Consider the following 56,929-nt stretch of genomic DNA (forward strand, 5'->3'; position numbering starts at 1 on the left):
CTCGAGCGTCGACCACCGGCCGCGGTCGACCTGGCTGACCGCGACCCGCGCGCCGCCCTCCCCCGCCGCGCGCACCTGGCGGGCCTTGACGCTGGTGCCCGACGTGATGACCCGCGCGATCGCCGTGTCCAGGTCGAGGGTGACGCCGACGGGCACGACGTGCGGCGACCCGTCACGGCGCAGGGTCGTCAGCGTGCAGAGGTGGTACTCGGACCAGAACCGCGCGAACTCCTCGCCGCGCGCGTGCAGGTCGGCCGGTGTCACGGTCACGGACGCCGATGGTGCCCTGCCGGGTGCGCGGGCGGTCACCCGCCCTGCGGGGGCGGCGGTGACGCCGACCGGGTGACGGTGTCGGCGAGCCACGCCCAGAAGCGCGGGTCCATCGGTGACGTGGTCGGGATGACCATCTGGGGCTCCACCTCCGCCGCGCTGGTCGACGTCCGGTCCGACGAGCTGTCCGAACTGTCCGAGCTGTCCGAGCTGTCGGAGCTGTCGGAGCTGCGGGAGCTCTCCGAGCTGGTCCCACCCGGATCGCTGTCCCCGGTGGCCACGGTGCGCCGCGAGGTCGGGCCTCCGGTGGCCGAGCTGCCGGTGGCCGAGCTGCGGGTGGTCGGGTCGTCGTCGGCCGTGGCCCGGGTGCTGGCGCGGGACGAGGTCTCCGACGACCGGTCCGAGCCGCCCGACGACTCCGACGAGTCCGACGACTCCGGGGCCTGGGTGGTCGTCCGGGGCCGTGTCGCGGTGACCGACTCGTCGCCCGCGGACGCCGAGGCCTCCCCGCGCGAGGCGGACGCCGACGCGCCCCCGGCAGTGGCCTCGGCGCCGCCGGCCGACGCCGAGGCGGACGGGCGGGCGGACCGCGACGCGGTCGACGAGGGGTCGGCCTCGGTGGTGTCCGGAGCCGACGTGTCGATGTCCGGCCCCGGGTCGCTGTCGTCCGGCGCGCTCGTGCGGGTGGTGAGCGACGCCCCGGTGGTGGGGTCGACGGTGGTGGTGGTGCCCTGCTGCGGATCGGTGGTCGTGGTGACCCCGGTGGACGGGTCGGTGGTCGTGGTGGGCGCCGCGGAACCCTCCGACGCGTCCTCGTCCGGCGCGACCGTGGCGTCGCTCGGGAGCGGCCAGCCCTCAGGCGTCGTGGTGGGCAGCGAGCGCTCGGCGGTGCCCTCCGGCGTCGACTCCGGGACGCTGCTCTCGGCGTCCACGCTCTCCGTGGGCTGGCCGTAGGTCGGCCAGCCCTCGGGCGTGGTCGCCGCGGTGCGGGCGCCGGTGGGCAGCTCGAGGGTGGGGTCGTCGGCCGTGGTCGCGGGCGGGCTGGTGGACGCCCCGCCGGGCCGGTCGGTGGGGGTCTCCGCCGGCGTCCGGGCCGGGGTCCCGGTGGGCGAGGACGGCTCGTCGGCGCCGCTGGGCAGCAGGTCGGGCAGCAGACCGCCGCCTCCCTCATCCCGGCCACGCTCGTCACCGTCACCGCGGTCGCCGCCGCGGCCGCCACCGTTGCCCTCGCCCCGGCCACCCTCACTCCGGCCCCCGTCACCCCGGCCGCCCTCGTCCCGGCCGCCGCCGTTGCCGCCGGGCGAGCCGGTGGGCTCGTCGCGCGTCGGGTCGGGCAGGAGCGGGAGGTCGAGGACCGGGCCGGCGTCGTCGTCCGCCGTCTCCCGCGGCCCGGTCTCCCGCGGCCCGGTCTCCGCCACCGTCTCCCGCGGCCCGATCTCCGGCGGCCCGGTCTCCGGCGGCGAGGTGGGCGCCGGACCTCCCGTGTCGAGCGGGATGCTCGGGTCGAGGGGCGGCTCGATGAGGTCGGGCGAGCTGTCGGCACCGGGCAGGGGCACGGGGTCGAGCTCGGGCGCGAGCTGGTCGAAGCCCGGGGGCGGCGTGACGGGCTGCTCGGAGCCGGGATACGCGGGCTCGCCCGCAGGGGCCGACGGCGTGCCGAGCGGGCGCGAGCCGGGCAGCGGGATGGGCGTCAGGGGCGGGGCGACATCATCGGGCAGGGAGCCGTCGGGGAGAGAGCCGCCGGGCAGGGCCTGGGGGTCGCCGGTGGACGGGGCGGACGCGTCGGGCGCGTCGGTGATGGGCTCGCCGGAGCCCGGCTCGCCCTCGGAGGAGCCGTCGACCGTCTCGGAGGTGGTGGGGGCGTCCGACGCGCTGCCGGTGAGGCCGGTGGCGTCGTCGCGGGGGCCGGCCGGGACGACCGCCGTGCCCACACCGAACAGCGCGGCGACAAGGGCGACCGTGAACAACGTGGTGACCACGATGTTGCGCGGAGTGCGGAACGGCCACGGTCGCGGACGCGGCGCCGGGTTCCACCCTCGGGACGAGGTGGACGGCATTCAACCCCCATCGAATCCAGCGTCGAATCCAGCCCGCCCCCGACAGCGGTCCGTGGCCCCACGACCTCGGAGATCTGTACGGTACGCCGCACCTGTGGGCCGGGTCAGCCGTTTCGTGGTTCTCCCGGCTTTTCCGCGGGCACGATGGAGGGCGTGGGTGCCGAGCTCGGTGCGCGCGACGTCGCGCGCCCTCCGACCATCGAGACGACGTCCCCCCGACTCGACCTCGACCTGGCCGTCGTGCGCGGCGCCTATCGCACGATGCGTGGCCTGCTGCCCGACGTGGAGCTCTGCTACGCGGTCAAGGCCAACCCGCAACCCGAGGTCCTCGCCCTGCTCGTCGCCGAGGGCGCCTCGTTCGACCTGGCGAGCGTCGGCGAGCTCGACCTCTGCCTGCTCGCCGGCGCCCGTCCCGGCGCACTGTCCTGGGGCAACCCGGTGAAGAAGGTCACCGACGTCCGGGCCGCGTGCGCCGCCGGCGTCGCCCGGTTCACCACCGACGCCCCGGCCGACGTCGACCTGCTCGCCCGCGAGGCCCCCGGCGCGACCGTGGGCGTGCGGCTCGCGGTCGGCGACGACGGTGCGGCGACGCCTTTCGCGGGCAAGTTCGGCGCCGGCGAGGACGAGGCCGTGGCGCTCCTGGGCCGCGCCCGGGCGGCGGGTCTCGACGCTGCCGGGATCGGGTTCCACGTCGGCAGCCAGCAGCGCGACCCCCGTGCCTGGGCGCGCGCGATCGACGTCGCCGCCCGGGTCGCCGCACGCCTCGGCGGGGGCGCGCCGAGGGAGCTGAACCTCGGCGGCGGCTTCCCCACCACGCACGCCGGCGGGCCGACGCCCGACCTCGCCGCCTGCGCCGACGCGATCCGCGAGGCCCTCGCCCGTCACGCCGACCGGTGGCGTCCCCGCCTCGTGGCCGAGCCGGGTCGCGCGCTGGTGGCCGACGCCGGGACGCTGCGCGCCGAGGTGGTGCTCGTCGCCGAGCGCGCCGGCCGGCGGTGGGTCTACCTGGACGTCGGCCGCTACCAGGGGCTCGCCGAGACCGAGGGCGAGATGATCGTCTACCGGCTCCGGACGCCCGGGCGCACCGGCGCGACCGGCCCCGTCGTGCTGGCCGGCCCCACCTGCGACGGCGACGACGTCCTCTACCGGCACGCCGGCGTCCGCCTGCCCCTCGACCTCGCGGCCGGCGACGTCGTCGAGTTCCTCGGCGCCGGCGCCTACACGGCCAGCTACGCCTCGGTGGGCTTCAACGGCCTGCCGCCCCTGCCCACGTACGTGCACGAGACCCCGGAGGAAGGTGGGAATTGACGACCACGACCCCGACCACGCACCGGACGGTCCCCGCGTCGTTCGCGGGCCGCCACGTGCTCGCCGAGCTGCGCGGCGTCGATCCCGCCGTGCTCGGCGACGAGCACGCCGTGGCGGACGCCCTGCGCCGCGCGCTCGACGAGGGTTGCGCGACGGTGCTCGACGTCGTCACCCACCGGTTCGAGCCCCAGGGCACCACCGTTATGGCGTTGCTGGCCGAGTCGCACGCCTCGGTGCACGCGTACCCGGAGGCCTCCGCGGCGTTCGTGGACGTCTTCACCTGCGGCGTCCAGGCCGACCCCGAGCTCGTCGTCGACGCCCTGGGCCGTGAGCTGGGTGCGGCGGAGGTGCGCGCGCAGGTCGTCGCCCGGGGTGCCGGTCTCGCGCCCGCCGGCGGCGGCCGGGAGGTCGACGAACCGCTCGCGGCCGGGATACGCCGGCGCTGGCGGCTCGACGAGGTGCTCTGGCGGGGTCGTACGGAGTGGCAGGACATGATGGTCGCGCGCACCGCGCAGGGTGTCTCGCTGTTCTGCGACGGCGAGCGCCAGTCCACCGAGCAGAGCCAGCTCGTCTACCACGAGGCGCTCGCCGTCCCCCCGATGCTGCTGGCCGACGAGCTGCACTCGGTGCTCGTCGTCGGGTCGTCCGAGGGCGTCGTCTCCCAGCTCGCGCTGGCCGCCGGGGCGACCCGCGTCGACCACGTCGACATCGACACCGAGTGCGTCCGCCGGTGCGCCGAGCTGCTCCCCTACGGCTACACCCCCACCGAGCTGGCCGCCGCCGAGGCCGGCGACGGCCCGGTGCGCATGCACTACGCCGACGGCTGGCAGTTCCTCGCCGACGCCGCCGCGCGCGGCGACCGCTGGGACGTCGTGATCGTCGACCTGCCCGACGAGCCGGTCGAGGTGACCGACCCCGCCCAGCACGCCCGGCTCTACGGCGCGGAGTTCCTGCGCCGGTGCGCCGACGTCCTCGCCCCCGGCGGGGTCGTGTGCTCGCAGGCGGGCTGTCCGACCCTGTGGCGCAACGACACGCTGCAGCGGATGACCGACCGCTTCGACGACGTGTTCGCGACGGTCCTGCCCTACTGCTCCGACGAGCACGAGTGGGCCTACCTCAGCGGCCGCGTGCAGCCGGTGGACGACCCGGTCGCGCTCGCGATCGCGCGCCTGCACCGCTTCCCCGAGCTGACCTCGATCGACGCCGACGCCCTGCGCCGCGGCGCGATCCTGCCGTTCGCGGTGCGTGCTCGCCTGCCTGTGTCCTGACCCGGAGGACCGCGCACACGCCATGATCGGCGCGTGGGCGTCGCGCTGATCGTGGTCTGGGCGATCCTCGGGCTGCTGTGGCTGGTCACGGCGCCGGGCGTCCTGGTCGCGTTCGCCGCGGTCGGGGACCCGCCGCGCGGGTTCCTGCCGGGGTGGGTGCTCGCGTTCCTCGGCTGGCTGTCGGTGCCCGTGACGGTGGTCCTGGCCCTGGTCGCGATCGCCGGCGACGGGGCGGTCGGCGTCCGGCCGTGGCTGCCGGTGGCCTCGCTGCTCGTCGTCCCCGCCGGCTACCTGGTCGGACTCGTGACCGTCCGGGTGGTCGCCCGGCTGGGAGGCGGTCCGCCGCCACCACCGACGCCCCCGCGACGCCTCCGTCCCGGGGACCTCGACGCCCTCGACGACGACGCCCTCGCCGCCCACCAGCTCGACGTCGTCGGGGCGGCCGTCGCCCGGTGGTTCCCGGACGGGACGTCGGGCCTCGACCCCGCGTTCCCGCGCCTCGTGCTCGACAGCATCCGGCGCGGCGACGACGGCGAGGCCGTCCGGCGGGCGCTCGACGAGCACCGCGACCTCGAACGGGGCCGGCGGACCCTCACCCCCCCCCCCCCCGCGCGCCAGCACGCCCTCTGGGCGCTGCTGATGCTCGCCCGCCTGCGCGGGGTGCGCGGACCCGACCGACCCCCGCGACGCGACGAGCCCATGCACCAGGAGCTCCTCGACCACGCCCACGACGCGCTCGAGAACGACTGACGGGACGTCAGCCCAGAACCGCCGCCAGCTCGTCGGGGATGCCGGGCGCCTTGCTCCAGTCGCCGGTCTCGGGGTCACGCATCACGACGACGTAGACGTTGCGGCCGACCACGGCCACCTCGTCCGCCGACCGGTACACGGTGAACCCCAACGTAAAGCTCGTCGTCCCCCGGCGCTCGCAGGTGACCTCGACGCGGGCGTCGTCCCGCCAGCGCACCGAGCCGCCGTAGTCGAGCTCGGAGTGCACGACCATGACGTCGACCCCCGAGGCGATCAGCTTCGGGTAGGGCAGGCCGACGTGGTCGAGGAAGCCGGTGAAGGCCTCGTCGAACCAGGTCAGGTAGTGGCCGTTGAACACCACGCCCTGCTGGTCGATCTCCACGTACCGCGGGACGACGGCGAACGAGTAGGTCACTGGCGCAGCTCGGGGAAGTCCTCGTCCCGGTACTCGCTGTCCGGGGCCGCCGCGTCGGGGCTCGGGCGCAGCTCGTCCTCCCGGCCGCGGAGCTCGACACGACGGATCTTCCCGGAGATCGTCTTGGGCAGCTCGTAGAACTCGAGGCGGCGCACGCGCTTGTAGGCCGGCAGGTTCTCGCGGGCGTGGCGCAGGATCGCGAGCGCCGTCTCGCGCGAGGCCTCGTAGCGGGTCGAGAGCACGATGTAGGCCTTGGGCACGGCCAGGCGCAGCGGGTCGGGTGACGGGACGACGGCGGCCTCGGCGACCGCGTCGTGCTCGATGAGCACGCTCTCCAGCTCGAACGGGCTGATGCGGTAGTCCGACGCCTTGAACACGTCGTCCGAGCGCCCGACGTAGGTGATGTAGCCGTCCGCGTCGCGGGAGCCGACGTCCCCGGTGTGGTACAGGCCGTCGCGCATGACCTCGTCGTTGCGCTCCGCGTCGTCCTTGTAACCGACCATCAGCCCGAGCGGGCGGTCGGCGAGGTCGATGCAGATCTCGCCCTCGTCGCCGCGCTCGCCGGTGACCGGGTCGACCAGGACGATCGGGTAGCCCGGCAGCGGGCGACCCATCGAGCCGTCCTTGACCGGCTGCCCGGGCGGGTTGCCGATCTGGAGTGTGGACTCGGTCTGGCCGAAGCCGTCACGGATGGTCATGCCCCAGGCCTCGCGGACCTGCTCGATGACCTCGGGGTTGAGGGGCTCGCCGGCGCCCACGAGCTCGCGCACCGGCACCTGCACGCGCGTCAGGTCGGCCTGGATCAGCATCCGCCACACCGTCGGCGGCGCGCAGAACGTGCTGACGCCCTTCTCGACGATCACGTCGAGCAGCTTGTCGGCGTCGAACTTGGTGTAGTTGTAGATGAAGATCGTCGCCTCGGCGATCCACGGGGCGAAGACGTTCGACCACGCGTGCTTGGCCCAGCCCGGCGAGGCGACGTTGAGGTGCACGTCGCCCGGCTGCAGCCCGATCCAGTACATCGTCGACAGGTGGCCGACGGGGTAGCTCGTGTGCGTGTGCTCGACGAGCTTGGGCTTCGACGTCGTGCCCGAGGTGAAGTAGAGCAGCAGGGTGTCGCTGCCCTTGGTCGGTCCGTCGGGCGTGAACTCGGCCGGGGCGTCGTACGCGGCGGAGAAGTCGAGCCAGGGCTCGGTGATGCGGTCACCCACGGCGATCTTGGTGTAGTCGCCGGGGACGTCGTCGAACTTGTCGACGTCGACGTCGCGGACGACGACGTGCTTCGCGTTGCCGCGGTCGATGCGGTCGCGCAGGTCGGCGGCACCGAGCATCGGCGTCGACGGGATGAGGATCGCGCCGATCTTCATCACCGCGAGGATGGTCTCCCACAGCTCGACCTGGTTGGCGAGCATGAGGATGACCCGGTCGCCGCGCCCCACGCCCTGCGCCCGCAGCCAGTTGGCGACGCGGTTCGAGCGCTCGCTCATGTCGGCGAACGAGTACTTCGTCTCCCGCCCGTCCTCCTCGACGACCCACAGCGCCGGACGCTGCGAGGTGCCGGGGTCGGAGCCGATGGCGTCGAAGTGCTCGAGGGCCCAGTTGAACTCCTCGAGCTGCGGCCACGCGAAGTCGCGCATCGCGGCGTCGAGGTCCTCGCGCCGCTCCAGCAGCAGATCCCGCGCCCGGCGGAACTCGGTCGCGGCCTTGCTGAGCTCCGACACGATGGGCCCTTCCCTCGAGACGCCGATGGCCGAGGCGGTTCTACCACCTCGGCCATCGGACCCGGGAGACGCTGCGTCCCCCGCTACTTGAACAGCTTCCGCAGGATCACGAGCCCCACCAGTGCGCCGGCGGCGTAGACGGCGTACTTGATCCTCGGGTCGGCCCACTTCTGGGCGGCCATCTCCTTGCCCTGCTCCGAGAGGCGCTGGGGGCTGGCCTTCTCGGAGAGCTCGTCGAGGGCTCCGGCCAGCGCCTCGCGCGCTTGCTGGATCTCCTTCTCGATGGCGTCCGTGTCCCGTGCCACGACACCTCCCGTGTGGTCGTCGGTCGCGCTGACCGTCGCTCGTTCGCGACCGGCCGGTGGTCGGCGGCTATCCTGCCCGCCCGTGACCGCCGATACCCGCTTGGCCCCCGGTCAACCCGCGCCGGACTTCTCGCTGACCTCCGATCAGGGGTCGACGGTGTCGCTCGCCGACCACCGCGGGCACCGCGTCCTCGTCTACTTCTACCCGGCCGCCATGACCCCGGGGTGCACGAAGGAGGCCTGCGACTTCCGCGACAACCTGGCCTCGTTCAACGACGCCGACGTCGCCGTCCTCGGGATCTCACCCGACAAGCCGGAGAAGCTCGCGAAGTTCCGCGACAAGGAGGGCCTGACCTTCCCGCTGCTCTCCGACCCGGACAAGTCGACCCTGGCGGCGTACGGCGCCTACGGCGAGAAGACGATGTACGGGAAGACCACGGTGGGCGTCATCCGCTCGACGTTCCTCATCGACGCGGAGGGGAACATCGAGGAGGCGCAGTACGGCGTCAAGGCCACCGGCCACGTGGGCCGGCTCCTGCGCGATCTGAAGCTGTAGGGAGTACCGGCGACGGGACTCGAACCCGCACTGTGCGACCCCTAAAATCGCCCTCTCTGCCGTTTGGAGTACGCCGGCTCGCCGCTAGGAGCAAGGCCCCTGGTGCGACCGCCTTCACGATACGAGGTCCGGCCATGATCACCCCGGGTGCTCCTCCGGGCCCGCTCAGCGGGCTCGACGGAGCACCGGGAGCGATCGCGCCCTACAGCAGCGCCCGCACCGCCGCCGCGACCTCGTTCGCCGCCTCCAACGGCACGAAGTGCCCCACGTCCTCGAGGTGGTGCACGCCGCGCAGGTCGCTGAACGCCCGCTCCAGCCCCTCCGCCAGGCGCGGCGGGAAGAGCGGGTCCTGGTCGCCCCAGAGCACCGTGGTCGGGACGGCCACCGGCGCCGGCGGCTCCTGCCCGCGCACCGCGAGCGCGGTGGCCAGGGTCGCCGACCCCGAGCGGTACCAGTTCAGGGACGTCGTGAAGGCGCCCGGACGGGCGTAGGCCTCGACCAGCTCATCGGTCACCGACGCGATCGCCCGGTGCCCCCAGTGCGACCAGAAGTGCTCGAGGTAGGTCCGCACGGCGGGATCGGACCCGTCCACCAGCTGCGAGGCCAGCTCCAGCTGGTGGAAGTCCTGGTACCAGAACTCGGCGCGGTGGTCGTCGTCGAGCGAGGCCGCCGCCGAGCCGGGGTGGATCGCGTTGCCCAGCACCAGGGCCCGGACACGCTCGGGACGGGTCCGCGCGAGGTGTGCCGCCGTCGTCGAGCCCACGTCGTACCCGACCAGCACCGCGTCGTCGAAGCCCAGGTGGTCCATCAGCTCGATCACCGCGGCGGACTGGGCGCCGCGGCCGAAGTCCGTCGCCGGCCGGTCCAGGTCGGACGGCGTGAAGGAGGCACCGAAACCCAGCAGCTCGGGCACGACGACCTGGGCGTCGCGCTCGAGCAGCGGCAGCAGCGCGCGGTAGTCGGACGCCGCCCCGGGCCAGCCGTGGAGGCAGACGACGGGGACGCCGTTGCCCTCGTGCGCGTAAGAGATCACGCGACTTCGAGTACCCGGAATCCCGCGTTCGACGACAGCCGGGTCGTCGGGTGGCCCTGCTCGGTGAGCCAGCGGGCGAGCGAGTCCGAGCCCAGGTTCTTGCTCACGACGAGGTAGGACGGCCCGTCGACGCGCGGCAGCCAGCGCAGCAGCAGCTCGTGCAGCGCGGCCTTGCCCGAGCGGATCGGCGGGTTGGACCAGAGCTGGGCGAACCGCACGTCGTCGGGCACCTCGTCGGGGCGGCAGACGCGGACGTTGGACAGGCGCGCCGCCGCCGCGTTGGCCCGCACGAGGTCCAGCGCGCGGTCGTTGACGTCCACCGCCCACACCGTCGCGCCCGGCTGCTGCGCGGCGAGCCAGAGCGCGATGGGCCCGTAGCCGCAGCCGAGGTCGAGCAGGTCGCCCTCGGCGGGCTCGGGGGCGTGCGCCAGGAGCACCCGGGTGCCCTTGTCGAGGCGGCCGCGCGAGAACACCCCGGCGTCGGTGGTCAGGTCGAGCGCGACCCCGCCGACCTCGAGACGGAACGACACCGGGTCCGACGCCGACCCGGGCTGCTCCGAGAAGTACTGGTCGGTCACGTGCTAGCCCAGCTCCGACAGCCGAGGGAGCAGCGCCCGCAGGGCCTGGGAGCGGTGGGAGACCGCGTCCTTCTCCTCCGGCGCCATCTCCGCCGAGGTGCGCGACTCGCCCTCGGGCACGAACGCCGGGTCGTAGCCGAAGCCGTTCGTGCCCCGCGCCAGGCGGATCAGGGTGCCGGGCCAGCGTTCGACGACGACGACCTCGCGCCCGTCGGGGTGGGCGGCGGCCGCGGCGCAGACGAACGCGGCGCCACGCCGGTCCTCGGGGACGTCGGCCATCTGGTCGAGGACGAGCGCCAGGTTCGCGGCGTCGCGCTCGGTCCGCGAGCCCCTGCGGCCCGACCAGCGGGCCGAAAGCACCCCGGGCATCCCGTTCAGCGCGTCCACGGCGAGCCCGGAGTCGTCGGCGACGGCCACGAGCCCCGTCGCCGCGGCGGCGTCACGGGCCTTGGCCAGCGCGTTCTCCTCGAACGTCGCGCCGGTCTCGGGGGCTTCGGGGAACTCGGGGACGTCGTCCAGCCCCCTGATCTCCAAGCCCTCGATCCCCTGGGCGTCGACGAGCCGGCGCAGCTCCGCGAGCTTGGCGTCGTTGCGGGTGGCCAGCAGGATCTTCACGGCAGCTCCCCCGGGTAGGGCGCGGCGAGCGCGGCGATCTGGAGCTCGGTGAGTCGCGCGCAGCCGGCGAGCGCCGAGTCGAGCATCGCGTCGAGCGTGGCGCGGGTGTAGGTGGCGCCCTCGCCGGTGCCCTGGACCTCGACGAGGGTGCCGGTGTCGGTGGCCACGACGTTCATGTCGACCTCGGCCCGCGAGTCCTCCTCGTAGGGCAGGTCGAGGCGCACGCGCCCGTCGACGACGCCCACGGAGACCGCGGCGATCGAGCACGAGAGCGGCTGCGGGTCGGCGAGGCGCTTGTGGGCGCGCAGCCAGGTCACGGCGTCGGCGAGGGCGACGTAGGCGCCGGTGATCGCTGCGGTCCGGGTGCCGCCGTCGGCCTGCAGGACGTCGCAGTCGAGCTGGATGGTGTTCTCGCCGAGCGCGCGCAGGTCGATCGCCGCGCGCAGCGATCGGCCGACCAGTCGGCTGATCTCGTGCGTGCGCCCGCCGACGCGGCCCTTCACCGACTCCCGGTCGCTGCGGGTGTGCGTCGCCGACGGGAGCATCGCGTACTCGGCGGTGAGCCAGCCGAGTCCGCTGCCCTGACGCCAGCGCGGGACGCCCTCGGTGACGCTCGCCGCGCACAGCACCGTCGTCTGCCCGAACGAGACGAGCACCGATCCCGCGGGGTGCTGCTGGAACCCGCGCCGGATGCTGATCTCGCGGAGCTCGTCGTCCGCCCTGCCATCGCTGCGTGCCACGAGCGACCACCCTAGGAGCCACCCGGCACGCGACGGTTCGTCGGGCTAACTTCGACGGTCGTGCGTACCGACGGCCGGACCGGGCTCGTGCTGATCGCGAGCTGCCTCGCCCAGTTCATGGTCGTGCTCGACGTCTCGGTGGTGAACGTCGCGCTGCCCGCGATGCGCACCGCGCTCGGGTTCGACGCCGAGGGGCTGGCCTGGGTCGTCAACGCCTACACGCTGGCGTTCGCGGGGTTCCTGCTGCTGGGCGGCCGGGCGGCGGACTACTTCGGGCGACGCCGCATGTTCCTCGTCGGGCTCGGGATCTTCGGCTTCGCCAGCCTCGTCGGCGGGCTCGCGAACGACCCGGCGCTGCTGCTCGCCGCCCGCGCGGCCCAGGGCCTGGGCGGGGCGGTGCTCTCCCCCGCGTCGCTGGTCATCCTGCAGACGACGTACGCCGAGGGCGCGGCGCGCGCCAAGGCGTTCGGCTGGTGGTCGGCGATGGGCGGCGTCGGCGGCGCCGCGGGCGGGCTGGCCGGCGGCGTGCTCGTCGGCCTGCTGAGCTGGCGCTGGATCTTCCTGGTCAACGTGCCCGTCGTCGTCCTGACCGCGCTGCTGACCCTCGCCGTGGTGCGGGAGACGCGCGCCGAACAGCGGCCGGGGCTCGACGTCGCCGGCGCCGTCCTGGTCACGGGGGGCCTGGTCGCCCTGGTCTTCGGGGTGGTGTCGCTGGAGTCCTCGCCGTGGACCTCGGCGCGCGTCCTGGGGAGCGTGGCGGGCGCGGTCGTGCTGCTCACGGCGTTCGTGGTGGTGCAGCGCCGCAGCCGCCATCCGCTGGTGCCGCTCTGGGTGTTCCGCATCCGGGCGGTGAGCACCGCCAACGTCGTCATCCTGCTGATCACGTCGGCGATGTTCTCGATGTGGTTCTTCGTCTCGCTGCACATGCAGGGCGTCCTGGGGTTCGACGCGCTGACCGCGGGCCTGGCGTTCCTGCCGCAGTCCGCCTCGGTGGTGGTCGGCTCGCAGATCTCCTCGCGGCTGGTGTCCCGGCTCGGCGCCCGGGCGATGATCGTCGCGGGGGCGACGCTGACCGCCGCGGGCTTCGCCTGGTTCTCGCTGCTGACGCCCACCACGAGCTGGGCGGCCGGGATCCTCGGGCCGGGCATCGCGGTGTCGCTCGGCATGGGCATCGTCTTCCCCGCGGTGACGACGGCGGCGACGAGCGGCGTCGACGGCGGCCTCGCGGGCCTGGTCAGCGGGCTCGTCACCACCTCGCGCCAGATCGGTGGCGCCGTGGGCCTCTCGGTGCTCTCGACGCTGGCGGCCGCGCACACGGCCACGCTGACCGCCGAGGGCGCGCCCGCGGCCGTCGCCTCGACGTCGGGCACGACGGCCGCGTTCACCGTCGCGGCCGTCGTGGTGGCGATCGCGGCGCTGGTCGCGCTGCTCATCCCGGCCCCGGAGCGGGCGGGGACGCCGGAGCCGGCCCGGGTCTAGCCGGATCTCGTCCTAGATCTCGTAACGCCCGTCGGGCACGACGAGCTCGACCGGGCCCGGGTACTCCTCCTTGGCCTCGGCGAGCAGGGCCTGCCCATCGGCCCAGGACGGGACGTGGGTGAGCAGCAGGCGCTTGACGCCGGCCTGGCGCGCGGTGCGCCCGGCCTGCTTGCCCGACAGGTGCACCCCCCGCGGCCGCTCCGGCCCGTCGCTCCACGTCGACTCGCACAGCAGCACGTCCGCGTCGCGGGCGAGAGCGACGAGCTCGGCGCACGGCCCGGTGTCGCCGGAGTAGACGAGCGTCCGGCCCTCGTGCTCGAACCGGGTGCCGTAGGCCTCGCACGGGTGGTCGACGGGGGCGCTCGTCAGCGCGATCGGCCCGATGGCGGCCGGCCCGAGCGCGAAGGGGCGGTGGACGAAGACGTCGGTGAGGTCGGTCGCGACGCGCTCGTCCGACGACGGCGCGTAGGCGACGGCCAGGCGCACCTCGGACTCGGTCGGACCGTGCAACGGCACGATCTTGCCGGGGCCGTCCGGGTGGTAGCGCCGGTGGACGATCAGCCCGGAGATGTCCGCGCAGTGGTCGGGATGCAGGTGGGACAGGACGACCGCGTCGATGTCGAACGGATCGATGTGCCGCTGGAGCACACCGAACGCACCGTTGCCGAGATCGAGGACGACGGACGTGTCGCCCGCGCGGACGAGGTAGCTCGAGGCCGCGGAGTGCGGGCCGGCGCCGCTGCCGGAGCACCCCAGGACGGTCAGTTCCACGAGCGCACCCTACGGGCCTGACCTCTCCGAACGCACAGGCCCGCGAGCAGTACCCGGGTCACGGAACGAACACGGACACCCGGCCGTCACGACACCGCGGGCGTCCCGGTCGGCCCCGGCCGGCGCCGGTCGGCCGCGACGGTGAACCGCGCCGCGATGATCCCGCCGATCGCTCCGCACAGGTGCGCCTGCCACGAGATGCCGGGGTTGCTCGGCAGCACACCGAGCAGCAGCGACCCGTAGATCAGGAACAGGACGACGGCGAGCACGATCTGCCCCACCGACCGCGCGAAGAAGCCGCGGACCAGCAGGAACGCGAACCAGCCGAAGATGATGCCCGAGGCGCCGATCGTCGAGCCCGGGCTGCCGATGAGCCAGGTGCCGACGCCGCTGACCACCCAGATCACCGCGGTGACGGCGAGGAACTGGCCGAGCCCGCCGGCGAGGACGAGGAACCCGAACACCAGCAGCGGGACGGTGTTGCTCGCGAGGTGCTCGAAGCCGCCGTGCAGGAACGGCGCCCACAGGATGCCGCCGAGGCCCTCGACGCTGCGCGGGATGATGCCGTCGTCGTCGAGACCCTGCGGCGGGTCGATCGCGACGAACACCGTGCGGTCGAGGATCTCGAGCACCCACAGGAGCGCGACGAATGCGGTGATCGTCACCGCCGCGCGCAGCGGCTGAGCGGGCCAGATGCGGGGCGCGGGTCTCGCCGGGACACCGGACGGGCTGGTCACGCCCCGACACTACGACCGGGGGCGCCGGATCCGCGTGGGGTCGAGCCCCTGAACAATGCCGGGGTGGCGACCACTGGACGTCGCGCCGGCGGCGCGCGACGACGCTAGGCCCAGAGCTGGCCCTCGAGCGCCTCGGCGGCCTCCTCGAGCGTGCCGGAGTAGGCACCGGTGGACAGGTACTTCCACCCGCCGTCGCAGACCACCATGACGATGTCGGCGTCGTCGTCGCCCCCCGCGGCCTTCTCGGCCTGGGCGAGGGCGGCGTGGAGGATTCCGCCGGTCGAGATGCCCGCGAAGATTCCCTCCTGCTCGACGAGCTGGCGGGTGCGGCGCAGCGCGTCGAAGGCGCCGACCGAGTACCGCCCGGTGAGCACGTCGGGGTCGTAGAGCTCGGGCACGAAGCCCTCGGCGATGTTGCGCAGCCCGTAGACCAGCTCGCCGTAACGGGGCTCGGCGGCGATGATCTGGCAGTCCGGCTTGTGCTCGCGCAGATACCGACCGGTGCCGACGAGCGTGCCGGTGGTGCCGAGGCCCGCGACGAAGTGCGTGATCGTCGGCATGTCGCGCAGGACCTCGGGCCCGGTGCCCTCGTAGTGCGCCAGCGCGTTGGCCGGGTTGCCGTACTGGTAGAGCATCACCCAGTCCTCGTGCTGGGCGGCGATCTCCTTGGCCGTCGCGACGGCCTGGTTCGACCCCCCGGCCGCCGGCGAGAAGATGATCTTGGCGCCGTACATCTCGAGGAGCTGGCGCCGCTCGGCCGAGGTGTTCTCGGGCATGACGCAGACCAGCTCGTAACCCTTGAGCTTGGCCGCCATCGCGAGCGAGATGCCGGTGTTGCCGGAGGTCGGCTCCAGGAGGGTGCACCCCGGGGTCAGCCGACCGTCGGCCTCGGCCTGCTCGATCATCCGCAGCGCCGGCCGGTCCTTGATCGAACCCGTCGGGTTGCGGTCCTCCAGCTTGGCCCAGAGCCGTACGTGCGGCGCCGGGGAGAAGGACGGCAACCCCACCAGGGGCGTCTCCCCCAGGGCGTGGATCAGGGACTCGTACCGGGCCATCGTCGTCTCCTCAGAGCGCTCCTAGCGCGAGCCGCCCGCCACCGCGGGAAGGATCGTCACGGTGCCGCCATCGGGGACCTGCGCGTCGAGGCCCCCGGTGAAGCGCACGTCCTCGTCGTTGACGTAGACGTTGACGAACCGGTGCAGCGCGCCGTCGGTCACCAGCCGGTCCTTGATGCCGGGGTGGTTGGCCTCGAGGTCGGTGATGACCTCCTGCAGGGTGGTGCCCTCGGCCTTGACCTGCTTCTCGCCCCCGGTGTGGGTGCGCAGGATGGTCGGGATCGAGACGGTGGCGGACACGGGTTCCCTCCGGATCGGGGTGGACTGGTGGTGAGACAGCGTGGTGGGGACAGCGTCGCACGGCGTCGCGACATTCCGCGGTCCGATGGATGGTGACGGGATACCCGCGGAGGACCTGCGGCGACGCTTGTCAGGGACGCGCCGGGTCGACCTGGTCGGGGACGTCGGACGCGCCGGTGTGGCTGAACATGTAGTTCTCCACCACCTGCACCTCCTCCTCGGTGACCTCGCCGTCGACGATCCGGTACGAGCGCAGCTCGTGCTCCTCGGGATCGCGGGTGCCGACGAGCACGTAGTGCGCGAACGGCTCCTGCGCCAGCGAGATGTCGGTGCGCGACGGGTACGGCTCGGTGGCGGTGTGCGAGTGGTAGACGACGACGGGGATCTCGTCGTTCGCGTCCATCGCCTTGTAGACCTTCAGCTGCTCCATCGAGTCGAAGCGGTAGAAGGTGGGCGACCGCTCGGCGTTCTCCATCGGCACGAAGCGCTCGGGCCGGTCGGAGCCGTCGTCGGGGCCCGCGAGGATGCCGCAGGCCTCGTCCGGGTGGTCCCGGCGGGCGTGCGCGACCATCTGCTCGACGAGGTCGGCCCGGATCACCAGCACGCCTCCAGTCTACGGAAGACCGCTGGACCGCGTCGGACCTCAGCCCGTCAGCGTCATCACCAACGAGTCCTGCAACCAGGTCAGCCAGTGGTACACGGGCAGGTGGTCGGCGCGCGGGTCGTCGGCGGGCAGCTGCTCGGGCATGTCCTCGGTCACCTCGAGCGCGACGCCCAGCGCGAGTCGCACGTCGTTGATCGCCGCCAGCCACTCCTCGGCCTGTGACGGCGCCAGCTCCACCCGCCCGCCCCCGGCCGGGCAGGTGGCGAGCACCGTCGCGATGGCCGCCCGCTTGGCCTCGATCAGCTCGGGCTCGCGCATCGAGCGCAGCGCCGACGAGAGGTCGTCGGCGTCCTTCTCGTCCGACGAGGCGAAGTCGGGCAGCAGGCGCGCGAGCACCGGGTCCTCGGGCGGGGTGGACGGGCCGGTGCGGATGCCGGTGAGGGAGGCGAGCTCGTCGTCGGGCGCCTCGGCGCCGCGGCCGGTGAGCATCTGCTCGATCTGGCCCATGAGCCCCCGCAGCACCGACGCCTCGGGCCGCTCGAGCACCGCGACGTAGCGCACGCGGTCACCACGGCCCTGCCGTCTCCAGGCCTTCACCTGCGCTAGCTCGCCCGCTGCATGGTCGCCCAGAGGCCCGCCGCGTGGAGGCGGGACACGTCGCCCTCGACCTTCTCGCGGCTGCCCGACGACACGGTGGCGCGCCCCTTGTGGTGCACGTCGAGCATCAGCGCGGTGGCCTTGGCCTTGTCGTAGCCGAAGAGCTTCTGGAGCACGTAGGTGACGTACGACATGAGGTTGACGGGGTCGTTCCAGACGATGGTCTGCCAGGGGGTGTCGGCGAGGGTGGCCTCGTCGGCGGCCTCCTCGGTCCGCTCGTCGACCTCCGGCTCGGCCGGGGCGGACAGACGGACGTCGGGCGGCACGACGCGCGGCGGAGCTGCCGCACCGGGGGCCGGAGACATGCGTCCATCGTGACACCCCGGACGCCCGGGCCGCACGGGGACCGGCCGCTCCCGCCTACCCTGACCCCGTGACGTTCCCGGGGCCCAGTACCGCGCTCCTGACCGACCAGTACGAGCTCACGATGCTCGACGCCGCCCTCACCGACGGCACCGCGCAGCGGCGGTGCACGTTCGAGGTGTTCGCGCGGAGCCTGCCCCACGGCCGCCGCTACGGGGTCGTGGCCGGGATCCCGCGGCTGCTGGACGGGCTGGCGCGGTTCACGTTCGACGACGCCGAGCTCGCGGTCCTGCACAGCGCCGGCTCCGTCAACGACCGGACCGCGGAGTTCCTGTCGGGACACCGCTTCGGTGGCGACATCACCGGCTATCAGGAGGGCGAGCTGTACTTCCCGGGCTCGCCGGTGCTCTCGGTGACCGGGACCTTCGCCGAGTGCGTGCTGCTCGAGACCTTCGTGCTCTCGGTGCTCAACCACGACTGCGCCGTGGCCTCGGCCGCCGCGCGCATGACCACGGCCGCGAACAACCGCCCGCTGATCGAGATGGGCTCCCGCCGCACCCACGAGGAGGCGGCGGTCGCGTCGGCGCGGGCGGCCTACCTCGCCGGCTTCGCCGCCACCTCGAACCTCGAGGCCCACCGCCGCTGGGGGGTGCCGACGACGGGCACGAGCGCGCACGCGTTCACGCTGCTGCACGACACGGAGGCGGACGCGTTCCGCGCGCAGGTCGAGGCACTGGGCGTCGGCACCACGCTGCTCGTCGACACCTACGACATCACCCAGGGCATCGCGACCGCCATCGAGGTCGCGGGCACCGGGCTCGGCGCGGTCCGCATCGACTCCGGGGACATCGGTGTGCTCGCCCAGAGCGCTCGCGACCAGCTCGACGAGCTCGGGGCGACCCGCACCCGCGTCGTCATCTCCGGCGACCTCGACGAGCACTCGATCGCCGCCCTGCGCGCCGAGCCCGTCGACGCCTACGGGGTCGGCACCTCGGTGGTCACCGGCTCCGGGGCGCCCGCCGCCGGCATGGTCTACAAGCTCGTCGAGGTCGAGGGCCGGCCCGTCGCCAAGCGCAGCTCGTCGAAGGAGTCGCGCGGCGGGGCGAAGTCGGCGCTGCGCCGCCACAAGCCGACCGGCACGGCCGTCGAGGAGGTCGTGCACCGCCTCGACGCCGACGTCGAGCGCGGCGAGCACGACCGCGTCGTCCCCGTCCCGCTGCTGGTCAAGGGCGAGCCGACGGGCGACCAGCCGACCCTCGACGAATCTCGTGAGCACCTGCGCCGCGGCCTGGTCGCCGTCCCGTGGGAGGGGCTCAAGCTCTCCCGCGGCGAGCCGGCGATCCCGACGACGTTCATTCCCTGAATGCAAGCCCTGCGTCCACGCTGGCGTTCAACGCCAGGAAAGCCGCGTCGATCACCGACGGCGCGCGCCTACGCTCGGGCTCATGACGACCGCGCTGATCGTGGTGGACGTGCAGCTGGACTTCTGTGAGGGCGGCTCGATGGGCGTCGACGGCGGGGCCGCGACCGCCGCCGCGATCAGCCGGTTCCTCGCGACCGAGGGCCGCGGGTTCGCGCACGTCGTCGCCAGCCGCGACTACCACGAGGACCCGGGCGATCACTTCTCGTCGACACCCGACTTCGTCGACACCTGGCCGCCGCACTGCCGCGTCGGGCACGCGGGCGCGGCGTTCCACCCCGACCTCGACGTCCACCGCCTCGAGGAGGTCTTCTCGAAGGGCCAGTTCGTGGCGGCCTACTCGGCGTTCGAGGGCCGCGCCACCGACGGGCAGCCGCTGGCGCCGTGGCTGCGCGCCCGGGGCGTCGACGCCGTCGAGGTCGTCGGGATCGCCACCGACCACTGCGTGCGGGCGACGGCGCTCGACGCGGTGCGCGCGGGCTTCGCGACCACCGTGCGCCTCGACCTCACCGCCGGCGTCCTGCCACGCACCACCGCCCGCGCGCAGGAGGAGATGGCCGGCGCCGGCGTCGCGCTCACCGGGACGCCGCGCTGACCGCCCACGACCGGCTGCTGTGGGAGCCGGGTCCGTGGATTCGGTGCGTCCCGAGGGAACCGATCGGCCCGGCTCGTAGTCTGAACCGTCGTGGGGCAGACGAGCACGGCGACGGGCCCGCCCCCGGTGGCCGAGCTGCTCGCCGCAGCGGTGTCGGCCCTGGGCGGCAGCGAGCGCGAGGGCCAGCAGCAGATGGCGGGCGCGGTGGAACGGTCACTGCGCACGGGCGAGCACCTGGCGGTGCAGGCCGGGACGGGCACGGGGAAGTCCCTGGCCTACCTCGTGCCCGCGATCCGGCACGCGCTCGAGTCCGAGCAGGCGGTCGTTGTGTCGACGGCGACGATCGCCCTGCAGACCCAGCTCGTCGACCGCGACCTCCCCCGCCTGACCAAGGCCCTCCAGCCGGTGCTCGGGCGCGAGCCGACGTTCGCGATCCTCAAGGGCCGGGCCAACTACCTCTGCAAGCACAAGATCGAGAGCGGGGCCCAGGCCGCTGCGGACGATCCCGGCGACGAGCAGCTGTTCGACCCGTTCCAGGTCTCCGCGCTGGGCCGCCAGGTCACCCGGCTGCACGAGTGGGCCGAGCAGACGACCACCGGCGACCGCGACGAGCTGGTCCCCGGCGTCCCCGACCGCGCGTGGCGCCAGGTGTCGGTGTCCGCCCGCGAGTGCCTCGGCGCCTCGCGCTGCCCCGTCGCCGAGGACTGCTTCTCCGAGCACGCGCGCCGCGCCGCCGGCAGCGCGGACGTCGTCGTCACCAACCACGCGATGCTCGCGATCGACGCCATCGAGGGACGCGCGGTGCTCCCCGACCACGACGTGGTCGTCGTCGACGAGGCGCACAACCTCGTCGACCGCGTGACGTCGGTGGCCACCGGCGAGCTCACCGCGGCCGCCGTGAGCGCCGCGGCCCGCCGCTGCGGGAAGCTCGTCGACCAGGCGTTGTCCGACGCGCTGCTCGACGCGGGCGAGGGACTCGACACCGTGCTCGCCGAGGTCGTCCCGGGACGTTGGGAGCGGCTGCCCGAGGGCGTCGGGCGGATGCTGACGGGGATCCGTGACGCGTCCTGGTCGTGCCGCCAGGCGCTCGGTCCCGACCGGGAGAAGGGCGGCCGGGACGACGACGCCACAGCGCGGAAGTTCGCGCTGGCGCTGGTCGAGGAGGTGCACGACGTCGCGGGGCGCCTGCTCACCGCGTTCGACCGCGAGGACCCCGCGACACGCCCCGACGTCGTGTGGTGCTCCGAGACCGAGCGCAACTCCACGCGGACGCGCGCGCTGCACGTCGCGCCGCTCTCGGTGGCGGGGCTGCTCGCGAGCCGGCTGTTCGGGCGCTCGACGGTGGTGCTGACGTCGGCGACGCTCGCACTCGGGGGCTCGTTCGACGCCCTGGCGCGGCAGTGGGGTCTCCCGGCCGGGGGGCCGGCGAAGATCCAGGAACCGATCCCCGACGACGGGTCGGGGCACGGCAACGACCCCGCGACCAACCTCGTCTGGCACGGGCTCGACGTCGGCTCGCCGTTCGCGCACGGCAAGGCCGGCATCCTCTACGTGGCGCGGCACCTGCCGCCGCCGGGTCGCGACGGGCTGTCGCCGGCGTGCCTCGACGAGATCGAGGCCCTCGTGCGCGCCGCGGGCGGCCGGGCGCTGGGGCTGTTCTCGTCGATGCGCGCCGCGAAGCAGGCCGCCGAGGACCTGCGCACCCGCTGGGACGGCACCGTGCTCTGCCAGGGCGACGACGCGACGGGCACGCTCGTGACGAAGTTCGCCGCCGACGTGGAGAGCGTGCTGTTCGGGACGCTGTCGCTGTGGCAGGGCGTCGACGTACCGGGTGAGTCGCTCCAGCTCGTCATGATCGACCGCATCCCGTTCCCCCGGCCCGACGACCCGCTGGTCTCCGCGCGCCAGCGAGCGGTGGACGCCCGGGGTGGCAACGGCTTCCTCACCGTCTCGGCCACCCACGCCGCGCTGCTGCTCGCCCAGGGCGCGGGGCGGCTGCTGCGCGGGACCGGCGACCGCGGCGTGGTCGCGCTGCTCGACTCGCGCGTGGCGACGAAGCAGTACGGGGGCTTCCTGCGCGGCTCGTTGCCACCGTTCTGGAGCACGCAGGACCCGGCGGTCGTGCGGGGAGCCCTGGAGCGGCTGCGGGGCGCCTGAGTGCGGCGAGTGATCGAAGCGGCTTTCCTGGCGCTGAATGCAAGCGTGGACGCAGGGCTTGCACTCACAGTGCGGCGAGGAGGGCCTCCGCGAGGCGGTCCGGGGCGCCCGGGGCGCGGCGGAGGAACAGCTCCGGCTCGATGAGCTCGAGCTCCATCACCACCGGCTCGCCGTCGAGGCGCACGAGGTCGACGCGGGCGGCGACGAGGGCGTCCGGGGCCCCCGGCGCGCACGCCAGGGCGGCCTCGGCGACCTCGACCTCGCGGCTCGTCGGGGTGTGGTCCTCGAGCACGCCGCCGTGCTTCTCGTGCACGAGGAAGCCGCCGGCGGCCGGGAGCTTGCGCACCGCGTGCGACCACGTCGCCCCGATCCGGATCAGCGACACCTCGCCGTCGCGCCCAATGCTCTCGACGGCCGGTTGGACGAGCACGTCGCCGCCGGCGAGCAGCTCGGCGACGGTGTCGTGCAGGTCCGGCGCGGTCCCCAGGTGCGTGCCGCGACCGCCCGCGGAGACGGCGGGCTTGACGACGAGGGCGCCGGCCCCGAGGTCGTCGGGCACCGCCGAGCCGGCGTCGAGCAGGGTCGTCGGCACCACCGGCACCCCGGCGTCGGCGAGCTCGGTGAGGTAGCGCTTGTGGCTGTTCCAGGTGAGCACGGCGAGCGGGTTGACCAGCCCGGTCGTGGCCTCGACGCCACCCGCCCAGGCGAGGAAGTCGTCGCGGCGCTCGGTGTAGTCCCAGGTGGTGCGCACGACGACGAGGTCGGCACCGGCCCAGTCGACGGCGTCGTCGTCCCACGACGCGTCGGTGGCGTCGACACCCCGGGCGGCGAGCGCGTCGACCAGCGGGCGGGTCTCGATCTCGGAGCGCTCGCTGCGCACCCGGGAGCCCGCGACGACGACCCGGGTCACCGGGCCGCCACGCACGTCACCGTGCCCGGCGCGACCTCGGTGAACCCGGCGTCGCGCACCGGCGCCACGCCGTGCTCCTCCCACGCCGTGCGGCCGTCGCGGTCGGCGGCGAGCGCCTCGGTCCAGCGCGCCCAGTCCTCCCGCGAGGCCGGGCGCACCGCCGCATCGAGCGCCCGGGCGGGGTCGGAGCCCTCGGCCGCGAGCACCGTCGCGAGGATCATGCTCGCGTGCCCGACCTGGGCGGCGGCCTTGCCGACGGTCTGCTCGACCTCGGGGCTCAGCCAGATCACCGGCACCCCGGCGGGTGGCCGGCCGGGCTCGTCGGGCGGGAGGTCGGTGCCGCCGATCTGGAGCCTGCGGACCTCGTGGGGCACGTCGTCGACCGGTCCGGGGACCAGCGCGCGCACCAGCTCACCCACCGTCACGCCGTCGATCTCCTGGACCGCCCGCCAGTGCGACGTGCGGGCGCGCCGGGAGAGCTTGCGGATGCGCCCGGCGCCTGCCCACGCGGTGACGGCGTCGAACCACGGCCCGCCGGGCCCGGCGCGCTCGTCGAGGCACAGCGCGAGCGAGGCGGCGGCCGCCGCCTCGAGCACCGCCGTCCGCGTCGGCGCCTCGCGCTCGAGGCGCAGGATCAGCGTCATCGCGCGGACGACACCGTCCTCGGGCTCGTCCTGCTCGGGAGCAGGGGTGTCGACGAGCCAGGGGCACACCCGCGCCGCCAGCGGGGCGAGCGCCGGGGTCAGCGCCACCGACGTCACAGAGGCACCCGGCGCAGCAGACCCTCGGCGGCGTCGGCGAACTCGATCTCGTCGCGGGTGACGCCCAGGATGAACAGGACCGCGTCCAGGTACGGGTAGGACAGCGCGGTGTCGGCGGCCGCGGCCACCACCGGCTTGGCGTTGAACGCCACGCCGAGGCCGGCCGCCGCCAGCATGTCGAGGTCGTTGGCGCCGTCGCCGACCGCCACGGTCTGCTCGATCGGCACGCCGGCCTCCTGCGCGAAGCGCTCGAGGGCCGTCGCCTTGCCCGCGCGGTCGATCACCTCGCCGATCACCCGGCCGGTGATGCGTCCGTCGATCACCTCGAGCTCGTTCGCCGCGGCGAAGTCGAGCCCGAGCTCCTCGACGAGACGGTCGATGATCGCGGTGAAGCCGCCGGACACCACGCCGCAGCGGTACCCGAGGCGCTTGAGGGTGCGCACCGTCGTCCGCGCACCGGGCGTGAGCTCCAGCTCGGCGGCGACGTCGGCGAGCGCGCTCTCCGGCAGGCCCGCGAGCGTCTGCACGCGCTTGTGGAGGGACTCCGCGAACTCGATCTCACCGCGCATCGCCGCCTCGGTGATCGCGCGGACCTCGTCCTCGCACCCGGCCCGGGCGGCGAGCATCTCGATGACCTCGCCCTGGATCAGGGTCGAGTCGACGTCGAACACGATGAGGCGCTTCGCCCGCTGGGCGAGCCCGACCCGCTGCACCGCGACGTCGCACTTGGCCCGCCGGGCCGCCGCGGCGAGGGCCTGGCGCAGCGCCGTGTCGCTGGGCGGGTCGTTGACGGGCAGCGACACCCGTAGCTCGAGCCCGGTGACCGGGTAGTCGGCGATGCGCCGCACGCGGTCGATGTTCACGCGCAGGGCCGCGAGGCCGCGGGCGACCTCCGCGAAGTTCGCCGCGGTGATCGGGCGCCCGAGCACCAGCACGACGTGGGACGAGAACGGGTGCACCGACGACGCGTCGCCGCCCGTCTCGACCGTCACCGACAGCCCCAGCGACGGCATCGTCAGATCGAGCGCCGACTGCAGCCGCGCCGGATCCCCGGGCAGCGTGACCAGCGCGCTCAGCGTGATGCGTCGGTGGATCGTCGCCTGCTGGACGTCGAGCATGGCGGCCTCGTGCTCGGCCAGTACCGCGAACAGGGCGGCGTTGACCCCCGGGAAGTCCGGCCCGGTGACGGTCACGAGGACCGGCACCGGGTCGGGCCCGGCCTCGCCCTGCGGTGCGAGCACGACCGGGGACTCCGGGAAGTCGTCGCCGGACTGGTCGTCGGGAAGCGCCCGGGTCACTTGTTCCGGGGGTCGCTGCCGGGGATGTGCTCCTGGCCGGTCTGCCCGGCCGCCGCCTCACCGATGCTCTCGCGACCACCGATGTGCGCCTCGAGCCGGATGCGTTCGGTGAGGTGCGGGTAGTGCAGCTCGAACGCCGGGCGCTCCGAGCGGATGCGGGGCAGCTCGGTGAAGTTGTGCCGCGGCGGCGGGCACGACGTCGCCCACTCCAGGGAGTTGCCGTGGCCCCAGGGGTCGTCGACCTCCACCGGGCGTCCGTAGCGGTAGCTGTGGAACGCGTTCCACAGGAACGGCAGCGTGGAGGCCCCGAGGATGAACGCCCCGATCGTGGAGATGGTGTTGAGCACGGTGAACCCGTCGGTGGCCGCGTAGTCGGCGTACCGGCGCGGCATGCCCTCGTTGCCCAGCCAGTGCTGCACCAGGAACGTCATGTGGAAGCCGATGAACGTCAGCCAGAAGTGCACCTTGCCGATGCGCTCGTCCATCATCCGGCCGGTCATCTTCGGGAACCAGAAGTAGATGCCGGCGTAGGTGGCGAACACGATCGTGCCGAAGAGCACGTAGTGGAAGTGCGCCACGACGAAGTACGAGTCCGAGACGTGGAAGTCCAGCGGCGGGCTGGCCAGCAGGACGCCGGTGAGGCCGCCGAAGAGGAACGTCACGAGGAAGCCGATCGAGAACAGCATCGGCGTCTCGAAGGTCAGCTGCCCCTTCCACATCGTGCCGATCCAGTTGAAGAACTTGATGCCGGTCGGCACGGCGATGAGGAACGTGGTGAACGAGAAGAACGGCAGCAGCACGGCGCCGGTGGCGTACATGTGGTGCGCCCAGACGGCCACCGACAGCGCGGCGATCGACAGCGTCGCGTAGATCAGCGTCTTGTAGCCGAAGATCGGCTTGCGGCTGAACACCGGGAAGATCTCGGTGACGATGCCGAAGAACGGCAGCGCCACGATGTAGACCTCGGGGTGCCCGAAGAACCAGAACAGGTGCTGCCAGAGGATCACGCCGCCGGCCTCGGGCGCGAAGAGCTGCGCGCCGAGGTGGCGGTCGGCGGCCAGGCCGAGCAGCGCGGCGGTGAGGATCGGGAAGGCGAGCAGCACCAGCACGACCGTCACGAGGATGTTCCAGGTGAAGATCGGCATCCGGAACATGGTCATGCCCGGGGCGCGCATGCAGACGATCGTCGTCACGAAGTTGACGCCACCGAGGATGGTGCCGAGACCGGAGACGACCAGGCCGACGATCCAGACGTCGGCGCCGAGACCCGGCGAGTGCACGACGTCGGACAGCGGGGTGTAGGCGAACCAGCCGAACGCGGCGGCGCCGTCCGGGGTGAAGAACCCGGAGACGACGATGATCCCGCCGAAGAGGAACAGCCAGTACGAGAAGGCGTTGAGGCGCGGGAACGCGACGTCCGGGGCGCCGATCTGCAGCGGCACGATGTAGTTGGCGAAGCCGAAGAGGATCGGCGTCGCGTACAGCAGCAGCATGATCGTGCCGTGCATGGTGAACAGCTGGTTGTACTGGTCCACCGACAGGAACTGCAGGCCCGGCTGCGCCAGCTCGGCGCGCATCAGCAGCGCCATGAGCCCGCCGATCAGGAAGAACCCGAACGACGTGACCAGGTACAGGATCGCGATGTCCTTGGGGTCCGTCGTCTTGAGCATCCGCCCGACGAACGACCCGCGCTTCGACTCCCGCGCCGGGTACGGCGTGGTCGCGATCGGCTTGGGTGCGACGGCGGTCACGAGGGCCTCCTGCTCACGATGGGTCTCCTCCACCCCGGCGGCCGTCCGGCCGCTCGTGCGGACGTCAAGGATCGTAACCGCCGTACGGCCCCGTGGCTCGCCGGGTGAGCCCTTCAACGACGATCGGTCGTAGACCAGCCACGACGCGGGCCGGGGTCAGGCCCGTGCGCGGTCCGGGGCCGTGCCCCGGTCGGTCTCGGGTCGCTCGCCGGTGCGGATCACCGGCAGTCGCTCGACGACGCCCGATGCGCCGGCCAGCGCGTCGTCGACCGCCGTCAGGACGCCGTCCGCGCGTCCGCCGAGGGCCTCCCCCACCTGCTGGAGCCGGTCGCGGGCCCGGTCGAGGACCGTCAGCGGCAGCGCGGAGAGGACCTGGCCCGGCGGGCGCCGCGACACGACGGGGTGCGGCCGCGTGGGCGACGTCAGGCGCAGGAGGCCCCACTGCAGCCCGAGCGCTCGCAGCTGCCACGGGCCGAGCTCCTGCTGCAGGCGCGGGAGCAGGTCGTCCTCCTCGCTGCGCACGTCCTCGTCGAGGGCGGCGAACGTCCGCTCCATCAGCTCGGCGTGCTCGGGGTCGGACGGGCTCGAGCGGTCCAGCCGGCTGACGAGCTCGTCCACCTCCTGGTGCTCCTGCTCGATGTGCAGGCTCAGCGGATCGCCCTCGGGCAGGACCCGGCGCGCGGCGGGGAAGAGCACCGCCTCCTCGGCGAAGGCGTGGGTGAACACGAGCCGGGCGAGGGCGCGCAGGGCCACCTCGTGCTCGACGCCGCCGGCGGCGAGCGTCCGGCGGGCACGGTCCATCAGCCGGTCCAGCCGCTCGTGGTCGCGGCGCTGCAGGGTCAGGATGCTCAGCGGCCCGCCCATGTCGGCGGTGTCCTGGTGGGCGATCGAGGTCGTCACGCGTCCTCCTCGGGCAACGGCGCGCAGCGGGGAGGCGGGCATCCCGGGGTCGCTGCGGCGATCGGTGCGCGGACGGCTCGGGCTCGACACGATCCGGCGGAGCCCTGGCCATACCCGATCGCCCGCGGGCGCGAACGACCCCGGGCACGACGCACGAGAAAGGGCCGTCGCCCTGCGGCGACGGCCCTCGGTCCTGCTGCTGATGTGTGCCGGTGATCGGCGTGGGTGGAGCTGAGGGGACTCGAACCCCTGACCCTCACACTGCCAGTGTGATGCGCTACCAGCTGCGCCACAGCCCCAACGCGAGGGAACGTTACACGCCGGTGGACGTCGCCCGACGCCGGGGGGTCGGCGCCGATCTCCCTAGAAGCGGTCGCGGTGCTGCTCCTGCTCGAGGACGGCCTCGAGGTCCTTGAGCCGGTCCATGGTCGCCACCGACCGGGCGGTGCGCTGGTTGGCGCGCAGCAGGTCCTGGTGGCGGTGCACGAACTGCCAGTAGCCGGCGGTGAACGGGCAGGCCTTCTCCCCCACCCGCACCTTGGGGTCGAAGACGCAGTCGCCGCAGTGGTCGCTCATCTTGTTGATGTAGGCGCCGCCCGAGGAGTAGGGCTTCGTGGCCAGCTTCCCGCCGTCGGCGTGCTGGCTCATGCCGACGACGTTGGGCGGCATCACCCACGCGAAGCCGTCGACGAACGACGTCGTGAACCACTCGGACAGGGCGCCCGGCCGGTACTCGCGCTGCAGGGCGTGGTTGCCCAGCACCATGAGCCGCGGGATGTGGTGCACCCAGCCGCGGTCGCGCACGCCCTTGAGGGTCTCCGAGAGGCACGCCGCGCTGACGGCGTCGCCGTCGAGCTCGGTCCACCACGTCGGCAGCGGCGTCCGGTGGTCCATCTCGTTGCGCGTCGAGTAGCCCTTGCCGAAGTGCCAGTACAGGTGCCAGATGTACTCCCGCCACCCGAGGATCTGGCGCACGAACCCCTCGACGGAGTTCAGGCGAGCCTCGCCGTCGCGGTACGCCTGCTCGGCGGCGTGCACGGCCTCGAGGGGGTGCAGCACGCCGAGGTTCTGGGGCACCGAGAGCAGCGAGTGCGCCATCCACGGGTCGCCGGAGAGGATCGCGTCCTCGTAGGGCCCGAACGTGTCGAGCCGGTGCTCGACGAAGTGACGCAGGGCCGTGCGGGCCTCGTCGGGGGTCACCGCGAACAGCCGCGGTCCGTCGGCCCCGACGGTCGGCAGGTCCATCCCGTCGAGGTCGTCGCGCACCTGCGCGTCGATCCCGTCCTCGGTGGGCCACCAGGGGTCGGTCACCCCCAGGGTCTGCGCACCCTTCGGCGGCGACTCCCGGTTGTCGTGGTCGAGGTTCCACTTCCCCCCGACCGGCGACTCACCCTCCATGAGCACGTCGAAGCGCCGCCGCTGGTTGCGGTAGAAGTTCTCCATCGTGAACGACGAGTCGTCACCGGCCCACGACTCGAACTCCGCGCGGGGCCGCGCGAACGTCGTGGGCGGGAGCACCGCCTCGACCAGCCCCTCCGCGCGCAGGCCCTCGACGAACTCGACGGCGGTGTGCGACGTCGGCTGGTGCACCACCACCGGACGGCCGACCTTCTCCAGCGCCTCACGGTAGGTCGTCGTGCGGTGGTACGTGGACCGGTCGCCGAGCTCGTCGTCGAGGTGGCGCATGCCCGAGAGCAGCAGGTGCAGCTTCTGGCGGTGGTAGCGCCGCCGGCGCAGCACGGCCGACGACTCGACGAGGACGACCTCGCGCTCGGCGTGCTGGGGCAGCCCGTGCACCGCGGGGCCGAGCTGGTCGCCGAACACCCAGAGCGGCGCCGTCGGATCGACGCCCTCGAGGGCGGCGTCGATCCCGGGGGCGTGGGTGTCGGTCACACCATCTGGCACACCATCGGGCACACCATCTGGGACGCCGTCCGGCACGTCCCCGGCGCGGCGGGTCATGCGCGGCGGGTGCCCGCGTCCTCCCCCGACGAACCGCCGGCCGGATCGCCCGCCGGATCACCCCCCGCATCGGCCGACGCATCACCCGCAGGCCCACTCCCCGAGGGCACCCGGGCCCACACGACGAGGGCGACGAGGGCGATCGAGGCGCTGAGCACGAAGGCCCCGCCGAACGACGCGTTCTCCGCCAGCGCGCCGGCCGCGACCGGTCCGACGATCGACCCGACGTCGGCGGCCATCTGGAACCCCGAGAGCGCGGGGCCCCCCGAGCGCCGTGACCCGACGATGTCGGCGACGGCGGCGCCCTGCGCGGGCTGGAGCAGGCCGGCCCCGGCGCCCGCGACGGCCGAGGCCGCGAGCAGCACGACGAGCCCCGCGGTGCCCGGCAGCGTGGCCAGGGCGAGCGAGGCGGTGCCCACGGCCACGAGCGCGAGCCCGGCGATCACCACGGGGCGCCGGCCCCGGCGGTCGGACAGGCCGCTGGTGGCGAGCAGGACCAGCCCGTCGCCCACCGCGAACACCGTGAGCGCGATCCCGGCCCACAGCGGCTCGCGCCCCAGTGCGACGGCCACGAAGAGCGGGAGCAGGCCGACGCGCACGCCCTGCACGGCCCAGCCGGTGGCGAGGCTCGAGACGAGCGCCGCGCGGTAGGTCGGCCTGCGCAGCGCCGCGCTGATCGTCAGCGGGGTCGCGTCGGGGTCGCGGGGCCGCGCGCCGACGTGCGTGGAGCGGGCCAGCAGCGTGCCGACGACGATCGTCGCGAGCACCAGGGCCAGCGCGTAGACGATGAAGGGCGCGCGCAGGTCGACGGTGACCAGCACGCCCCCGAACGCGGGGCCGGTGACCCCGCCGAGCAGGAACGCGCCGGTGAACAGCCCGCTCGCCTGCCCGCGGCGACCGTCGGGGGCGAGCCGGAACATCAGCGAGAACGCCGAGACCGTGAACATCGTCGACCCGATGCCGCCGAGACCCCGGAAGATCAGGAGCTGGGTGTAGCTGGTGGCCAGCGCGCAGGCGCCGGTCGACGCGGCGACGACGAGCAGGCCCGTGAGGTACATCGTGCGCTCGCCGGTGCGGGCCACGAGGCGCCCCGACACCGGCGCGAAGACCAGCCGCATCACCGGCAGGGCGCTGACCACCGCCGACGCCGCGGTGACGCCCACCCCGAAACTCTGCGCGAACACCGGCAGGGCCGGCGCGACGATGCCGTACCCGGCCGCGACCAGGAAGCTGCCCGCCAGCAGGGCCCAGACCTCCCAGGGCAGCGAGGGTTTCGCTGCGGACGAGGCGGCGGACGTGGCGGCGTCGTCGGGAGTCGGGTCCTCGGGGGTGCGGTTCCGCTGCGGTGCGGCACCCATGGGGCTGGGGAGCTCCCTCGCTGCTCGGGGACACGGGGCCACGGGGTGGCCCTGTGGCCAAGTGTGCCCTCGAACCAGTGTGCCCCCGAACCGGTGTGCCTGCGCTCAGGGCTGGGGATCAGGGCGCGGCGAGGGTGGCGGGGGTGCCCGCGGCGCGGGGCTCGACCGGCGTCGTGGTGGTGCTGGTCGGGCCCGTGGTCGGCCCGGTGGTCGGATCCGTGGTGGAGGTCATCGTCGGCGGCACCGTCGGGGGCACCGTAGGCGGCACGGTCGGGGGCACCACCGGCGGGACGACGGGCGGGGCCGGCAGCGTCGTGACGTCGCTGGTGATGGGGCTGGGGTCGGGGCTGGACGACGAGGTCTCGCGCACGGAGCTGTCCTCGCCGTCGTCGTCCTGCGAGGTGGACGCCTCGGACGACTCGGACGACCCGGACGACCCGGACGACCCGGACGACCCGGACGACCCGGACGACCCCGACGACCCCGACGACCCCGAGCCGTCCGGGCCCGACGACCCCGGCGGGGCGACCGCGACCGGCGGCGCGACGGGCCGTGTCGGCGTCGTCAGGTCGGACACCCCGGCCTCGCGCGGCCTCCCCGGGTCCTCGGCGGCCCAGAGGAAGAGCCCGGACGCCGCGGCGACCGTCAGCGCGGCACCGCCGAGGGCCGCGAGCTGGACGCCGCGCCCGGCCAGACGTGCCCGGCGGCCGAACCGCGCGGGGACGCGCTGCGGGTCCCGCGGCGCGGGGACCTGCGGTGAGGCGACGGGTGCCCCGGTCACGACGGGGGCCACGGCCGGCGACGCCACCAGGAGCGGGACGATGCCGGTCTCGTCGTCGTCGACGTGGCGCAGCGCCTCGGCGACGCGGGCGAGGGTCTCGGCGGCGGTGCGGGCGGCGATCTTCCCGGCGGCCATGTCGCCGAGCGCGTGCTCGAGGGCCGGCGCCGCGGGCGCGGCCGGGTCGAGGACGGCGCCGAGGGTGCGGCCGAGGGCGGCGACGTCGTCGGCCGGGTGGGGCGGCGTCGCGCCGGCCCCGGGATCGAGGGGCGGCGCGGGACGCAGCGCCGCGGTGAAGCCGGTGAGCCAGGCGTGCGGGGCGCCGACGGTGCCGCCGAGCACCACGCTCGCGAGCCCGATCCGGCCGTGCACCACCCCGCGGGCGTGGGCGTGCGCGAGCCCGGAGGCGAGCTGGGCGCCCACCTCGGCGACGGTGATCGGGGCCCAGCGCGAGCGGTCGGACGCCGGGTCGAGGGGACGGCCCTCGACGCTCTGGAGCACCAGGGTGCTCTCGGTGCCCTCGGCGAGGCCGTCGACGTCGAACACCTCGACGAGGTGGCCGTGGTGCAGACCCGCGAGGCGGCGGACCTGCTCGGTGCGCACGACGAGGTCCTCGCCGTGCACCGGGGGCAGCGTCACCATCGCGACCTCGCGGCCCAGGACCGCGTCGAGGCCCCGGGTGGCGGCGTCGACCGCGCCGCGACCGGCGTCCGGGGTGGGCGCCTCTTCCGGATCCGTCGCCCTCACCCCCTTCGTCGGTGCACGTCCGTCCGGGCAGGCTCCTCCGGACGAGTGAGCCTGTGTGCCCACGGTAGCGCCCGAGGTGAGGGGGGTGGAGGTGCCGGGAATCGAACCCGGGTCCTCCGATCAGCAATCAGGACTTCTCCGTGCGCAGTCCGCGACGTCTCTACTCGGATCCACCGGTCTTGCGAACGAGCCGGTGTGACGATCCCAGTCGCTGTCTGGTGTCCCGCCGAGCTCCGCGACCGAGCCCGACGGTGAGACCCCTAGCTGATGCCGGCGACCGGGCCGGGGACGAACCCGGGCCGACAGACTTCCCTACTCGCTGTCAGGCAGCGAGCTGGAAGTCGCGCTGAGAACTCTCGGCGCTTAATTCATTGCAACGCATGGTTAACGAGATCATCGTTGCCTTCCTCGGCACGCTTCTCCTGATGAACCACTCGGAGTCGAAACCAGTCACCCCCTCGGCGCCCGCACTCTGCGGACGGCCACCGATCATAACGCGCGGCCGCGCCCGGTTCATCCCACCCGGTTCATCCCGCACCCAGCAACCGGGCCGGCACGTCGTGCAGCACCGAGCGCAGGAACGGGGCGCCCAGCCGGTCGTCGGCGGCCGCCCACGAGGCGATCGCCGCCAGCTGCTCGGCGTAGGCGTACGGGATGTTCGGGAAGTCGGTGCCCAGCGCGACGCGGTCGGCCACGCCGACCAGCCGCGCCGCCCAGTCGCGCGGCAGCGGCGCGAACTGCTCGGTGTAGGCGGTGCCCACCATCGTGGTGTCGAGGTGCACCCGCGGGAAGCGCTCGAGCAGGCCCAGCGCGCGCTCGTACTCGGGCAGGCCGGCGTGGGCGAGCACCGCGGTGAGGCGCGGGTGGCGTTCGAGGACCTCGGCGAAGATGTCCATGCCGGTGTGGGCGCCGGGGATCGGGCCGTCGCCGCAGTGCACGATCGCCGGCACCCCCGCCTCGGCGATCAGGCCCCAGGCGCGGTCGAGCAGCGGGTCGCGGGGGTCGTAGCCGCCGACCTGCACGTGCGCCTTGACCGCCCGGGCGCCCGCGCCGAGCGCGTCGCCGAGGTAGGCCGTCACCGACTCCTCGGGGAAGAGCGTCGCGGTCGGCACCGCCTCGGGCACCTCCGTCGCCCACTCCAGCGCCCACGACGTCAGCCACGCCGCCATCCCCGGCTTGTGCGGGTAGACCAGCGGCGCGAACGTGCGCACCCCGAACCCGCGCAGGAGGTCGATCCGCGTCTGCTCGGGCTCGCGGTAGTGGATCGGCCAGGCCCGCCCGTAGTGGGTCTCGGCCTGGTCGAAGTAGGCCCACACCTTCTGCAGCATCCGGTCGGGCAGGAAGTGGACGTGCAGGTCGACGAGCCCGTCGACCCCGGTGGCGGCCACCCAGGCCGGCACGTCGGCGTCGTCCACCGGCGGCGTCGCCAGCGGGTCGCGGGCGGGACTCACCACGCCCGCCTCACCACCCCTTGATCCGCCGACCGACGATCCGCTCGGCCTCGCGCTTCGCGTCACGCTCGGCCATCGCCTCGCGCTTGTCGTGCTTGGCCTTGCCGCGCGCGAGGGCGAGCTCGACCTTGCACAGGCCGCCGGAGAAGTAGAGCGACAGCGGGACCAGGGTGTGGCCCGTCTCGCGGGTCTTGCCGACGAGCCGCGCGATCTCCGACTTGTGCAGCAGCAGCTTGCGGACGCGCCGGGGCTCGTGGTTCGTCCAGGAGCCGAAGTCGTACTCCTGGATGTGCAGCCCGCGCAGGAAGACCTCGCCGTCGGTGACGAGCGCGAACGCGTCGTTCAGGGACACGTGCCCGGCCCGCAGGCTCTTGACCTCGGTGCCCTGCAGCGCGATGCCGGCCTCGTAGACGTCGAGGATCTCGTAGTCGTACTTCGCCTTGCGGTTCGTCGCGACGATCTTGCGGCGTTCCTCGGGGCGGTTGCTGCTGGCCTTCTTGGGAGCCGTCTTCGGTGCCATCAGCCCTCCCCTCCTACGTGCGTACGTACAGCCGCAGGGTCACGTACCCCGTGGCGGTGGCGATCACTGCACCGACGACCACCAACACCGGTCCAACGTAACCGAGCACGTCGCTCATCCCGATCGGCGGGATCGTGTTGGCCAGCAGCCGCCCGGACATCAGTCCGTCGAGGAAGAAGACCTTCCCGAGCACCAGGCCACCGGTGGCCAGCACCGCCCCGACGACGCCCGTGACCACCGCCTCGATGAGGAACGGCACCTGGGTGTACCAGCGCGTGGCCCCGACCAGCCGCATGATCCCGACCTCGGTCCGCCGGGTGAACGCCGAGAGCTGGATGGTGTTGGAGATCAGCAGCAGCGCGGCGAGGGCCTGGACGACCGCCAGCCCGAACGTCGCGTTGCGCACGCTGCCGAGGAACGAGAAGAGGTCCGCAACGGTGCTGCGCTGGTCGACGACGTTGCGCACCCCGGGCCGCCCCGTGTACTGCGTGACGATCTCCTCCCCGCGCAGCGGATCGGCCATCGTCACCCGCAGCGTGGCGGGCAGGCTCTGGGGCCGCACGAGCTGCAGGATCGACTGCCCGGCGTAGATCCGCTGGAAGCGGGCGAAGGCGTCGTCGCGGCTCTCGTACTCCACGGACGCCACCAGCGGGCTCGCCTCGAGCTCGCCACGCAGCCCCGTGCAGACGGGACTCGAGCAGTCGCGGTCGTCGGCGCTGGTCGGCTCGTCGAGGGCGACCTGCACGGCGATGAGCGAGTAGTAGAGGTCCTCGGTGCGGTCGATCGTGCGCACCGCGAGGAGGCCGGCGCCCAGCAGGCCCAGCGAGATCGCCGTGGTGATCACCATCGCGATCGACATCGTCAGGTTGCGCCGCAGCCCCGCGAAGGCCTCACGCCAGACGAACATCATTTAGCGGGCCACCCCGTAGACGCCCCGGGCGTCGTCGCGGGCGAGCCTGCCCGCGGACAGCTCGACCACGCGGCGGCGCATGCTGTCGACGATCTGGCGGTCGTGCGTGGCCATGAGCACGGTGGTGCCGGTCCGGTTGATCCGCTCGAGCAGCGTCATGATCCCGGCCGACGTCTCGGGGTCGAGGTTGCCGGTGGGCTCGTCGGCCAGCAGGACCAGCGGCCGGTTGACGAACGCCCGGGCGATCGCGACCCGCTGGGCCTCGCCACCCGAGAGCTCCGAGGGCATGCGCTCGGCCTTCCCGGCCAGGTCCACCAGGTCGAGCACCTCGGGCACGACCGTGCGGATCGTGTGCCGCGGCTTGCCGATCACCTCGAGGGCGAACGCCACGTTCTCGGCGACGGTCTTGTTCGGCAGCAGCCGGAAGTCCTGGAAGACGCAGCCCATCCGCTGGCGCAGACGCGGCACCCGGCGACCGGCCAGCCCGCCGACGTTCCAGTTGGCCACCCAGACCGTGCCGGAGCTCGGCACGTCCTCGCGGATCAGCAGCCGCAGGAGCGTCGACTTCCCCGACCCGGACGGACCGATGAGGAAGGCGAACTCGCCCCGCTCGACCTCCACGCTGACGTCGTCGAGCGCCGGCCGTGCGGAGGTCGGATAGACCTTCGAGACGTTCTCCAGCCGGATCACGGCCGGGAATGCTACTGCGCCGAAGATCCGCCGCTCGTCACGCGGCGGCTTCGCTCTGCTTGCGCCAACGGATGCCGGCGTCGAGGAAGTCGTCGATGAACCCGTCGAGCACCTGCGAGGTCTGCGACGTCTCGTGGTTGGTCCGCAGGTCCTTCACCATCTGGTACGGGTGCAGGACGTAGGAGCGCATCTGGTTGCCCCAGCTCGACCCGGAGTCCTTGAGGGAGTCGAGCAGGGCCCGCTCCTCCTCCTTGCGCCGGGCCAGGAGCTTCGCGGCGAGCACGGCCATCGCCGACGCCTTGTTCTGCAGCTGCGAGCGCTCGTTCTGGCAGGACACCACGATGCCGGTGGGCAGGTGGGTCAGCCGGACCGCGGAGTCGGTGGTGTTGACGCCCTGGCCACCGGGCCCCGACGAGCGGTAGACGTCGACGCGCAGGTCCTTCTCGTCGATCTCGACGTGGTCGGTCGACTCCACGACGGGGGCCACCTCGACGCCGGCGAACGAGGTCTGACGGCGGCCCTGGTTGTCGAAGGGCGAGATCCGGACCAGACGGTGGGTGCCCTGCTCGACCGAGAGGGTGCCGTAGGCGTACGGCGCGGAGACCTTGAACGTGGCCGACTTGATGCCGGCCTCCTCGGCGTACGACGTGTCGTAGACCTCGGTCGGGTAGCCGTGGCGCTCCGCCCAGCGCAGGTACATGCGCATGAGCATCTCGGCGAAGTCCGCGGCGTCGACGCCGCCCGCCTCGGCCCGGACGGTGACCAGCGCGTCGCGCTCGTCGTACTCGCCGGAGAGCAGCGTGCGCACCTCGAAGGCCGCGACGTCGGCGAGCAGCGCGGCACGCTCGGTGTCGGCCTCGGCGCGCAGGTCGGTGGAGTCCTGACCCGCCTCCTCGTCGGCCATCTCGTAGAGCGTGCCGAGGTCGTCGAGGCGCGAGCGCAGCGACTCGGCCCGCTTGAGGTCGGCCTGCTTGTGCGTGAACGCGCTGGTCAGCTTCTGCGCGGTCGCGACGTCGTCCCAGAGATCGGGTGCCTGGACCTGCTGCTCGAGCTCGGCCACCTCACGCCGCAGACCGTCGAGGTCCATCGCCGCCTCGACACTGTCCAGGGAGGCGGCGAGGTCCTTCAGCTCGGTCGCGGTCGTGTCATCCACTCCCCCAGCGTAATCGCCCGGCCTGCCGGCACCCCCGTGACGGCGGCCCGGAAGCGAGAGCACTGCTCTTGCGCTTCCCGCGACGAAGGTGCATCCTCGGATTCGAGAGCACTGCTCTCGCTTCGCGGATCGCTCCTCAGGAGGCAGCCATGCACCCCACCGTCCTCGTCACCGGCGCCACGGGCGCCACCGGCGCCGCCCTGCTCACCGCGCTCGAGGGCCGCGACGTCACCCCGCGGGTGATGGTCCGCGACCCCGGGCAGGCGGCGCGGTTCACCGGGGACGTCGCGGTGGCGGACCTCGACGACGGGGCCGCCGTGGCCCGCGCGCTCGAGGGCGTCGACGCCGCCTACCTCGTCACCCCGTCCTCGGAGCAGGCCGCGGAGCGCCAGAACCGGTTCGCCGACGCGGCCGTGACGGCCGGGGTGCGACGCCTCGTCGTGCTCTCCCAGTTCGCCGCGCGCCCGGACTCGCCGGTGCGCTTCCTGCGCTGGCACGCCGAGGTCGAGGCCCACCTGGCGACCCTGCCGATCGAGCGGGTGGTCCTGCGTCCCAACCTCTTCTTCCAGGGCCTGCTCGCCTTCGCCGAGCAGATCGCGCGGACCGGGCGCTTCGCCGCCCCGATCGGCGACGCCGCGATCAGCGCCGTCGACGTCCGCGACATCGGCGCGGTCGCCGCCGCGACCCTGGTCGAGCCGGGACACGCCGGCGCGACGTACACGCTCACCGGGCCCCGCGCGGTCACCCACCCGGAGATCGCCGCCGCGCTGTCGGCCGCGACGGGGCGCCCGGTCGCGTTCGACGACGTGACGCCGGCCGCGTTCGCCGAGGCCCTGGCGTGGTTCCTGCCGCCGTGGGGGCTCGCGGGGCTCGTCGAGGACTACGCCCACTACGCGCGGGGCGAGGCCGCCGTCGTGGACCCGGCGATCGCGCAGATCACGGGTCGCCCGGCCATCGACGTCACCGCCTTCGCCCGCGACCACGCCGGCGCGTTCACCGGTGCCGGCGCGGCCTGATCACGTCCCGACCACGAAGGCCTCCCGCTCCGCCGCCGTCCCCTCGCGCAGCGCGAGGACGGCGGCGAGCGTGATCAGGCAGACGACGACCATGTACACCGACACCGACAGCGACGTCCCCGTCGCGCCGATCAGCGCCTGGGCGATGAGCGGCGCGAACCCGCCGCCGAGCACCGCGCCGAACGCGTAGGCGAAGGACGCGCCGCTGTAGCGCACGTCGACCGGGAAGAGCTCGGCGTACGCCGCGGCCTGCGGGCCGTAGGTCAGCCCGAGCCCGACGCCGAGCACGGCCACCGCGAGCAGCATCAGCGGCAGCGACGCCGTGTCGAGCAGCAGGAAGAACGGGAACGACCAGACGAGCAGGCCGATGGTGCCGATGAGGTAGACGCGCCGCCGCCCGACCCGGTCCGACCACGCGCCGGACCAGACGATCGCGACGCCCCAGACCACCGCGCCCACGATCCCGACGGCGAGCATCGTGGAGCTCGGGAGCCCCAGGACGCGGGTGCCGTACGACGTGATGAAGGCGATCAGCAGGTAGCCGATCATGTTGTTGGCGATGAACAGCCCGATCGCGACGAGCAGGGCGCGGGGCTGGTTGCGCAGGACCGAGAGCATCGGCGCGGACCGGCGGGCGCGCTGCGCGCGCAGCTTCGCGAACACCGGGCTCTCGTCCACCCGGGCCCGGACGAAGAGGCCCACGCCGATCAGCACCACCGAGAGCAGGAACGGGATGCGCCAGCCCCAGGACAGGAACTGCTCCTTGGTGGTCGACGTCGACACCACGAGGAACACCAGGTTGGCGAGGATCAGCCCGATCGGCACGCCGACCTGCGGGTACGTGCCGAAGAACCCGCGCCGGCCCGGCGGGGCGTGCTCGACGGCCATGAGCGCGGCGCCGCCCCACTCGCCTCCGGCCGAGAGCCCCTGCAGCAGGCGCAGCACGAGCAGCAGGATCGGGGCGGCGACGCCGATGCTCGCGTACGTGGGCAGCAGGCCGACGCCCACCGTCGCCAGCCCCATGATCAGCAGGGTGGCGACGAGCATGCGCTTGCGCCCGATCCGGTCGCCGAGGTGGCCCGCGATCACCCCGCCCAGCGGGCGGGCGACGAAGCTGACGCCGATGGTCGCGAACGAGGCGAGCAGCGCGGTGGCCGGGTCGAGCGCGGTGAAGAACAGCTGGCTGAACACCAGCCCCGCCGCGCTGGCGTAGATGAAGAAGTCGTACCACTCGACGGTGGTGCCGACGAGGCTCGCGAGCGCGACCCGGCGTACCGCAGCGGGGTCCTCGGTGGACGTCGGCGGGCTCTGCGTCATCGCGGGCTCCCTCTCGGTCGGTGCGCCGGGAGGGTAGTCAGCCGAACGGACGTTCGGAAAGCCCTCGGCCGCTACCCCCCGACCGGCTCGTAGCGGCTGAAGCGCCGGGTGAAGGACGCCGTCCCCGAGGTCAGGGCCCGCAGGTCCACGGCGTAGCGCAGGAGGGCCTGCTCGGGGACCTCGGCGCGCACGTGGGTGCACCCCGGCTCGCCCGGCTCGGTGCCGACGACGCGCCCGTGCCGCGAGGCGAGGTCGCCGAGGACCGCGCCGAGCTGGGCGTCGTCCACGGTGACCTCGACCTCGTAGAGCCGCTCCATGACCACCGTGCCCGCCGCCGCCACCGCCTCCCGGATCGCGAGCGCGCCCGCCGTCTGGAACGCCTGGTCCGACGAGTCGACGCTGTGGGCCTTGCCGTCGACCAGGGTCACCCGCAGGTCGACGACGGGCCGGCCCGGTGTGACCCCGGCGTCGAGCTGGGCGCGGACCCCCTTCTCGACGCCGGGGATGTAGGCCCGCGGGATCGCTCCCCCGACGATCCGGTCGACGAACTCCACGCCCGACCCGCGCGGCAGCGGCTCGATCTCGATGCGGCAGACGGCGAACTGACCGTGCCCGCCCGACTGCTTGACGTGCCGCCCGAGCCCGGTGGCGGGGCCGGCGACGGTCTCGCGCTCGGGCACCGCGACGTCGGTGACCTCGACGTTCGCCCCCGAGGCCCGCAGGCGGGCGAGCACGACGTCGGCGTGGGCCTCGCCCGTGCACCACAGCACGATCTGGTGGGTGTCCTCGTTGCGCTCGACGCGCAGCGTGGTCTCCGTGGCGGCCAGGCGGGAGAGCCCGCGGGCCATCGCGTCCTGCGCCGACCGGTCGGCCGCGGTCACCGCGACCGGCAGCAGCGCCTCGGGCAGCTCCCAGCCGTCGAGGCCGACGGGGTCCTCGGCGGCGCAGAGGGTGTCGCCGGTGCCCACGGGGCCGAGCCTCGTCAGCGCGCAGAGGTCGCCGGCGACGCACCAGGGCACCTCGCGCAGCGTCGCCCCCAGCGGGGCGTAGACCCGGTTGACGCGCACGGTCTCGCCGCCCGACCGCGCCTCGGCGCCGGTGGGGTCCTCACCGTCGCGCGGGGCGGGGATGCGCAGCGGGTCCGCGCACACGGTCAGGGCGGTGTCGGGGCGCAGTCGGCCGGAGAACACGCGCACGAGCGAGACGCGGCTGCCCTGCGCGTCGGTGCCGGTGTGCACGACCTCGGCGACGAGCGGGCCGTCGGGGTCGGGGTCGACGGGGTCGTGGCCGGCGCCGTCGGGGGCGTGCGCGGGCAGCGGCGGGTGGGCGGTCGGGGGCGGCACGGCGTCGACGACGAGGTCGAGCAGGGCGTCGAGCCCCGCGCCGGTCGGGGCGCACACGCCGGCCACGGGCACGAGGGAGCGGCGCGCGACGGCCGTGGCCAGGTCGGCGCGCAGGGCGTCGAGGGCGACCGGCTCACCGCCGATCCAGCTCTCGAGCAGCGCCTCGTCCTCGCTCTGCTCGATGAGGGTCTCGACGAGCTCGCGGCGCAGGTCGTCGGGCTCCTCGGCGCTCGGGTCGTCGCCGGCCAGCAACGGGTGGACGGTGACCGTGCCGTCGGGCGCGCGTTCGGAGCGCGTCACGGGGACGAGCACCTCGCCCGATCCGGCGGCGACCTCCCGGCACGTGGCGAGAGCGGCGTCCTCGTCGGCGCGGGCGTGGTCGAGGCGGCTGAGCACGAGCACGGCGGGCAGCCCGGCGCGGCGGCACTCGGCGAGCAGGGCGGACGTCGGGGCGGCGACGCCGTCGGCGGCGTCCGCGGTCCCGACGACGAACAGCACCGCGTCCGCGGCGCGCAGGCCCGCGCGGACCTCGGCGAGGAAGTCGGGGCAGCCCGGGGTGTCGATCAGATTGATCTTGATGTCACGGTGCACGAGCGACGCGACGGCCGGGGCCACCGACCGCTGCTGACGCCGGGCGTCGGGGTCGTGGTCGGTGACGGTCGTGCCCGCGGCCACCGAGCCGGCTCGGGGGATCGCGCCGGCCGCGGCCAGCAGCTCCTCGACCAGCGTCGTCTTGCCCGCGGCCATCGGCCCGACGATCGCGACCGAGCGCACGGCAGCCGGATCGTCCGGCGCGAGCTCCCCCGCACGCCCGCCCCGACCTCTCCGGGCGCTGTCGGCCTTCGATCCGCCCATGACGACCACCCCGACTCCGTCGACCTCGGCGCGCCACCGCGCCGACACCGTCAGTCCACCGGAGTGACCGAGATCACGACAAGGGTTCGGGCCGGGTCGAGACCGGAACGGTCCGCGGGCTCAGACCTGCGCGACGCCGCCGTCGACGGCGAGGGTGGAGCCGTTGACGTAGCTCGAGGCGTCCGAGGCCAGGAACACGGCCGCGGCCGCGATCTCCTCGGGGGTGCCGTGCCGACCCAGGGGGATCAGGTCCTCGGCCTGCGACCGGACCTCGGCGGGGACGAGGTCGAGCAGGCCCGGCGTCGGCACCATCCCCGGCGCGAGCACGTTGACGCGGAAGCCGTACCGACGCGAGCTGTGGGCCCAGCCGCGGACCAGGTTGTGCACCGCGGCCTTGGTCGCCCCGTAGACCTCGAGGCCGGACTGCGGCCGGGTCGCGGCCGTCGAGCCGGTCACGATGATCGACGCCTCCGGCCGCAGCAGCGGCAGCGCGCCCTGGACGGTGAGGATCGTGCCCTTGACGTTGGTGGCGAACTGGGCGTCGATCTGCTCCTCGGTCACCTCGCCGAACGCCGCGTCGATGCCGATCCCGGCGTTGGCGACCACGACGTCGACGTGTCCGGCCTGCTCGCGGACGGTCGTGTAGAGCGCGTCGAGGTCGGCGGGCACGGCGGAGTCGCAGACCACCGCGGTCACGTCCTCACCGAGCTCGGCGACGGCCTTGTCGAGCGCTTCCCGGCGTCGACCGGTGATGACCACCGTCGCGCCCTCCTCGCGGAAGGCCCGCGCGATCGCGAGCCCGATCCCGCTGCTGCCCCCGGTGACCACGGCGACCTTGCCCGTGAGGACGGCCATGCCGCCCACCTCCTCGAATTGTTGACCGTACCGTCCAGAACACCTTCCCTGATCTGGACCGCGCGGTCAACATCTCGGAGGATCGGTTCTGGCCTGTCGGGTCCAGAACTCGTACCGTCGAGGGGTGCCACGCCCCCGGGAGTTCGACGAGGACCGCGTCGTCCTCGCCGTCCGCGACGCGTTCTGGGACCAGGGCTACGCGGCGACCTCGATGGACGACCTGCTGCGCGTGAGCGGGCTGGGCAAGGGCAGCCTCTACGGCGCCTTCGGCGACAAGCGCCGCCTGTTCCTGCGGGTGCTGCGCGAGTACGACGACGCGAACCTGCGCGGGCTGCGCGAGCGCCTGGGGTCGGCCGCACGGGGGGTCGACATGGTGCGCGAGTTCGTGCTCGGGGTGGCCGACGACCCGACCGGGGCCGCCGCACGACGCGGCTGCCTGCTGGCCAACAGCACCGCCGAGCTCGCCACCAGCTCCCCGGACGTCGCCGCCGAGGCCCGCCGCAGCTACGAGGCGATCACCGCGATCCTCACCGAGGCGCTCGAGCGCGCGCAGCGGGAGGGCGACGTCGACCCCGACGCCTACGCCGCCGAGGTCGCCCGCGCGGTCCTCGCCGCCCAGCTCGGGGTGGTGGCGCTGGGGCGGACCGGGATGGACGTCGCGGTGCTCACCGAGGTGGCGCGGTCGGCCCTGGCCCGGCTGCTGCCCGCGCCGTCGCCGTAGCGCCGCTCAGTCCATCGTGAGGGCGGCCAGTCGCGCGCGGTGCTCGTCGGCGGAGCCGAACAGCGGGGCGCGGCGGCGGGCGCGCTTGTAGAAGAAGTGCGCCTCGTGCTCCCAGGTGAAGCCGATGCCGCCGAAGAACTGGATCATCGCGCCGGTGGCGGCCCACGCGGCGTCGGCGGCCTTCGCCTTCGCGACGGCGACCGCGACGTCGACGCCGGGGTCCTCGGTGTCGACGGCGTGGGCGGCGAAGAGCACGGCGTGCTCGGCCATCGTCACGGCGACGTGCAGGTCGGCCATCGTGTGCTTGATCGCCTGGAACGACCCGACGGGGACGCCGAACTGCTTGCGCTCGCGGTCGTAGTCGACGGTGCGGGTGAGCGCCTCGCGGGCGACGCCGACGAGGTCCGCCGCCGTGAGCACCGCGCCCCGGGCCATCAGCGCGGCCACCGCGGCGGCACCGGAGAGCGTGCCGCCGCCCAGGGGCTCCGCGGGGGTGTCGGCGAGCTCCACCGCGCCCACGCGGGCGGTGCCGTCGTAAGTCTCCTGGTCGCGGATCGCGAGCCCGGAGGCCCCGCTCTCGACGAGGAACAGACCCGGCGTCCCGGACGGGTCGGTGGCCGCGACGACGATCAGCCCGGCGACCGACGGGTAGTCGACCGGCGACGCCGTGCCCGAGAGCCGGCTGACACCGTCATTCTGGCCGGAGGCGTCGACGGTGATGCCCCGGCCGTCCCACGACCCCGCCTCGCCGCGGAGGGCGACGGTGCCGATGGTCTCGCCCGCGGCGAGACCCGGCAGCCAGGCGGCCTGCTGCTCGGGCGAGCCGGCGAGGCGCAGGGCCTCGGCGGCGAGCACGGTGGCCGTCCACGGACCGGGCGCGACGCCGCGGCCGAGCTCGCGGGCCACGACCTGCGCGTCGAGCAGGCCGAGCCCGAGACCGTCGTGCTCCTCGGGGACGAGGACCGCGAGCGCGCCCTGGTCGGCGAGGCCCTTCCACAGGCTGACGGGATGCCCGTCGCCGTGCGGGTCCTCGACCACACCGCGGACGGCGTCGAGGTCGAACCGGTCGGCCAGGAACTCGCGGACCGTGGTCGCGAACGCCTGCTGGTCGTCGGTGAGCGCGAAGAACACCTGCGAGCTCCTCAGCGGGGGAGGCCGAGCACGCGCTCGGCGACGATGTTGCGCTGGACCTGGGACGAGCCGCCCCAGATGGTGACCGACCGCGACCACATCGCCTGGTGCTGGAACGGCGTGAGGTCGACGTCGGGGCGCGGCCGGGCGAGGCTCGCCTCCGGGCCGAGGACGTCGTCGAACGCCTCCCAGAGGTCCTGGAAGGTCTCCGACCACTGGAGCTTGGTCATCGACGACTCGGAGCCCAGGTCACGGCCCTGCTCGACCTGGGTGAGGATGTGCATCGCGTGGTAGCGCAGGCACTCCAGCTCCACGAGGCAGTTCGCCAGCTTCTGGCGGGCCACCGGGTCGTCCGAGCGCCCGAAGCGCCGGGCCTCGGCGACGATCTCGTCGTACTGCCGGCGGAACTCGGTGTACTGGCCGACGCCGGACGCGCCGCGCTCGAAGGAGAGCAGCAGCATCGCGGTGCGCCAGCCCGCCCCGATCTCGCCGAGGCAGTCCTTCGCGGGCACCCGCGCGTCGGTGAAGAAGACCTCGCCGAACTCGCTGGCCCCGCTCATCTGCTTGAGCGGACGGGCCTCGACGCCCGGCTGGTCCATGTCGATGAGCATCATCGACAGGCCCTTGTGGCGCTCCGAGCCCGGCTCGGTGCGCACGATCGTGAAGATCTTGTCGCCGTGCATGGCATTCGTGGTCCAGATCTTCTGGCCGTTGACCACGTAGTCGTCGCCGTCGCGCACGCCGCGCGTGGCCACCGCCGCGAGGTCGGATCCCGCGCCGGGCTCGGAGAAGCCCTGGCACCAGATCACCTCGTTGCGCAGCATCGGCCCGATGATCTCGGCCTTCTGATCCGGCGTGCCGATCGCCATGATCGTCGGGGCGAGGAACGTCAGCCCCAGCACGTTGACGGTCTGGGGCGCGCGGGCGCGCACCATCTCCTCGTCGTAGAGGGCCTTCATGCCCGGCGTGCCCCCGCGGCCGCCGTACTCCGTCGGCCACTCGATGCCCGAGAAGCCCGCGGCGGTCTTGGAGGCCTCCCAGTCCCGTCGCAGCCGGAACGACTCGTCGTCGTCGAGGGCGCGCCAGAAGCCCGGCTGCGTCCACTCGTCGGGGATGTTGGCCGCGAGCCAGGTCCGCAGCTCCTCGCGGAACTGCTCCTCCTCGGCCGTGTAGCTCAGGTCCACGGGCGCCACTCTGGCAGAACCCCCCGACCCTCCGCAGGATCGGACTACCCGTCAGTAGGGATCAGGGCGCGCAGCGGAGGATCCCGCGGTCCGACTTCAGCGTCAGGACGCGGCGCGCGCTCTCCTCGAGGCGGCGGGCGAACGCCGGGTCCTCGTCGGCCTCCGCCGTGAGCGCCTCGACCATCGGCCCCAGGTCGGACGCCTCGATCGTCAGCACCTGGTCGCCGCCCGCGGCCACGAAACGGGTCGCCCGCTGGCCGACCGGCACGTCGGTCACCGCCGCCGCCGCGCCGACGTCGTCGGTCGACACCACCCCGGTGAAGCCCAGGCGCCCGCGCAGCAGGTCGGTGATCACCGCGCGGCTGAACAGGGCGCGGTTGTCGGGATCGATCCGCTCGTAGACCGCCGACGACATCATCACCACGGGCGCGCCGGCCGCGATCCCGGCGCGGAACGACGCGAGCCCGGGGTCGTCGACGCCGGTGCGGGTGTCCGCGGCGCCGGCGAAGTCGGTGTTCTCCCGCACCCGCCCGAGGCCCGGGAAGTGCTTGAGCGTCGCGTGCACCCCGCCCTGGTCCAGGCCCTCGACGAAGGCGGTCACGGCGTCGGAGACCCGCGCGGGGTCGGTGCCGAAGCCGCGGTCGAGCGCGCCGACCGGCTCGTTCGCCTCGCCCAGGTCCGGGTCGACGACGTCGGCCACCGGGGCGAGGTCGAGCGTCACCCCGGCGCCGGACATCTCCTCGCCCCACCCCCGGGCGTCGGCGCGCAGGCCGGCCGGGTCACGGCCCTGCGTCACGGCCGCGGGGATGCGCGTGAAGCCCTCGCCCTTGAGGTCCTGGACCTTGCCGCCCTCCTGGTCGACGGCGACCGTCACGGGGACGCGGGCGGTGTCCTGCACCTCGCGCGTGGTGGCCGTGACCTGCGCGCGGGAGGCCTCGCCCCCGGCGGCGTCGGTGAGGATCACGCCGCCGGCCCCCTCGCCGAGCGCCTCGCGCCCGGCCGCGGTGAGCCCGTCGGCGGGCACGCCGACCATCACCAGCTGGGCGGCGCGCTCGCGGGTGTCCATGCTGCCGACGACGCTGTCCACGCAGGCCGCGGCGGGATCGGCCGGGGCCTGCGACGACGGTGGCGTGGCGGCGCGGGGGCTCGGCGCGTCGCTCGCGGGCGCCGGTGGCGGGCCCGTCGGCTCCCCGGTGCAGGCGGTGGGGCCGAGCACCAGCACCGCCGTCACGGCGACGAGCACGCGGACGGGGACGCGACGGGCACCGGGCATCGCGGGGCAGTGTGCCCTACGGGCGTGGGGGCGCTCGGTGCCCTCCGGGGTGCGCGTGTGTCTCCGTGCCCGGACACGGGTGAGCACGCACCGGCGCGGGGAGACAGGATGGCGCCCGATGACCGCCACACGCCGCACGCGCACCCTGCACGGGCAACGGATGTCGTACGTCGAGGCGTGCCCCGACGCGGTACCGGGCACCGAGGGCGGCCCGGCCGACCCCGAGGTCGTCGTGCTCGTGCACGGCATCGCCGGCAGCGCCGAGACGTGGACGCCGGTACTGCAGGCGTTCGAGCGCACCGGCTGCGACCGCCTCCTGCTGGCCCCGGAGCTGCTCGGGCACGGCGAGTCCGCGGGTGTGGGCGGCGACTTCTCGCTCGGCGCCTACGCCAACGGGCTGCGCGACCTGCTCGCGGTGCTCGGGCACCGCCGGGTCACCGTCGTCGGGCACTCGCTCGGCGGCGGGGTGGCGATGCAGTTCGCCTACCAGTTCCCGGAGATGTGCTCGCGGCTCGTGCTCGTCTCCTCCGGGGGCCTGGGGCGCGGCGTGAGCCCGGTCCTGCGCCTCGCGGCCCTCCCCGGCGCGGAGTGGGTGCTGCCGGTGCTGGCCTCCACCGGGCTGCTCGGGCTCGGCGCCCGTGGGCTGCGCCTGGCCGCCTCGCTCCCCACGATGGGCCCCGGGGCGGTGGGGCTGCGCGAGGCCGCCCGGCACGCCGCCTCCCTCACCGAGCGCGCCCACCTGGACGCGTTCGTCGACACCGTCCGGGCGGTCATCGGCCCCGGTGGCCAGCGGGTCAGCGGCACCGACCGGCTCTACCTCACCGAGGGCCTGCCCACCCTCGTGGTGTGGGGCGACCGCGACCCCGTCATCCCCGTCGGGCACGCGCGCCGGGCCGGCGAGCTGATCCCGCACGGGCGGCTGGAGATCTTCCAGGGCGCCGGCCACTTCCCGCACTGCGACGAGCCGGAGCGCTTCGCGGCCCTGCTCACCGAGTTCTGCGACGCCAACGCGCCGGCGGAGATCGACGTCGCGAGCCTCGGCCCGCGGGTGGCGTCGCGCGGGGCGTGAGTCCTCAGCGGGGGTTCCGGCACTGGTAGGCCAGCGCCGGGGGCAGGTTGCGCCACACCGTCGGGGTCACCCGCACCTCGCTGAACTCGCTCTCCAGCACACCGCGGAAGCGGCGCTGGGTGGGCAGCCGCGTGACGTGGCTGTAGGCGAAGGTGGTGAACGGCGCGCCGGGGGCGAGCACCTTGGTGACCTGGTCGATGATCCCGCGCTGCGCCGACTCCGGGAACAGCGTCCAGGGCAGGCCGCTGATCGCGGCGTCGACCTGGTCGACCCCGATGTCGGCGAGCAGCTTCTGCAGATCGGCCGCGTCGCCCTCGACGACCTCGAGCCACGGCCGGGTGCGCCGCAGGTGCTCCACCATGCCGGGGTCGATCTCGACGGCGATGTGGCGCGCGCCCTCGGGCAGGCGACGGCGCAGTGCGGCGCTGACCACGCCCGTGCCGGGGCCGAGCTCGACGACCACGGGCTGCCCCTCGGCCGGGGCCACGGAGGCGAGCAGGTCGGAGAGCGCCCGCCCGCTGGGCGCCACGGCACCGATGACGGCCGGGGAGCGCACGGCCGAGGAGACGAAGGTGACGAAGTCTCGGACAGGACTCACGAGGTCCACAGTGTCAGCTCCCCGCGCGGGTCGCCCACTCGGGAGACGTGGCGCGCGCCTCTCTCGTCCTGCGGGTTCGCGCAGTGGTCCCTCCGGCTCAGCGGGGGTCCACCACCCGCATCAGGATGAACGTCACGAGCAGCAGGATCATGATCGACAGGTCGAGGCTGACGTTGCCGATGCGCACCTGCGGGATGATGCGGCGCAGCAGCTTCACCGGCGGGTCGGTCACCATGAACAGCACCTCGAGCCCTGCCGCCGTGCTCCCGGCGGGGCGCCAGTCGCGGGCGAAGCTGCGCACGATCTCGACGACGAGCCGCCCCACGATGAACAGCCACAGCAGGAAGAGCGCGTAGTACACGAGCAGCAGGGCGAGCTCCATGCCTCCAGAGTGCCTGACCGTCCGGGGAGACGGAGACCCGCCTGCCGGTTCCCCGATCGATTGGCTACGGTCGATGACCGCCGTCGGGAACGCAGGACAGGAGGTCGCGTGGTCGTCCTGGTGCCTGTCGACGAGCGGCTCACCGGCCCGGGTGCACCCGGGCTGGCCGAGCTGTGCGCCGACGGCGTGGAACCGCTGGTCGAGGCCGTGCTGCGCTCCGAGATCGACGTGGCGCCGTCGGCCGAGACCACCGGCCCGATCCCCCGCGGCGGCGTCGAGGCCGACGTGCACCCCCGGACGTTCCTGTCCGTCGACCCTCGCGATCGCCAGGTGGTGGGCACCTGCGGCTTCCGAGGGCCCGTCCGCGGCGGACGCGTCGAGATCGCGTTCTGGACGTTCCCGCCGTTCGAGGGCCGCGGCTGGGCGACGGCCATGACCCGCACGCTCGTCGCGCGCGCCTTCGAGGACCCGTCGGTGCACACCGTCGTGGCGCACACCCTGCCCGAGCGCGCCCCGGCCGCGAGCGTCCTGACGGCGAACGGGCTGGTGCGCGTGCAGTCCCGCCGGCGCGACGAGGCCGGCCCGGGAGGGGCGGTGCGCGGGACGGTGTGGCGGTGGGAGACCCACCGGCCGACGCGCGCGAACGCCGCCCCGGCCCGCTGAGCGGCCGGACGGCGCCGTGATCCTGCACCTGTGCACCCGCGAGGAGCTCGCCGCGGCCCGGGCGGAGGGGGCCCGCAGGCCGCCGTCGCTCGACGAGGTCGGGTTCGTCCACCTCTCGGACCCGGGGACCGTCCACCTGCCCGCCTCGCGGCTCTACGCCGGCCGCGACGACGTCGTGGTGCTCGTCGTCGATCCCGCCCGCCTGGCCGCCCACGGTGTGCCGGTGCGCTGGGAGCCCGGAGTGGGCCCGCAGGGCACCGAGGACCCGCGGGGCCCGTGGTTCCCCCACGCCTACGGCGCGCTGCCCATGGAGGCCGTCGTGGCCGTGCACGACCTCGTCGCGGAGCAGGACGGGAGCTTCCGGCCGCCGCCGCCCGTCGCGGACGCCGCGACGCCGGGGTCCTGAGCGGGGGTATTCGAGCGAAGGGCACCACAGCCGACCAGAGCGGCGGTGGGCGCCCTTCGCCGGGACAGCCGGCTGCGACCCCGCGGCCGCCGACCGACGACCCCGGGAACGACAACGGCCCCCGACCTGGTGGTCGGGGGCCGTCGTCGCGCGTAGCGGGGACAGGATTCGAACCTGTGACCTCTGGGTTATGAGCCCAGCGAGCTACCGAGCTGCTCCACCCCGCGTCGTGCCCGTGGCCCTGGGCTGGGGATCCCGGCCTCCGGAACGATCTCCGGAACCGGTGTCGTAGCGGGGACAGGATTCGAACCTGTGACCTCTGGGTTATGAGCCCAGCGAGCTACCGAGCTGCTCCACCCCGCGCTGCGTTCTGTCCGTAACGGTACACGGCGCCCACCCCACCCCGCCGAGGGGGTGGGATGGGCCCGGGGACCGTCAGCCGCCGGCAGTGGCCGGCGTGGCGGTGGCCGGCGCGGCCCCGGTGGCCGCCCGGAACTGCGCGATCGCGGCGTCGAGCGCCGCCTCGGCGTCACCGATGCCCCGGAAGTCCCGCGCGGCCTGGGCCTGCGAGAGCCGGTCGAGGGCGTCGTTCATCCCGGTCACGGCCTGGTTGAGCTCCGGGCTCAGCGTCTGGCCCTGCTGGCCGGTGGGCAGCGGTCCGCCACCCGTGTTGACGCCCGGCGCCGGCGGCTGCTGCGCCACCGCACCCAGGCCCGGGACGCTGAGCCCCGGCGGGAGCGGCACGCCCTGGAACGCGGCCTGCAGCGCGCCCTGCAGCGTCGGCGCGTAGCCGATGTCGCCGTTGTTGAAGCGGGCGATGACGCCGAACAGCTGCGGGAACGACGTCTGCGCGTTCCGCTCGACGTAGATCGGCTCGACGTAGAGCAGACCGCCGGCGACGGGCAGCGTGAGCAGGTTGCCGTACTGCACCTGCACCGGTGTGCCCGACTGCCGCAGCGTGAACAGCCCGCCGTTGACCGACTGGCTGGTCAGCAGCTCGGCCTGGACCTGCTGCGGACCCTGCGGACCCCGCTGGTCGCCGGTGAGCTGCGCGGGCAGCTCGAGCACGGTCATCCGCCCGTAGTTCTCGGGCTCCGAGCTCACCGAGAGGTAGGCCGAGAGGTTCGGTCGCGAGAGGGCGAGCAGCGTGCTCGTCATCTGGAACTGGGTGTCCGGCGCCGCGCCCGGCCGCGGGTCACCCGCGAGCAGGTAGTACGGCGGGATCGACGCGTTGCTCTCCCGCGTCGGGTCCTCCGGGACGGTCCAGAAGTTCTGCGTCGAGAAGAAGTCGCGCGGGTTCTCGACGTGGTACCGGGTCAGCAGGTCGCGCTGGACCTTGAAGATGTCCTCCGGGTACCGGAAGTGCGCCCGCAGGGACGGCGAGACGTCCGACGACGGCTGGACGACGCCCGGGAAGGCCCCCATCCAGGTGCGCAGCACCGGGTCCTGCTCGTCGACCGCGTAGAGGTGCACCTCGCCGCTGTAGGCGTCGACGGTGGCCTTCACCGAGTTCCGCATGTAGCCGGCGGAACCGGCCGGGGTGGCCGGGCGCAGCGAGTCGCTGGTGGCCTGCCCGAGGTCGACCTGCTGGGCGTACGGGTAGCGCGGCAGCGTCGTGTAGCCGTCGACGATCCACTGCATCCGGCCGTCGACCACCGCGGGATACGGATCGACGTCGGTGCGCAGCCACGGCGCGACCTTCTGGACGCGCTCGACGGGCGTGCGGTTGTACATGATCCGCGAGTTCTCGCCGATCGAGCCGTTGAACAGGATGTTCCGCTCGCCGTAGGCGGCGGCGAAGATCAGCCGCTGCGCCCAGTTGCCCACCGGGACGCCGCCGGGGCCCTCGTAGGCCGTGGCCGGGCGGCCGGGGCCGTCGTACTCGCGACCCTGCTCACCGGGGATGCCGCCGACGATCGCGTAGTCGTCGGCGCCGCCGAGGAACTCGCCGTAGTAGATGCGGGCGCCGTCGGGGCTGATGCCGAACGGCCCCGGGTTGCTCGAGTCGCTGACCTCGAACTGCGGCAGCCCGCCCTGGCTCGCCTCGGCGCTCGCCGGAGCGTTGACCCGGTCGGCCGGGGCCGACACGAGGCCCTGGCCGTGGGTGTAGACGAGGTGACGGTTGATCCAGTCCTGCTGGTTGCCGATAAGGGCGTCGGGGTTGATCTCGCGCGCGGCCAGCACGTAGTCCTGCCGCTGCCCGCCGACCGTGTAGCGGTCGATGTCGAGGTCCGGCGAGAAGCTGTAGAAGTTCGTCAGCTGCTGCTGGACCGCGAACGTCCGGTTGAGCCGCGACGGGTCCTGGATGCGGATGTTGTTCAGCGTCGCCTGGCTGTTGGCCACGTCCTGCGGCGGGATCGCGGCGTTCCCGGCGGCCGACGCGACCTGCGGGGCGTAGGGGATGACGCCGACGTTGTTGAGCGCGAAGGCCTGGCGCGTCGCCGCGATGTTCCGCGAGATCGACTCCGCCTCGCGGTCGATGGCGTTCGGGCGCACCGAGAACTGCTCGAGCACCGCGGGCCACGCCGCCCCGACCAGGACGCTCGAGAGCACGAGCAGCGCCAGCGCGATCGCCGGGATCTGGAGGTTGCGCAGCACCACCGCGGAGAAGAAGGCCGCCGCGCAGATCACCGCGATGATCAGCAGGATCAGCTTCGCCGGCATCGCGGCGTTGAGGTCGGTGTAGGTGGCACCGAAGAAGTTGGCGCCGCCCTCGGCCGCCTTGCGGTCGGAGAACAGCAGCTCGTAGCGGTCGAAGAAGTACGCCACGGCCTTGAACAGCACGAACGTGCCCGCGAGGACCGCGAGGTGGGCACGGGCCGGCGGGGCGACGGCGCCGTTGCGCCCGGCCAGGCGGATGCCGCCGAAGAGGTAGTGCGCCACCAGCGCGGCGACGAAGCTCACGGCGATCGCGACGAACAGCCAGCTCAGCAGCCAGCGGTAGAACGGCAGCTGGAAGACGTAGAACGAGATGTCGTGGCCGAACACCGGGTCGGCGACACCGAACGGCGTGGAGTTCAGGAAGAGCTGCACGGTCTGCCAGTCGGCCTGCGCCGAGAGGCCGGCGATGAGCGCGACGACCGCGGGGATGCCGATCGCGAACCAGCGCGGGCGCGCGAGCACGACCGTGCGGTACCGGGCGACGGGGTCCTCGGCGGCCGCCCCGGCCACGGGCACGAACACCGGGCGCACCCGGTAGGCGATCACCAGGTTGAGGGCGAGCAGGCCGCCCATGAGCACGGCGGCGACGACGAACTGCAGCACCCGGGTCCACAGGATGGTCGTGAAGACGCCGCGGAAGCCGACCTCGCCGAACCAGGCCCAGTCGACGTACACGTCGACCAGGCGGGCGCCGCCGAGGAGCACGACGAGCGCCACCGCGCCGACGATCAGCAGCGTCTTCGTCCGTCGCGACAGCTGGGGGGTCGCCGTCGGGGGCCGGTTGGCCACGGGGTCACTCTCCTGATAGCGGGGGGCCGGACGCGCAATCGTGGCCGGGCGTGCGTGTATCTCAGGGCGCCACTCTACGAATACCGTGTGGGGTCGACGTGGCCCGGCATGTCCGGATCCCCTCCCGCCCTGCTCGGGGGGCGGTGGGCCCGCTCACCAGGCGCGTCGGGACCTCAGCAGGGCGTCGGCGCCCGTCCCGCGCGGATCGCCTCGAGGGCGGCGATCCCTTCGTTCAGCGTCCCGACCCTCGCGAGCTGCAGCCCGTCCGGGACGTCCGTGACGGCCTCCGCGCAGTTGCCCGCGGGGACCAGGAACACCTGCGCGCCGTCGTGGCGGGCGGCGTCCATCTTGAAGCGGATGCCGCCGATGTCGCCGACGCGGCCGGTGGCGTCGATCGTCCCCGTGCCGGCCACCACCCGTCCCCCGACGAGGTCGCCGGGCGTGAGCTTGTCGACGATCGCCGTGGCGAAGATCAACCCGGCCGAGGGCCCGCCGATGTCGCCGAGGCTGATCCGCACGTCGACCGGGGAGTCGACGATGTTCGTCGGGGTCACGCCCAGGAAGCCGCGGGGGTCGCCGTCGGGGCGGGCCGCGGCGACGACGGCGACGTCGGTGCGCGGGCCCGGTGCCCCGAGCGGGCCGCGCTGCACGGTCACGGTCACCGTCTGGCCCGGCCGGGTCGGCGCCAGGGCGTCGACGACCTCCTGCGGCGTCGTCACCGGGCGGCCGTCGACCGCGACGATGCGGTCGCCGGGGGCGAGGCGGCCCGCGGACGGGGAGTTGTCGAGCACCGAACCGACCTGGACGGCGGTCGGGTAGCCGAGGTGGCGCAGGGCCGCGGCCTCCGCGTCGGTCTCGGACTGCGCGAACTGCCGGGTGTTCTCCTGGTCGACCTGCTCGCTGGAGCGCCCCGGCGGGTAGACCGACTCGCGCGGGAGCACCTGCTCCTCGCCGGAGGCCCACATGGCCATCGCACCGAAGAGCGTCACCTGCGTCGTCACCGCGACCGTCGTCATCCGCAGCTGGCCGGTGGTCGGGTAGACGGGGACCGGGCCGCTGACGTCCACCACCGTGCGCCCGTCCGCGCCCGCGCCGAGGACGTCGAACGTCGGGCCGTCGCCGAGCGCCACGAACGGCACCCGCACCGTGGCGCCGAGCAGGCCCAGGACCCCGGCCAGCACGAGTCCGAGCGCCAGGGTCGCGCGCAGCCGGGTCACGGGCGGTCAGGGTAGTGATTGCTCGGACACGACCGATCCGCACCCGTGCACGGGGATCCGGCCGTGCGCCGACTGGGAAGTTCCTGGGCGTTCGCCGTGGGCGTGCGCTCAGGGCCCACACGGGTGTCCGGGCCGCGTACCGTCGGCACCATGAGTGACCTGCCCTTCGGCTTCGGGCCGTCCGACTCCGACGACGAGTCCCGCCGCTCCGGATCCGGTGGGTCCGGCGGCTCCGGTCCCGGGGGTCCCGGCGGCCCCATGGGCTTCGGCCTGCCCGGCATGGGGGGCGCCGGCGGTCCCGGTGGCCCCGGCGGCTTCGACATGGGCCAGCTCGGGCAGATGCTCACGCAGCTCGGGCAGATGCTCAGCCAGTCGTCCGGGCCGGGCAACGACGGCCCCGTGAACTACAAGCTTGCCGCCCAGATGGCGCACCAGCAGCTCGGCGCCGAGGGCAGCGCCAAGCCGACGAGCGAGCAGCAGCGTGCGGCCGAGGAGTCGGTGCGTCTCGCCGAGCTGTGGCTCGAGGACGCGACGACCCTGCCGTCCGGCACCTCGCACGTCGCGGTCTGGTCGCCGGCGCAGTGGGTGGACACGACGATGCCCACCTGGCAGCGCCTGTGCGACCCCGTGGCGCAGCGCGTCGCGGGCGCCTGGGTCGAGGGCCTGCCCGAGGAGGCCCGCCAGATGGCCGGCCCGATGCTCGGGATGATCTCCCAGGTCGGCGGCATGGCCTTCGGCTCGCAGCTCGGCGCCGGGCTCGCCCAGCTCGCCAAGGAGGTGCTCACCTCCTCGGAGGTCGGCCTGCCCCTCGGCCCGGAGGGCACCGCCGCGCTCCTGCCGGGCGCGATCACCACCTTCACCGAGGGCATCGACCGCCCGGCGGGCGAGGTGCTCGTCTTCCTCGCCGCCCGCGAGGCGGCGCACCAGCGCCTGTTCGGGCACGTGCCGTGGCTGCGCCAGCGCCTGCTCGCCACCGTCGAGGAGTTCGCCCGCGGCATCTCCATCGACACCTCGCGCATGGAGGAGCTCGCGCGCGACGTCGACCCGATGAACCCCGAGTCCCTGCAGCAGCTCATGAGCTCGGGGATGTTCGAGCCGCAGACCACCGAGTCGCAGAAGGTCGCACTGCGCCGCCTCGAGACCCTCCTCGCGCTCGTCGAGGGCTGGGTCGACGTGGTGGTCGCCGACGCCGTGGGCGAGCGCCTGCCCGGTGCCTCCGCGCTCGGCGAGACCCTGCGTCGCCGCCGTGCCTCCGGCGGGCCCGCGGAGCAGACCTTCGCCACCCTCGTCGGGCTGGAGCTGCGTCCGCGCCGGTTGCGCGACGCCGCCGCGCTGTGGCGGGCGCTCACCGACGAGCGCGGCATCGAGGGCCGCGACGCGGTCTGGTCGCACCCCGACCTCATGCCGACCGCCGACGACCTCGACGACCCGGCCGCCTTCGTGGGCGGCACGAAGACCGTCACCGGTGGCGGGACGAACACGGAGGGTTCGGCCGAGAGCTTCACCGACCTCGACGACCCGCTGGCGCGCCTCGAGGCCGAGATGAAGGCCGAGCAGGAGGCGAAGGACGCGAAGAAGGACGCCGAGAAGGACGAGCCCGGGGAGGGCGACGGTCCGGCGTCCTAGGGCTCAGTCCTCGTCCGCGGCCTCGTCGGGCTCGCCGTCGGTCTCGGTGATCGGGAGGCCGGCGCCGGCCGCGAGGCCCTCGAGGTAGCCGATCGCGCGCTCGCTGCGCGGGTACGCGGCCTCGAGCGCCCGGAACGCCGGGCCGTGCCGCGGTTCGCGCAGGTGGACGAGCTCGTGCACCAGCACGTGGTCGAGCACCCACCCGGGCACCTCGCGGAGCTTCTCGCTGACGCGGATCGTCGCGTCGGCGGGCGTGCACGACGCCCACCGGGTGCGCATCGGCTTCGTCCAGCGCACCGACGCCGGTCGCGGCCAGGCACCGTCGGGGGCGATCGGGTCCAGGTGGGCACGCGCCAGGGCGTCGGCGCGGTCACCGAGGTCGGCGTCGCCCGCCCGGCGGCCCGGGCGGCGCCGGGCGTCCGCGCGCTCCAGGCGCTGGAGCATCTCCTCCACCCAGTGCCGCTCCTGCGCCCGTGACATCGACGCGGGGATGTTCACCACGACGGTCGAGCCCTCGCGGTGGGCGTCCACCGTCCGCCGGCGCCGGGCGCTGCGACGCACCTCGACGTCGGGACGCGATTCGACCATGACGTCGAGCCTAGAAGGCGGGATCCGGACGGCCCTCCGCTGCGTCGAACCAGGTGTGTCCCCGGCTCCCGTGCTCTCCCCCGTCCCCACCGTCCCGACCCCCGATCGGCCCCGTCTCCGCGACCCGGCCCTGCACCGCGCGCCCGACGTCCTGCAGTTCGGCGCCGACCCGTCCGAGGCCCTGGTCGTCGACGGCCTGACGCCGCCGCTCGTGCGCATGGTCGACGCCCTCGACGGCACCCGTTCCCGGGCGCGCGTGCTGGCCGAGGCCGTGGCCGCCGGCGCGGCCCCGGCCGCCGCCGACGAGCTCCTCGCCCGCCTGCACGCCGAGGGCCTGCTCGTCGGGGCGCCG

Annotated in this window: 55 protein-coding genes, 4 tRNA genes and 1 other RNA gene (2 of these 60 only partly in view); 15 read left to right on the forward strand and 45 right to left on the reverse strand. The window is 74.0% G+C overall.

The window, feature by feature from the left end; all coding sequences use genetic code 11:
* Positions 1 to 270, reverse strand: partial view of a TIGR03618 family F420-dependent PPOX class oxidoreductase gene (locus tag PH191_RS06180; protein WP_274193762.1) — the 5' portion only. 141 nt of this gene lie to the left of the window's left edge; the window shows 270 of its 411 coding nt (coding positions 1–270); its start codon is at positions 268 to 270; the stop codon falls past the left edge of the window.
* Between the two features lie 35 nt (positions 271 to 305).
* The gene (locus PH191_RS06185; RefSeq protein ID WP_274193763.1) at positions 306 to 2,249 is read right to left on the reverse strand and encodes a hypothetical protein; all 1,944 of its coding nucleotides are present in this window, start codon (positions 2,247 to 2,249) and stop codon (positions 306 to 308) included.
* Between the two features lie 222 nt (positions 2,250 to 2,471).
* Between PH191_RS06185 and PH191_RS06190 the strand changes: the two genes are divergently transcribed.
* From PH191_RS06190 to PH191_RS06205, 3 genes are read left to right on the forward strand one after another with little or no spacing between them, the layout of a single operon-like run.
* A complete protein-coding gene (locus tag PH191_RS06190; protein WP_420791764.1) occupies positions 2,472 to 3,635 on the forward strand; it encodes a type III PLP-dependent enzyme in 1,164 nt (387 codons plus the stop codon).
* Positions 3,632 to 4,903 carry an adenosylmethionine decarboxylase gene (gene speD / locus PH191_RS06200; RefSeq protein ID WP_337994043.1) on the forward strand — a complete coding sequence of 424 codons (1,272 nt, stop codon included), beginning with the start codon at positions 3,632 to 3,634 and terminating at the stop codon, positions 4,901 to 4,903. Before PH191_RS06190 ends, speD begins: the two co-directional genes overlap by 4 nt.
* Before the next feature lie 33 nt (positions 4,904 to 4,936).
* Positions 4,937 to 5,653 (forward strand): hypothetical protein, encoded by a 717-nt coding sequence (locus PH191_RS06205; RefSeq protein WP_274193765.1) that lies wholly within the window; start codon positions 4,937 to 4,939, stop codon positions 5,651 to 5,653.
* Positions 5,654 to 5,660: 7 nt separating this feature from the next.
* Here PH191_RS06205 and PH191_RS06210 read toward each other — a convergent pair whose 3' ends face one another.
* The 3 genes from PH191_RS06210 to PH191_RS06220 form a co-directional block, all read right to left on the reverse strand.
* Positions 5,661 to 6,068, reverse strand: coding sequence for an acyl-CoA thioesterase (locus tag PH191_RS06210; RefSeq protein WP_274193766.1), 408 nt, complete (start codon positions 6,066 to 6,068; stop codon positions 5,661 to 5,663).
* Complete coding sequence (locus PH191_RS06215; protein WP_420791781.1) at positions 6,065 to 7,792, reverse strand: AMP-binding protein; 1,728 nt, start codon at positions 7,790 to 7,792, stop codon at positions 6,065 to 6,067. The genes PH191_RS06210 and PH191_RS06215 overlap by 4 nt, the downstream gene beginning before the upstream one ends.
* Positions 7,793 to 7,872: 80 nt before the next feature.
* Positions 7,873 to 8,094 carry a DUF3618 domain-containing protein gene (locus PH191_RS06220; RefSeq protein WP_274193767.1) on the reverse strand — a complete coding sequence of 74 codons (222 nt, stop codon included), beginning with the start codon at positions 8,092 to 8,094 and terminating at the stop codon, positions 7,873 to 7,875.
* Positions 8,095 to 8,176: 82 nt separating this feature from the next.
* Between PH191_RS06220 and bcp the strand changes: the two genes are divergently transcribed.
* Entirely contained in the window at positions 8,177 to 8,650 is a 474-nt protein-coding gene (gene bcp / locus PH191_RS06225; protein WP_274193768.1) for a thioredoxin-dependent thiol peroxidase, read from the forward strand.
* A gap of 4 nt (positions 8,651 to 8,654) precedes the next feature.
* Here bcp and PH191_RS06230 read toward each other — a convergent pair.
* From PH191_RS06230 to rph, 5 genes are all read right to left on the reverse strand, one after another.
* Positions 8,655 to 8,728: transfer RNA gene (locus PH191_RS06230), tRNA-Leu, on the reverse strand.
* A 124-nt stretch (positions 8,729 to 8,852) separates the two neighbouring features.
* Complete coding sequence (locus tag PH191_RS06235) at positions 8,853 to 9,683, reverse strand: alpha/beta fold hydrolase (RefSeq protein ID WP_274193769.1); 831 nt, start codon at positions 9,681 to 9,683, stop codon at positions 8,853 to 8,855.
* The gene (locus tag PH191_RS06240; RefSeq protein ID WP_274193770.1) at positions 9,680 to 10,261 is read right to left on the reverse strand and encodes a class I SAM-dependent methyltransferase; all 582 of its coding nucleotides are present in this window, start codon (positions 10,259 to 10,261) and stop codon (positions 9,680 to 9,682) included. The genes PH191_RS06235 and PH191_RS06240 overlap by 4 nt, the downstream gene beginning before the upstream one ends.
* 3 nt (positions 10,262 to 10,264) lie before the next feature.
* Positions 10,265 to 10,876, reverse strand: a complete 612-nt coding sequence (gene rdgB, locus PH191_RS06245) for an RdgB/HAM1 family non-canonical purine NTP pyrophosphatase (protein ID WP_274193771.1) — start codon at positions 10,874 to 10,876, stop codon at positions 10,265 to 10,267.
* Complete coding sequence (gene rph, locus PH191_RS06250; protein ID WP_274193772.1) at positions 10,873 to 11,616, reverse strand: ribonuclease PH; 744 nt, start codon at positions 11,614 to 11,616, stop codon at positions 10,873 to 10,875. The genes rdgB and rph overlap by 4 nt, the downstream gene beginning before the upstream one ends.
* A 60-nt stretch (positions 11,617 to 11,676) precedes the next feature.
* Between rph and PH191_RS06255 the strand changes: the two genes are divergently transcribed.
* Complete coding sequence (locus PH191_RS06255; RefSeq protein ID WP_274193773.1) at positions 11,677 to 13,095, forward strand: DHA2 family efflux MFS transporter permease subunit; 1,419 nt, start codon at positions 11,677 to 11,679, stop codon at positions 13,093 to 13,095.
* A gap of 12 nt (positions 13,096 to 13,107) precedes the next feature.
* Here the strand turns inward: PH191_RS06255 and PH191_RS06260 are convergent, their stop codons facing one another.
* The 7 genes from PH191_RS06260 to clpS all read right to left on the reverse strand — a co-directional run bounded on the left by PH191_RS06260 (position 13,108) and on the right by clpS (position 17,467).
* Entirely contained in the window at positions 13,108 to 13,866 is a 759-nt protein-coding gene (locus tag PH191_RS06260; RefSeq protein ID WP_274193774.1) for an MBL fold metallo-hydrolase, read from the reverse strand.
* An 86-nt stretch (positions 13,867 to 13,952) separates the two neighbouring features.
* On the reverse strand, positions 13,953 to 14,603 hold the full coding sequence (locus PH191_RS06265) for a rhomboid family intramembrane serine protease (RefSeq protein WP_274193775.1): 651 nt from the start codon (positions 14,601 to 14,603) through the stop codon (positions 13,953 to 13,955).
* Between the two features lie 104 nt (positions 14,604 to 14,707).
* Positions 14,708 to 15,658, reverse strand: coding sequence for a PLP-dependent cysteine synthase family protein (locus PH191_RS06270; protein ID WP_274193776.1), 951 nt, complete (start codon positions 15,656 to 15,658; stop codon positions 14,708 to 14,710).
* A gap of 21 nt (positions 15,659 to 15,679) precedes the next feature.
* A complete protein-coding gene (locus tag PH191_RS06275; RefSeq protein WP_274193777.1) occupies positions 15,680 to 15,958 on the reverse strand; it encodes a MoaD/ThiS family protein in 279 nt (92 codons plus the stop codon).
* 130 nt (positions 15,959 to 16,088) lie between these two features.
* A complete protein-coding gene (locus PH191_RS06280; protein WP_274193778.1) occupies positions 16,089 to 16,562 on the reverse strand; it encodes a M67 family metallopeptidase in 474 nt (157 codons plus the stop codon).
* A 39-nt stretch (positions 16,563 to 16,601) separates the two neighbouring features.
* Positions 16,602 to 17,159: a DUF2017 domain-containing protein gene (locus tag PH191_RS06285; protein WP_274193779.1), complete on the reverse strand. Its 558-nt coding sequence runs from the start codon at positions 17,157 to 17,159 to the stop codon at positions 16,602 to 16,604.
* A gap of 5 nt (positions 17,160 to 17,164) precedes the next feature.
* Positions 17,165 to 17,467 (reverse strand): ATP-dependent Clp protease adapter ClpS, encoded by a 303-nt coding sequence (clpS, locus tag PH191_RS06290; RefSeq protein WP_420791782.1) that lies wholly within the window; start codon positions 17,465 to 17,467, stop codon positions 17,165 to 17,167.
* A gap of 179 nt (positions 17,468 to 17,646) precedes the next feature.
* Here clpS and PH191_RS06295 point away from each other — a divergent pair, with 179 nt between their 5' ends.
* The 3 genes from PH191_RS06295 to PH191_RS06305 all read left to right on the forward strand — a co-directional run bounded on the left by PH191_RS06295 (position 17,647) and on the right by PH191_RS06305 (position 21,694).
* Positions 17,647 to 18,885, forward strand: coding sequence for a nicotinate phosphoribosyltransferase (locus tag PH191_RS06295; protein WP_420791783.1), 1,239 nt, complete (start codon positions 17,647 to 17,649; stop codon positions 18,883 to 18,885).
* Positions 18,886 to 18,967: 82 nt separating this feature from the next.
* Positions 18,968 to 19,537 (forward strand): isochorismatase family protein, encoded by a 570-nt coding sequence (locus tag PH191_RS06300; RefSeq protein ID WP_274193782.1) that lies wholly within the window; start codon positions 18,968 to 18,970, stop codon positions 19,535 to 19,537.
* Positions 19,538 to 19,627: 90 nt separating this feature from the next.
* Positions 19,628 to 21,694: an ATP-dependent DNA helicase gene (locus PH191_RS06305; RefSeq protein WP_274193783.1), complete on the forward strand. Its 2,067-nt coding sequence runs from the start codon at positions 19,628 to 19,630 to the stop codon at positions 21,692 to 21,694.
* Between the two features lie 64 nt (positions 21,695 to 21,758).
* On the opposite strand, the gene PH191_RS06310 is transcribed toward PH191_RS06305, so the two are convergent.
* From PH191_RS06310 to prfB, 15 genes are all read right to left on the reverse strand, one after another.
* A complete protein-coding gene (locus tag PH191_RS06310; RefSeq protein ID WP_274193784.1) occupies positions 21,759 to 22,604 on the reverse strand; it encodes an ATP-grasp domain-containing protein in 846 nt (281 codons plus the stop codon).
* Entirely contained in the window at positions 22,601 to 23,365 is a 765-nt protein-coding gene (locus PH191_RS06315; protein ID WP_274193785.1) for an aminoacyl-tRNA hydrolase, read from the reverse strand. Before PH191_RS06315 ends, PH191_RS06310 begins: the two co-directional genes overlap by 4 nt.
* On the reverse strand, positions 23,362 to 24,606 hold the full coding sequence (gene serB / locus PH191_RS06320) for a phosphoserine phosphatase SerB (protein ID WP_420791784.1): 1,245 nt from the start codon (positions 24,604 to 24,606) through the stop codon (positions 23,362 to 23,364). The genes PH191_RS06315 and serB overlap by 4 nt, the downstream gene beginning before the upstream one ends.
* A gap of 53 nt (positions 24,607 to 24,659) precedes the next feature.
* Entirely contained in the window at positions 24,660 to 26,414 is a 1,755-nt protein-coding gene (ctaD, locus tag PH191_RS06325) for an aa3-type cytochrome oxidase subunit I (RefSeq protein ID WP_274193786.1), read from the reverse strand.
* A 156-nt stretch (positions 26,415 to 26,570) separates the two neighbouring features.
* Entirely contained in the window at positions 26,571 to 27,314 is a 744-nt protein-coding gene (locus tag PH191_RS06330) for a hemerythrin domain-containing protein (protein ID WP_274193787.1), read from the reverse strand.
* 226 nt (positions 27,315 to 27,540) lie between these two features.
* Positions 27,541 to 27,613 (reverse strand) — tRNA-Ala (locus tag PH191_RS06335).
* A 64-nt stretch (positions 27,614 to 27,677) separates the two neighbouring features.
* Entirely contained in the window at positions 27,678 to 29,207 is a 1,530-nt protein-coding gene (locus PH191_RS06340) for a cryptochrome/photolyase family protein (protein ID WP_337994044.1), read from the reverse strand.
* A gap of 65 nt (positions 29,208 to 29,272) precedes the next feature.
* Positions 29,273 to 30,634 carry an MFS transporter gene (locus PH191_RS06345; RefSeq protein ID WP_274193789.1) on the reverse strand — a complete coding sequence of 454 codons (1,362 nt, stop codon included), beginning with the start codon at positions 30,632 to 30,634 and terminating at the stop codon, positions 29,273 to 29,275.
* A 118-nt stretch (positions 30,635 to 30,752) separates the two neighbouring features.
* Entirely contained in the window at positions 30,753 to 32,159 is a 1,407-nt protein-coding gene (locus PH191_RS06350) for a protein kinase family protein (RefSeq protein ID WP_274193790.1), read from the reverse strand.
* 83 nt (positions 32,160 to 32,242) lie between these two features.
* Positions 32,243 to 32,617, reverse strand: a transfer-messenger RNA (tmRNA) gene (ssrA, locus tag PH191_RS06355).
* Between the two features lie 69 nt (positions 32,618 to 32,686).
* Positions 32,687 to 33,610, reverse strand: coding sequence for an amidohydrolase family protein (locus PH191_RS06360; protein WP_420791785.1), 924 nt, complete (start codon positions 33,608 to 33,610; stop codon positions 32,687 to 32,689).
* Positions 33,611 to 33,620: 10 nt separating this feature from the next.
* Complete coding sequence (gene smpB, locus PH191_RS06365; RefSeq protein ID WP_274188286.1) at positions 33,621 to 34,130, reverse strand: SsrA-binding protein SmpB; 510 nt, start codon at positions 34,128 to 34,130, stop codon at positions 33,621 to 33,623.
* 13 nt (positions 34,131 to 34,143) lie between these two features.
* A complete protein-coding gene (gene ftsX, locus PH191_RS06370; protein WP_274193792.1) occupies positions 34,144 to 35,040 on the reverse strand; it encodes a permease-like cell division protein FtsX in 897 nt (298 codons plus the stop codon).
* A complete protein-coding gene (ftsE, locus tag PH191_RS06375; protein WP_274193793.1) occupies positions 35,041 to 35,730 on the reverse strand; it encodes a cell division ATP-binding protein FtsE in 690 nt (229 codons plus the stop codon).
* Positions 35,731 to 35,767: 37 nt separating this feature from the next.
* On the reverse strand, positions 35,768 to 36,883 hold the full coding sequence (prfB, locus tag PH191_RS06380) for a peptide chain release factor 2 (protein ID WP_274188283.1): 1,116 nt from the start codon (positions 36,881 to 36,883) through the stop codon (positions 35,768 to 35,770).
* 149 nt (positions 36,884 to 37,032) lie between these two features.
* Here prfB and PH191_RS06385 point away from each other — a divergent pair, with 149 nt between their 5' ends.
* Positions 37,033 to 37,899 carry an NmrA family NAD(P)-binding protein gene (locus PH191_RS06385; protein ID WP_274193794.1) on the forward strand — a complete coding sequence of 289 codons (867 nt, stop codon included), beginning with the start codon at positions 37,033 to 37,035 and terminating at the stop codon, positions 37,897 to 37,899.
* Here the strand turns inward: PH191_RS06385 and PH191_RS06390 are convergent, their stop codons facing one another.
* From PH191_RS06390 to PH191_RS06400, 3 genes are all read right to left on the reverse strand, one after another.
* Positions 37,900 to 39,216 carry an MFS transporter gene (locus tag PH191_RS06390; RefSeq protein WP_274193795.1) on the reverse strand — a complete coding sequence of 439 codons (1,317 nt, stop codon included), beginning with the start codon at positions 39,214 to 39,216 and terminating at the stop codon, positions 37,900 to 37,902.
* Positions 39,217 to 39,287: 71 nt separating this feature from the next.
* Entirely contained in the window at positions 39,288 to 41,414 is a 2,127-nt protein-coding gene (locus PH191_RS06395) for an elongation factor G (protein WP_274193796.1), read from the reverse strand.
* Positions 41,415 to 41,534: 120 nt separating this feature from the next.
* On the reverse strand, positions 41,535 to 42,269 hold the full coding sequence (locus PH191_RS06400; RefSeq protein ID WP_274193797.1) for an SDR family NAD(P)-dependent oxidoreductase: 735 nt from the start codon (positions 42,267 to 42,269) through the stop codon (positions 41,535 to 41,537).
* Positions 42,270 to 42,393: 124 nt separating this feature from the next.
* On the opposite strand from PH191_RS06400, the gene PH191_RS06405 reads away from it, so the two are divergent.
* On the forward strand, positions 42,394 to 42,990 hold the full coding sequence (locus PH191_RS06405; protein ID WP_274193798.1) for a TetR/AcrR family transcriptional regulator: 597 nt from the start codon (positions 42,394 to 42,396) through the stop codon (positions 42,988 to 42,990).
* Positions 42,991 to 42,996: 6 nt separating this feature from the next.
* Here the strand turns inward: PH191_RS06405 and PH191_RS06410 are convergent, their stop codons facing one another.
* The 3 genes from PH191_RS06410 to PH191_RS06420 all read right to left on the reverse strand — a co-directional run bounded on the left by PH191_RS06410 (position 42,997) and on the right by PH191_RS06420 (position 46,578).
* Complete coding sequence (locus tag PH191_RS06410) at positions 42,997 to 44,121, reverse strand: acyl-CoA dehydrogenase family protein (protein ID WP_274193799.1); 1,125 nt, start codon at positions 44,119 to 44,121, stop codon at positions 42,997 to 42,999.
* A gap of 11 nt (positions 44,122 to 44,132) precedes the next feature.
* Positions 44,133 to 45,305: an acyl-CoA dehydrogenase family protein gene (locus tag PH191_RS06415; RefSeq protein ID WP_274193800.1), complete on the reverse strand. Its 1,173-nt coding sequence runs from the start codon at positions 45,303 to 45,305 to the stop codon at positions 44,133 to 44,135.
* A 61-nt stretch (positions 45,306 to 45,366) separates the two neighbouring features.
* On the reverse strand, positions 45,367 to 46,578 hold the full coding sequence (locus tag PH191_RS06420; protein ID WP_274193801.1) for a glycoside hydrolase family 3 N-terminal domain-containing protein: 1,212 nt from the start codon (positions 46,576 to 46,578) through the stop codon (positions 45,367 to 45,369).
* Positions 46,579 to 46,696: 118 nt separating this feature from the next.
* Here PH191_RS06420 and PH191_RS06425 point away from each other — a divergent pair, with 118 nt between their 5' ends.
* The gene (locus PH191_RS06425; protein WP_274193802.1) at positions 46,697 to 47,647 is read left to right on the forward strand and encodes an alpha/beta fold hydrolase; all 951 of its coding nucleotides are present in this window, start codon (positions 46,697 to 46,699) and stop codon (positions 47,645 to 47,647) included.
* Positions 47,648 to 47,651: 4 nt separating this feature from the next.
* Here the strand turns inward: PH191_RS06425 and PH191_RS06430 are convergent, their stop codons facing one another.
* Positions 47,652 to 48,245, reverse strand: a complete 594-nt coding sequence (locus PH191_RS06430; protein ID WP_274193803.1) for a class I SAM-dependent methyltransferase — start codon at positions 48,243 to 48,245, stop codon at positions 47,652 to 47,654.
* A 97-nt stretch (positions 48,246 to 48,342) separates the two neighbouring features.
* Complete coding sequence (locus PH191_RS06435; protein WP_274188273.1) at positions 48,343 to 48,627, reverse strand: YggT family protein; 285 nt, start codon at positions 48,625 to 48,627, stop codon at positions 48,343 to 48,345.
* Between the two features lie 108 nt (positions 48,628 to 48,735).
* Here PH191_RS06435 and PH191_RS06440 point away from each other — a divergent pair, with 108 nt between their 5' ends.
* Both PH191_RS06440 and PH191_RS06445 read left to right on the forward strand, forming a co-directional pair.
* Positions 48,736 to 49,290 (forward strand): GNAT family N-acetyltransferase, encoded by a 555-nt coding sequence (locus PH191_RS06440; RefSeq protein WP_274193804.1) that lies wholly within the window; start codon positions 48,736 to 48,738, stop codon positions 49,288 to 49,290.
* 16 nt (positions 49,291 to 49,306) lie between these two features.
* Complete coding sequence (locus PH191_RS06445; RefSeq protein ID WP_274193805.1) at positions 49,307 to 49,696, forward strand: DUF952 domain-containing protein; 390 nt, start codon at positions 49,307 to 49,309, stop codon at positions 49,694 to 49,696.
* A gap of 153 nt (positions 49,697 to 49,849) precedes the next feature.
* Here PH191_RS06445 and PH191_RS06450 read toward each other — a convergent pair.
* The 4 genes from PH191_RS06450 to PH191_RS06465 all read right to left on the reverse strand — a co-directional run bounded on the left by PH191_RS06450 (position 49,850) and on the right by PH191_RS06465 (position 54,363).
* Positions 49,850 to 49,923 (reverse strand) — tRNA-Met (locus tag PH191_RS06450).
* A 62-nt stretch (positions 49,924 to 49,985) separates the two neighbouring features.
* Positions 49,986 to 50,059, reverse strand: a tRNA-Met gene (locus PH191_RS06455).
* Between the two features lie 72 nt (positions 50,060 to 50,131).
* Positions 50,132 to 53,146 carry a UPF0182 family membrane protein gene (locus PH191_RS06460; protein ID WP_274193806.1) on the reverse strand — a complete coding sequence of 1,005 codons (3,015 nt, stop codon included), beginning with the start codon at positions 53,144 to 53,146 and terminating at the stop codon, positions 50,132 to 50,134.
* A 173-nt stretch (positions 53,147 to 53,319) separates the two neighbouring features.
* Positions 53,320 to 54,363 (reverse strand): YlbL family protein, encoded by a 1,044-nt coding sequence (locus PH191_RS06465; RefSeq protein ID WP_274193807.1) that lies wholly within the window; start codon positions 54,361 to 54,363, stop codon positions 53,320 to 53,322.
* Between the two features lie 150 nt (positions 54,364 to 54,513).
* Between PH191_RS06465 and PH191_RS06470 the strand changes: the two genes are divergently transcribed.
* Positions 54,514 to 55,989, forward strand: a complete 1,476-nt coding sequence (locus PH191_RS06470; protein ID WP_274193808.1) for a zinc-dependent metalloprotease — start codon at positions 54,514 to 54,516, stop codon at positions 55,987 to 55,989.
* Positions 55,990 to 55,992: 3 nt separating this feature from the next.
* Here PH191_RS06470 and PH191_RS06475 read toward each other — a convergent pair whose 3' ends face one another.
* Positions 55,993 to 56,577, reverse strand: a complete 585-nt coding sequence (locus PH191_RS06475) for a M48 metallopeptidase family protein (protein ID WP_274193809.1) — start codon at positions 56,575 to 56,577, stop codon at positions 55,993 to 55,995.
* A gap of 70 nt (positions 56,578 to 56,647) precedes the next feature.
* Between PH191_RS06475 and PH191_RS06480 the strand changes: the two genes are divergently transcribed.
* On the forward strand, positions 56,648 to 56,929 hold the start of the coding sequence (locus PH191_RS06480) for a hypothetical protein (protein WP_274193810.1). Its footprint extends 720 nt past the window's final position; the window shows 282 of its 1,002 coding nt (coding positions 1–282); it begins with the start codon at positions 56,648 to 56,650; its stop codon lies off the right edge, out of view.

Origin of the sequence: Actinomycetospora callitridis (genome assembly GCF_028737265.1) — a bacterium.
Lineage (GTDB): Bacteria > Actinomycetota > Actinomycetes > Mycobacteriales > Pseudonocardiaceae > Actinomycetospora > Actinomycetospora callitridis.

Excerpts from the sequence above, each read along its gene's own strand:
- PH191_RS06390 (WP_274193795.1), bottom strand. The coding sequence starts at position 39,216 with ATGACGCAGAGCCCGCCGACGTCCACCGAGGACCCCGCTGCGGTACGC.
- PH191_RS06435 (WP_274188273.1), bottom strand. The coding sequence starts at position 48,627 with ATGGAGCTCGCCCTGCTGCTCGTGTACTACGCGCTCTTCCTGCTGTGG.
- PH191_RS06295 (WP_420791783.1), top strand. The coding sequence starts at position 17,647 with ATGCTCGACGCCGCCCTCACCGACGGCACCGCGCAGCGGCGGTGCACG.
- PH191_RS06425 (WP_274193802.1), top strand. The coding sequence starts at position 46,697 with ATGACCGCCACACGCCGCACGCGCACCCTGCACGGGCAACGGATGTCG.
- PH191_RS06475 (WP_274193809.1), bottom strand. The coding sequence starts at position 56,577 with ATGGTCGAATCGCGTCCCGACGTCGAGGTGCGTCGCAGCGCCCGGCGC.
- PH191_RS06270 (WP_274193776.1), bottom strand. The coding sequence starts at position 15,658 with ATGGCCCGGTACGAGTCCCTGATCCACGCCCTGGGGGAGACGCCCCTG.
- smpB (WP_274188286.1), bottom strand. The coding sequence starts at position 34,130 with ATGGCACCGAAGACGGCTCCCAAGAAGGCCAGCAGCAACCGCCCCGAG.
- PH191_RS06400 (WP_274193797.1), bottom strand. The coding sequence starts at position 42,269 with ATGGCCGTCCTCACGGGCAAGGTCGCCGTGGTCACCGGGGGCAGCAGC.
- PH191_RS06345 (WP_274193789.1), bottom strand. The coding sequence starts at position 30,634 with ATGGGTGCCGCACCGCAGCGGAACCGCACCCCCGAGGACCCGACTCCC.
- PH191_RS06395 (WP_274193796.1), bottom strand. The coding sequence starts at position 41,414 with ATGGGCGGATCGAAGGCCGACAGCGCCCGGAGAGGTCGGGGCGGGCGT.
- PH191_RS06190 (WP_420791764.1), top strand. The coding sequence starts at position 2,472 with ATGGAGGGCGTGGGTGCCGAGCTCGGTGCGCGCGACGTCGCGCGCCCT.
- ftsX (WP_274193792.1), bottom strand. The coding sequence starts at position 35,040 with ATGATGTTCGTCTGGCGTGAGGCCTTCGCGGGGCTGCGGCGCAACCTG.
- PH191_RS06470 (WP_274193808.1), top strand. The coding sequence starts at position 54,514 with ATGAGTGACCTGCCCTTCGGCTTCGGGCCGTCCGACTCCGACGACGAG.
- PH191_RS06385 (WP_274193794.1), top strand. The coding sequence starts at position 37,033 with ATGCACCCCACCGTCCTCGTCACCGGCGCCACGGGCGCCACCGGCGCC.
- PH191_RS06300 (WP_274193782.1), top strand. The coding sequence starts at position 18,968 with ATGACGACCGCGCTGATCGTGGTGGACGTGCAGCTGGACTTCTGTGAG.
- PH191_RS06420 (WP_274193801.1), bottom strand. The coding sequence starts at position 46,578 with ATGCCCGGTGCCCGTCGCGTCCCCGTCCGCGTGCTCGTCGCCGTGACG.